Genomic DNA, 55,916 nt, shown 5'->3' with positions numbered 1-55,916 from the left:
ACGCCGCTAGGGGCTGCGCTGCCGTGGCGGCCAGAGGCGAGCTTCTGTTCAGTTTCGAGCAAGCGGGCGCTGAGCTCGGCCTGCTTGGTGTTGAGGCCTTCTTTGAACTCGGTGATCTGCGCACCGATCTTGGTGATGGCTTGGTTCAGCTGGCTGACGTCCTGCTGATACGGGTCTGGCATAGGATTCTCCGGGGTGTTGAGTTGATGCCCTCTACCCTATGCGCGCACGCACACCCCGGTCAGCGGTTAACTTCGACGTCCTCAGTCGGTATCCGTCGCAAAGCGCACTATGTCGGCTATTTTGTAGAACCGCCGATTGCCACGGCGCACGAACGGCAGCGGTGAACGACCCTCGGCAGCCAGACGGCGCAGGTAACTGGGGGCATATCCCAACAGGTCTGCCGTGGCTGGCTCAGGCACCAGGCCACCAATCAGCGGGGTGATGCCAGCCTGGGCCAGCCGCTCGGTAACGTCCTGTTCAACGTCCACCATGATTTACATGCTCCTCTGTGATGCATCCAGAATTTCGCTAGAGGCCGCGTGGTTCTTGGCCTGTGGCGAATCTTGTGAAATTGCGTATCTCGGGTATGTCTCGCCTGTGAGTGCGCTCAACCCGAGCCCGTCTAAATGGTCGTGCCAGCGCTCCAGGGCTTGGCGCTTGAGGGCTTCGGCGGTGGTGTGGATATAGGTGGCGTCCATATTGCGCAGGGCGTGGTTCACCAGCATCTCGCCCACCAGGTAATCCACGCCCAGGTCCATCCAGCAGGTGCGGGCGACCTTGCGCACGTCATGGCTAGTCCACTGGCGGTCGCTCAGTTCGGCAAACACCTGGCTCGCTGCCGTGGCGCCCAGTGGCCCGCGCCGGCTGGCTGGGAACAGGTAGGCCCCTTGGTAGCCCTGCGCGGCTTGCTGGGTCTGATAGCGGCTCAACAGTGCACAGGCCTGGCGGGTGAGCGGCAGGGTGTGGTTCTGTTTGGTCTTGGTGTCGTCAGCGGGGATGAACCACTGGCCGGCCTGTAGATCGACGTTGCGCCACAGCGCGCTGCGCGTCTCGCCCAGGCGGGTACCGTGGCACAGCATCATCAGCGCCAGCAGGGCGTCACCGGGCCGCGCCTCGCTCCAGGTGGCCAGCTTGGCCAGCAGATCGGGTAAGTCTCGCTCCCGCAGCCGTGACGACTTAGGCTTGATCCGCACCGCCACGAAATCCCCGAAGCGCAGCGAGCCCAAGGGGTTCTGCTCGATCATCCCAAGCCGGTGCGCCTTGCGCATGGCCACCGCCAGCACGTTGAACACCAGGCGCACGAACGACAGGGCATAGCGCTCTTGCAGTGGCCACATGAGCCGCTGATCGAGCGTGGCCTTGCTCACCTCGGCCAGTGGCAAGTCATGCAGCCGTGGCGCTAGGTGGCAGGTGATGGCCGACTTCGCGCCGGCCTTGCGCTTGGCCGACAGGTTGCGATCGCGCAGCATGCGATCCAGGTACCAGTCCAACAGCTCCCCGGTGCGGCTCCAGGTGCTGGTCAGCGAGGTGGCCTCGGCATCTGCGGCACGGCGCCCCAGGATGGCCGGCAGGGCGGTCAGCATGGCCTTGGTGGTCAGGCTGGGGAAGTCGCCGGCCTTGCCCCACTTGCCCCTGACAACGACGTGCCAGGCGCCCCGGGTGCGGTCGACGGTCGAATAGCGGAATCGCAGCTCGGGGTAACGCGGGTCACGCAATTGGCGCACTGGCTGGCCGGCCTGCTTGCGTATCTCGGCGTCACTGAGGGTGATGTGTTTGGTGGTCATGTTTGCTCCTCAAACTGAGGGTGTCGTTTAACCGAACCAGGCCAGATGATCCGAATCAGACCAAATGAGCCGATTCGGATCAGGGCGCCACTGTGCCGAAAGCAACACACTGTGGCGTTTTCTACACAGTGGCGAACGCGATCGGGCCATCCGATAAGGTGGGAAAATCCCGTGTTTTGCCGAAGCGGGAATTCGCGCCAACCTCGTCGAGCGCTCGCCGATTGCTCGCCTACGTATCCACTGAGTCTCGTCACGGCCCCACCTCCGCACCTGGCCAGCGCACGCGCACGTCGGCCAGCGCTTCGTCGCGGGTAATTGGCTCGCTGATCATGGTGAATGGCCGGCACCCCGGGACCAGCACCGTCCAGTTGCAGCGGCGCTCCAGGCCATCGTTCGCAGCCAGCTCGGCCAGCAGTGCGAGCCGGTTTGCCTTCACGTACTTGCGCACATCGTCGGTCAGCTTTGAGGCGGGGGAGATCCGCACCCGCATACCTTGCTTCTTTGCGGAAAATCCACGTTCCAGCAGGTAGTCGAGCGCAGCCATCACAGGTCCTCCGCGTCATCATCCAGTGATGCAAACGACGCGGCGCCCGGCTGCGGATCTCCTTGCTGATCCTCACACTCGTGCCCATTTTCGTTACTCGTGCCCACGCCAGAGGATGGGCACGAGTGGGATTCTGTGGGCACGAGTGGTTGAAAGGGCGCGAATGAGCCACCCGCTTGGGGCAATGACCAGAACGACTTCACATCCTTTTTGTTGCCGGTTCTGGCGGTGACTACAGACAGCTTTTCTCTGGCCCGGCGAATCTGCTTTTCGGTGTAGCCATTGCGCCTCATCAGGGCCTTCGCTTCATTACTTTCGAGGGGGTTGTCCTTCAAGATTCGGTAGAGGCAGTCGCTGGGATCATCCAGGTCTTGTGCCTCCTCATCACTGGATGCCTCCGCTTCTCCTAGGATTTCCCGGGCGCTACCTTCGATGGCTTCGCCCCACACCACGCGAGTAGCTTCAATCCCATCTCCGATGTCGCATGGCTCGATGGTGTATGAGACACCTCCCTCGTCAGCGCCGATGTTCGACTTCGCTCGCGCCAGCACGCGTTGGTCGGAGTCTTCCTGCTTGGCGGCTACCAGTACTGTGCGCGCCAGCGCCGAGAACGCTTGCGATCCGATAACTCGATCAGCAGGCGACGAGCCAGCGCCACCCTTGGCAAAGTGGGAAATTCCCACCACGGCGCAAAGGTTCTGCTCGGCGAAGTCCACTACGCCTTGCAACGCCCGACGCACGTCATTGGCCTTGTGCATGTCGCCTTTCACTGCGCTAACGATGGGGTCGAGCATCAGAAGCGACACACCGCCAATCTCGCTGGCCGTCTCACGCAAACGGACAATGTCGTTTGCTGGGTCGAATGGATCGGCGTCGCCCCTGGCGTTGGTGAGCCCCTGGATGATGTAGACGCGGCTCATGTCAGCGCCAGCAGCGGTTAAACGGGGAATCAACGTATCCGCTGGATCATCTTCACTGGACCAGATGAGTGCATTACCCGGCTCGCTACAACGGTTGCCATCGGGCCAGCGTCCACCAGTGGTGATGGTGGCGATCAGACCGATCAGCAGCGTGGTCTTCCCGGTACCGCCAGCGCCGGCGAGGATGTGCAGCTTTCCTTTAGCCAGCCATCCAGGCCACAGCCAGCGGATGGGAACGGCCTTGATTGTCGACGCCTTAACCGCATTGACGCGCCATAGGGGGGTTACGTTTTCACGATTGATGGGGCTAAGAGGCTCGGTCCATTCTTGTGCAAAGCGATCTGTAGTCATTTGACCCCCAGGCGCAGCTTGGCGAGGTTGAAGCGCGCCAGGTCGTCACCTTCCAACTTCCCTTGTCGCTGGAGAAGGTGGCCGATTCGATAAACCATGCGCTCATGTTCAATTGCCGTCTTGCTTGGGCCGCGCCGCGGTTGTTTATCGCCGGGAAACAAGTCTCGCAAATCCAGACCGATTGCCGAGACAATCTCTTTTGTTGTGCAGCCGGCCCAGCATTTGAGCAAGACGACACCATCCGAAGTTTCGCTAATTGCCAAACTGGGATGCTTGTCACTGTGCGCGGGGCAGCAGGCTTTCCATTTGTCGGCGCCAGCAGACTTAACTTTGTCTAATCGGATAAGCACTTTATCCAGGCAAGCCGACCCCATCGGCGCATGTGCACCGTTTTGGATGTTCATGGTTATGCTCCGGGTTTGACTTCGGACAAATGGAGAGTTGCTGCTGCGCTTGTGTCAGACAAGTTGGCAACCAGACTGCCGAGGCTTTCGAGAAGCCAGCCTATATCAGTTACTGCTCCAGAGTTCAGGCCGGTGTCGTCGTTCGAGGCTGTACAAGCCAGCAGGTGACCAATGCCGGATATCCCATGCGCGAGTACGGAAACACAGCTTTCAGTTGCCTGCTCTGTCGCTTTCAGCTGACCGGGAGTCATGTTCTTCAGCGCTTCGTGGCGTGGCAGAAGATCGTTCCAGTAGCTCATTGAACACCCCCAACTTCGGTCGCGCTGTAGCTATAGCCGATGTGCCGGTGCCGCCAGCAAAAGTTCTGCGAGCCGAGTTTGACGTTATCGAGCTGCGCGTAGAGGTCTTTCGAGATCGGATGCTGCTGACCAAGAGCCGGGATAATCATCGCCGTAAGGATACATTCGAGCTTTTTGAACGCCTCCCTGGCCTGGTTTTGGTGGTGGCATTCGAAATCGGCGAGAACGGCCGGCGCCAGCACTGTTTGCTTCGGACCACGGATCATTGCTCACCTCCTTGGGCTTCCAGGGCGCGGGCTTGATCCATGTGCTGGTTGTAGCGCTTCAAGCGGACGGACAGGGACGAGTTTGCGCGGAGGGCGCTGAGGGCCATCTTGCGGTGGGCAAGGGCGCGAATTTTGGACGGAATGAGGGCGGTCATGGTTGTAGCTCCTTGATTTGAGGAGCTGCCACGGATCGTCGCCAAACGATTTAGGGTGGCAGCTGTACGCAGGTTGGCGAACCGGGAATCAAGGAACCCGGCAGACCCGAAGGTCTCCCGCGCACAGCCACCATAGAGCCGAATGCTGGGCACAAAAAAAGCGCCAGATTCAGTTGGGGCGCTTATGCGCCTTGATTTGTACGGGTCGCCAAACCCGGTCGCTGAATTTGCAACGACAACCGGACGATACAGCGAGCGTTGGATGGGTGCAAGTCTTACTCGTGCCCATTTTTTCCACTTGTGCCCATCCCTGTGAGTGGGCACGAGTGAGAAATATGGGCACGAGTAAGGAGAAAGGGCATCAGCGGAGCCAGGGCAGGTCATCACGCCACCTCCCCGCGGCTGGCTGCAATCTGCTCATCGCACCAGGTGTGAATCTCGGCCTCGATCCACACGACGCACTTCGGGCCGAGCGTGACTTGCTTGGGGAAAGCGCCAGCAGCGATACGGCGGTAAATCTCGGTGCAGGACAGGCCGGTGATCGACTCAACGTCCTGGCGCTTGATGAAGCGGCGAGCGGGTGGGGTGGTGTTGGTAAGGTTAGCCATCGTCTGCGCCTCCTTGGGCGTTTTCGGTAATCGACGATGGCTATGCTTGCAGCTGCTCAAGGAACAGGGGCCTAAGTAGGGTTTGGTGATTCCTACTTAGGACTTATCGTTTACGCCAAGCGGCTGTCCACTGCTTCAGGGATATCGCTCAGAATTCTGCGGATTGTCTCGTCATCCACACGAGCTCCGATTTGTTCTGTCAGCCTTTCGATGCGCTGAGCAGCCCCCCGTGCTTGTGAATCCATTTTGGCTTCCTTGCACAAGGCTTCGATCAATATGAGCAAGGTCTTGCGGTGCCTAGGCGATGCCGGGCTCTCTGCCTTAGGCTGCACGGAGCTGTTCGCTGAGGCCAGTTTGACTTTTAGTCGTTCATTCTCAATCTGTAGCGCTTTATATGCTGACTTGTATTCGTCTAAGTCGCTGTCGTCCGTTGGTGCTTGCAAAGTGTTTTTATAGTTCGCATTCTGGCCGCTCTCTCGATATGATTTTGAGCGTAGCCAAATAACTTCATCTAATATCTTTGAACTAATGTCTAGCTCGGAATCCAAATGTTCTTGGAAGATCTCTCCAGGATGGAAGCTTCGCTCGGTGAGCCATGTCTCAAGGGCATTAAATTCTATGAAAGTCTGATCCTCGTCTATTGTCTCATCTAGATCCCTTCTGGTCCTGCTGGGTGAGAGTCTACCGAGGTCAATACTGTTTTTTAGAGCTTCAATGTAGTCATTAGTAAATGGGCTTAGGGCTTTGAGTAGATCTTCGTCATGAATGTCAATGAAGTCTTGAGCATCATAATCTATTTCTAGGTCGCCGCTAGAGAAGGCTGAAAGTGACATCAATTCAGCCGCACGCTTCAGTGATAGCTGGAATATACCGAAATTATCGACATCCATAAGCGTATTTTTGATCTCGAAGAGGTCGATGTAGTCATTGATCCTTTCGGTCAGATCGCTTTTGGGTTCAGAGGGTGTCATTTGCTGATCTCCGAATGGAAACAACATTCGCGCCGGCACAGAGCGCATCGATTTCATCTGCCCAGTTCTGCATCATTTCCCTTCGCTGCTCTAGATAATGCGCATGGTTGTAGGTATCGCGAATCGAGTCTTGATCTCCGTGGGCCAACTGCCGCTCGATCCAGTCTCGATTGTAGCCTCGGGTATTCAGGCTGGTACTCAGCAGATGGCGGAAACCGTGCCCAGTCTGGCGCCCCTCGTAACCCATTGTGGAAAGTGCCTTGTTCACCGTGTTCTCGCTCATTGGCCTGGCCCGGTTGTTGCGCCCAGGAAAGGCGAGGGGATAGGAGCCAGTTAGTTCATGCAGGGTACGCAGCAGAACCACGGCCTGACGTGGGAGCGGGACGATGTGAGGGCGCCTTGCCTTCATCCGTCCTGCAGGGATCGTCCAGGTAGCTGACTCCAGGTCGAACTCCTCCCAGGGCGCCAGCCGCAGCTCACCGGGTCGCACTGCTGTCAGCATTAGTAGGCGAATGGCGATCTTGCTGGTGATATCGCACTGGGCCGCGTCCAGCTTCTCCAGCAGATCGGGCAGTTCGCCTTCTGATACGTGCGGGTGATGGCGAGTGCGCGGGGCGTGCGCGGCTACCACGTCCAGATCGGTGGCTGGGTTGCCGGGTACCACGCCCTTGGCCAAGCCGAAACGGAATATCTGGCTCAGCCACTGGCGAACCTTGCGGGCCACGTTAAATGCCTCGCGCCGCTCGATCTTGCGCACCAGGTCGACCAGCTCAGGGCGTTGCACCTCAGCAGCGGGCCGTTTGCCAATTACCGGGAATATGTCCGACTCCAGATACTGCAGCGCTTTCGATGCGGTGGCTGGAGCCCATCGTGGCTGGTTGTAGTCGTACCATTCCCGCGCCAGCACTTCGAGCGTCAGCACCTGGGCGGCGGCAGCAGCCTTTTCCTGCTGTTTATGTGCGCTTGGGTCTATGTTCTGTGCCAGCAACTTTCGCGCGGCATCACGGCGCTCGCGTGCCTGGGCAAGTGTGACGGCGGGGTAGGAGCCCAGGCCCAGCATCTTGGCCTTGCCCTCGAATCGGTAGCGAAGGCGCCAGAGCTTCCCGCCAGCGGTCGTCACCTCAAGGCAAAGGCCCTGGGCGTCAGCGAGGCGGTAGAGCTTGTCGCGGGGTTTTGCGGTGCGGATGGCGGTATCTGTGAGCGCCACGGCTATTCCCTTGCAGTGCCGAACCGCGCTGGATTGCGGTCGGTGTGTGAGTAGGATTCTGGACCGAACTCGTCCTACTCACAAATCTACTCACATACTTGCGGGCTTACAAGGGAACCACTGGGAACGATGGGCACAAAAAAACCGGCCAAGTGGCCGGTTTCTCTGGTGTTCCGGGTCTGGTAGGGACCGCTTGGAACTATGTGATGGTGCCCCGAGGGAGACTCGAACTCCCACTCCTTTCGAAAACGGATTTTGAATCCGCCGCGTCTACCAATTCCGCCATCAGGGCATGTGGCGCGCAGTATAGAGAGCCGCCGCTGGTCGGTCAATCGGCTTTCATGGTCAATTTTCACACATTGGGCTAAACTTCCCGGCCCTGCCGAACCGAACATTATCATGCGCGTCGCCGATTTTTCCTTCGAACTCCCTGATTCCCTGATCGCCCGCCACCCGTTGGCCGAGCGCCATGGCAGCCGTCTGCTGGTGCTCGATGGGCCAACCGGCGCGCTGGCGCACCGGCAATTCCCCGACCTGCTCGAGTACCTGCGCCCGGGCGACCTGATGGTGTTCAACAACACCCGGGTGATCCCGGCGCGCCTGTTCGGCCAGAAAGCTTCCGGCGGCAAGCTGGAAGTGCTGGTCGAGCGCGTGCTCGACAGCCACCGGGTGCTGGCGCATGTCCGTGCCAGCAAGGCGCCGAAGGAAGGCGCGGTGATCCTCATCGATGGCGGCGGCGAGGCCGAAATGGTCGCGCGCCATGACACGCTGTTCGAACTGCGCTTCACCGAAGAGGTGCTGCCATTGCTCGACCGCGTCGGCCATATGCCGCTGCCGCCCTACATCGACCGCCCGGACGAAGGCGCCGACCGTGAGCGCTACCAGACCGTGTACGCCGAACGTGCCGGTGCGGTCGCCGCGCCCACTGCAGGTCTGCACTTCGACGAGGCGCTGCTGGAAAAGATCGCCGCCAAGGGCGTCGAGCGGGCGTTCGTCACCTTGCACGTGGGCGCGGGCACCTTCCAGCCGGTGCGGGTCGACAGGATCGAAGACCACCACATGCATAAAGAGTGGCTCGAAGTGGGCCAGGATGTGGTCGATGCCATCGAGGCCTGCCGTGCCCGTGGCGGCCGGGTGATCGCGGTCGGCACCACCAGCGTGCGTTCGCTGGAGAGCGCGGCGCGCGATGGCGTGCTCAAGGCCTTCAGCGGCGACACCGACATCTTCATCTACCCGGGCCGGCCGTTCCATGTGGTCGACGCGCTGGTCACCAATTTCCACCTGCCGGAGTCCACGCTGCTGATGCTGGTCTCGGCCTTCGCCGGCTACCCCGAGACCATGGCCGCCTACGCGGCGGCGGTCGAGCAGGGGTACCGCTTCTTCAGTTACGGTGATGCCATGTTCATCACCCGCAATCCGGCGCCACGCGGGCCCGAGGATCAAGCATGAGTCGCACCTGTCGAATGTCCTTCGAACTGCTGGCCACCGACGGCAAGGCCCGTCGTGGCCGCATCACCTTCCCACGGGGCACCGTGGAAACCCCGGCGTTCATGCCGGTGGGCACCTATGGCACGGTCAAGGGCATGCTGCCACGCGACATCGAGGCCATCGGTGCCGAGATGATCCTCGGCAATACCTTCCACCTGTGGCTGCGCCCGGGTACCGAGGTGATCAAGAAGCACAACGGCCTGCACGACTTCATGCAGTGGAAAGGCCCGATCCTCACCGACTCCGGTGGCTTCCAGGTGTTCAGCCTGGGCGCCATGCGCAAGATCAAGGAGGAGGGCGTGACCTTCGCCTCGCCGGTTGATGGCGCCAAGGTGTTCATGGGCCCGGAAGAGTCGATGCAGGTGCAGCGTGACCTGGGCTCGGACGTGGTGATGATCTTCGACGAGTGCACCCCGTACCCGGCCGAGCACGATGTGGCGCGCGCCTCCATGGAGCTGTCGCTGCGTTGGGCCCAGCGCTCGAAGAACGCCCACGCCGACAATACAGCGGCGCTGTTCGGTATCGTCCAGGGTGGCATGTACCAGGACTTGCGCATGCGCTCGCTGGAAGGCCTGGAAAACATCGGCTTCGACGGCCTGGCCATCGGTGGCCTGTCGGTGGGCGAGCCCAAGCACGAAATGATCAAGGTGCTGGATTACCTGCCGGGCCAGATGCCTGCTGACAAACCTCGTTACCTTATGGGGGTAGGCAAACCGGAAGATCTCGTTGAGGGTGTGCGCCGCGGCGTCGACATGTTCGACTGCGTGATGCCGACGCGTAACGCGCGCAACGGTCATCTGTTCGTCGATACAGGGGTGATCAAGATCCGCAACGCGTTCCATCGCCACGATGAATCGCCGCTGGATCCGACCTGTGACTGCTACACCTGCACCAACTTCTCGCGCGCCTATCTGCATCACCTGGACAAGTGCGGCGAAATGCTGAGCAGCATGCTGAATACCATCCACAACTTGCGCCATTACCAGCGCTTGATGGCCGGTTTACGCGAGGCTATTCAACAAGGTAAATTGGCCGCCTTTGTCGACGCCTTCTACGCCAAGCGCGGGCTTCCCGTACCGCCTTTGGACTGACTGTCTGCATCCATTATTAGAAAATTACATTAGGAGTGCCCAATGAGCTTCTTGATCCCCGCCGCATACGCGGACGCTGCAGCACCTGCCGCCGGCCCAGCCGGTACCGGCTTCGAGTGGATTTTCCTGGTCGGTTTCCTGGTCATCTTCTACCTGATGATCTGGCGCCCGCAGGCCAAGCGTGCAAAAGAGCAGAAGAACCTGCTGAGCAACTTGCAGAAGGGTGACGAAGTTGTCACCAACGGCGGCATCGCCGGCAAGATCGTCAAGGTTTCCGATGATTTCGTGGTCCTGGAAGTTTCCGACAACGTCGAGCTGAAGTTCCAGAAGGGTGCCATCGCGGCCACCCTGCCAAAAGGTACGCTCAAGGCTATCTGAGTTACCGGTTTTTCTTTCCAGTCGGGGCGCGCAACGCGCCCCGCGTCTTGAACGGGCGGCGTGATGCTGAACAAATACCCTCTGTGGAAATATGCACTGATCGTGCTGGTACTGGTGGTCGGTTTCATTTATTCCGCTCCCAACCTCTACCCGGATGATCCGGCGGTACAGATCAGTGGTGCCAGCTCGGCGCTGCAGGTGAGCCAGGCCGACCTCGACCGCGTCAGCAAGGCGCTGGTCGATGCCAAGATCGCCGTCAAGGGCGCGAGCCTGGGTGAGAAGGGCAGCGGGCTGATCCGCCTGACCAATCAGGAAGACCAGCTGCCAGCCAAGGATGTCGTGCGCAAGGCACTGGGCGATGATTACGTCGTGGCCCTGAACCTGGCCCAGACTACCCCGCAATGGCTGCGCAACCTGGGCGCAAGCCCGATGAAGCTGGGCCTGGACCTGTCCGGTGGTGTGCACTTCCTGCTGGAAGTGGACATGGACAAGGCCATGAGCGCCCGCATGAAAGTCTACGAAGGCGAGGTCAAGACCTTGCTGCGCAAAGAGCGCATCCGCTACCGCAGCCTGCCTCAGCAGGATGGCGGCATCATGCTGGGCTTCGCTGACGATGCAACCCGCGAACAGGCACGTGCCCTGATCCGCAAGAATTTCAATGACTTCGACCTGACCACCACCGAGCGTAACGAGCTCGCCGTGCTGCGTCTGGCGCTGACCCAGGCGAAAGTCGCCGAGATCCGCGAATACTCGATCAAGCAGAACCTCACCACCGTCCGCAACCGGGTCAACGAGCTGGGCGTGGCCGAGCCGCTGGTACAGCGCCAGGGCGCCAACCGCATCGTGGTCGAGCTGCCAGGCGTGCAGGACACTGCCGAAGCCAAGCGCATCCTGGGTAAAACCGCCAACCTGGAGTTCCGCTTCGGTGCCGAACCGGGCGCGTCCAAGGCCACTACCGAAGTGTTCGAGTTCCGTGAAGGTGGCCGTTCCGCCGCGGTCGAGCGCGGCCTGATCATCACCGGTGACCAGGTGACCGACGCCCAGGCCAGCTTCGACGAGCAAGGTCGCCCGCAGGTGAACATCCGCCTGGATGGCCACGGTGGCGAGCTGATGACCCGTGCTACCCGCAGCAACGTCGGCCGCAGCATGGCGGTGATCTTCATCGAGCAGAAGCCGGTCACCCGCTATGTCAAGCAGACCGTCGACGGCGTCGAGAAGGACGTTGCCGTACAGAGCTTCCAGGAAGAGAAGAAGATCATCAGCCTGGCGACCATCCAGTCGCCGCTGGGCAGCCAGTTCCGCATCACCGGCCTGAACGGCCAGGGCGAATCGTCCGAACTGGCCCTGCTGCTGCGTGCCGGTGGCCTGGCCGCGCCGATGTACTTCGCTGAAGAACGCACCATCGGCCCAAGCCTGGGTGCCGACAACATCACCAAGGGTATCGATGCGTCGCTGTGGGGCATGCTGTTCGTCTCGCTGTTCATCATCGCCATCTACCGTGCCTTCGGTGTGATCGCCACCATCGCCCTGGCGGGCAACATGGTCCTGCTGCTGGCGCTGATGTCGCTGCTGGGCGCCACCCTGACCCTGCCGGGTATTGCCGGTATCGTGTTGACCATGGGTATGGCGGTGGACGCCAACGTGCTGATCTTCTCGCGTATCCGCGAAGAGCTGAACGCCGGCATGTCGGTGCAACGCGCCATTCACGAAGGCTTCAACCGCGCCTACACCGCGATCATCGACGCCAACCTGACCAGCCTGCTGGTCGGCGGCATCCTGTTCGCCATGGGTACCGGCCCGGTCAAGGGCTTTGCGGTCACCATGTCCCTCGGGATTTTCACCTCGATGTTCACCGCCGTCATGGTGACCCGCGCCATGGTCAACCTGACCTGCGGCGGGCGTGACATCAAGAAGCTGTGGGTTTGAGGGAGCTGCGATGAAAACCATCAACTTCATGGGCGTGCGCAATGTCGCGTTCGCCGTTACCGTGCTCCTCACCGTGCTGGCGCTGTTCAGCTGGTGGCAGAAGGGCCTGAACTTCGGCCTGGACTTCACCGGCGGTACGCTGATCGAGCTGACCTACGAGCGCCCGGCCGACCTCAAGGCGGTGCGTGCCGAGCTGGTCAACTCCGGCTTCCACGAGGCCGTGGTGCAGAGCTTCGGCGCCACCACCGACCTGTTGGTGCGCATGCCGGGCGATGACCCGCAGCTGGGCAACAAGGTGGCTGAAGCCCTGCAGAAGGCCGGCGGCGACAACCCGGCCAAGGTCAAGCGTGTCGAGTTCGTTGGCCCGCAGGTGGGTGAAGAGCTGCGCGACCAGGGTGGCATGGGCATGCTCCTGGCCCTGGGCGGCATCCTCATCTACCTGGCCTTCCGCTTCCAGTGGAAGTTCGCGGTGGGCGCGATCGTCTCGCTGATCCACGACGTGGTGGTGACCCTGGGTATCCTGTCGTTCTTCCAGATCACCTTCGACCTGACGGTGCTGGCGGCGGTGCTGGCGATCATCGGCTACTCGCTGAACGACACCATCGTCGTGTTCGACCGGGTGCGCGAGAACTTCCGCGTCATGCGCAAGGCCTCGCTGATCGAGAACATCAACGTTTCCACCACCCAGACCCTGCTGCGGACCATCGCCACCTCGGTTTCGACCTTGCTGGCCATTGCCGCGCTGCTGTTCTTCGGTGGCGACAACCTGTTCGGCTTCTCGCTGGCTCTGTTCATCGGCGTCATGGCCGGTACCTATTCGTCGATCTATATCGCCAACGTGGTACTGATCTGGCTGAACCTGAGCAGTGAAGACCTGATCCCGCCGGCCAAGACCGACGGTGTGGACGACCGCCCGTAAGGCGTGTTCCACGCCGTTTGGCGGCCAGAAAGGCGCGAGTGTTGAACTCGCGCCTTTTTTTTTACTCCAAGGCTGGGAGAAGGCGGGTTGGATCCGCGGGTTATGATCAGGAGGTTCATGTGAACAAATCAATGCTTGTGGGTGCGGTACTGGGTGCTGTCGGTGTGACTGCCGGAGGTGCTGTCGCGACCTACAGCTTGGTCAACAAGGGGCCTGAGTATGCGCAGGTCACCGACGTGCAACCGATCAAACAACAGGTGAAAACCCCCCGTGAGGTCTGCAAGGACGTCGCCGTGACGCGTCAGGCACCGGTCAAGGACCAGCACCAGATCGCCGGTACCGTGGTGGGCGCCATTGCCGGTGGCCTGCTGGGTAACCAGATCGGTGGTGGTAGCGGCAAGAAGATCGCCACGGTGGCTGGTGCGGTCGGTGGTGGTTATGCCGGTAACAAGGTGCAGGAAGGCATGCAGGAGCGTGACACCTACACCACCACGCAAACCCGCTGCAACACGGTCAACGACATCAGTGAGAAAGTGGTGGGCTACAACGTGAAGTACACCATTGGCGACAAGGTAGGGCAGGTGAAGATGGACCACGAGCCCGGGTCGACCATTCCGCTGGACAAGAATGGCAAGCTGATCCTCAGCGAAGCCGGCCAGTGATTGATGTTGCCTGAACCGGCCTCTTCGCGGGTAAGCCCGCTCCCACAGGTACGGCAATGTCCTTGAGGTTGTCGCTATCACTGTGGGAGCGGGTTTACCCGCGAAGAGGCCAGCACAGGCAGTACAAAACTGGCAGGCAAACAAAAAGCACCCCGAGGGGTGCTTTTTTTGTGCCGGCAATCCGCGCTTAGCGCTTCATGTTCTCTGGCAGGTGCGGCTGGATAGCAGTCAGCACGGCCTTGAAGCACTTGATGTTGCCCGCAACGATATGGCCCTTCTCGAGGAAGTCATGGCCACCGTTGAAGTCGCTTACCAGGCCGCCCGCTTCCTGGATCAGCAGCACGCCGGCGGCCATGTCCCATTCGGACAGGCCCGACTCCCAGAAGGCGTCGAAACGGCCAGCAGCCACGTAGGCCAGGTCCAGGCTGGCGGAGCCGGCGCGGCGGATGCCGGCGGTCTGGCCAGTCAGGGCACGGAACATGCCCAGGTAGTTGTCCAGGTCGGCCATCTGGCTGTCGCGGAACGGGAAGCCGGTGCCCAGCAGGGCGCCTTCAAGGCTGGTGCGCGAGCTGACACGCAGGCGGCGACCATTGAGCTGGGCGCCACGGCCACGGCTGGCGGTGAATTCTTCCTGGCGCACCGGGTCGACGATCACGGCGTGCTCAAGGCGGCCACGGTATTTGCAGGCGATGCTGACCGCGAAGTGCGGGATGCCACGCAGGAAGTTGGTGGTGCCGTCCAGCGGGTCGATGATCCACAGGTAATCCTTGCCTTCTTCGCCGCTACCCGCGTGCAGGCCGGTTTCCTCGCCCTGGATGGAGTGGTTCGGGTAGGCCTTGCGCAGGGCGTTGACGATGCTCTGCTCGGCGGCGCGATCGACTTCGGAAACGTAGTCCTTGGCCTCTTTCTCATCGACCTTGATGCTATCCAGGCGTTCGATGGAGCGGAAAATCAGTTCACTGGCGCTGCGAGCGGCGCGCAGGGCGATATTCAGCATAGGCTGCATGGGCGGGTCACCTGGAGATGTTAAAGAAGAAAGCCGATCATTCTAGCAGAAAACTTTGGCGGCAGAAGTGTCACATTTGCTTTCGTGGCGTTACGTCTGTCGGTTCTGTAAGATCGAAGGCCCTGATTCCTGCATCTGTGAGCACAACACCTTGCTGCAAAATATTCGTGTTGTTCTGGTCAATACCAGCCACCCCGGCAACATCGGCGGCGCTGCGCGAGCCATGAAAAACATGGGCTTGTCGCGTCTGGTGCTGGTGCAGCCGAAAGCGTTCCCCGCCGAGGATGCCAGTGCCCGAGCCTCGGGTGCCGACGATGTGCTGGCCAATGCCCAGGTGGTCGACAGCCTCGAGCAGGCGCTGGTCGGCTGCAACCTGGTGATGGGCACCAGCGCCCGCGAGCGGAGCATCCCCTGGCCGCTGATTGGCCCGCGCGAGTGCGGGGCCAAGGCGGTGGAGCATGCCAACGGTGGCGAGGAAATCGCCCTGGTGTTCGGGCGTGAGCACGCCGGCCTGACCAACGAAGAACTGCAGCGATGTCACTTCCACGTGCACATTCCCTCCAACCCCGACTTCAGCTCGCTGAACCTGGCCGCCGCTGTCCAGGTGCTCTCGTACGAGGTGCGCATGGCCTGGCTGGCCGCCGGTGCAGCGCCGGGCAAGGTCGAGAAGGTTGACGCCAGCGAGCTGGCGACCATGGACGAAATGGAGCTGTTCTACGACCACCTGGAAAAGACCCTGGTCGGCATCGGCTTCCTTGACCCCGAAAAGCCCAAGCACCTGATGCCGCGCCTGCGCCGGCTGTATGGGCGGGTTGCGGTCGAACGTTCGGAAATGAGCATTTTGCGCGGCATCCTCACCGAGACTCAGAAAGTGGTCCGGGGCGAGCCGCATAAACGGAAGGACTGACAGATGTTCGAACGCCTGCGTGAAGATATTCAAAGCGTATTCCATCGTGACCCGGCTGCGCGCAACGCCTTCGAGGTGCTGACCTGCTACCCGGGCATGCATGCCATCTGGCTGCACCGCCTGGGAAATGCCCTGTGGAAGCGTGATTTCAAGTGGCTGGCTCGCCTGGTGTCCAACTTCGGCCGCTGGCTGACCGGGATCGAGATCCACCCCGGCGCCACCATCGGCCGACGCTTCTTCATCGACCATGGCATGGGTATCGTCATCGGCGAAACCGCCGAGATTGGCGACGATGTCACCCTTTACCAGGGCGTGACCCTGGGCGGCACCAGCTGGAACAAAGGCAAGCGCCATCCCACCCTGGAAAACGGCGTGGTGGTAGGGGCCGGGGCCAAGGTGCTGGGCCCGTTCACTGTCGGTGCCGGAGCCAAGATCGGTTCCAATGCGGTGGTGACCAAGGCAGTGCCGGCTGGCGCCACGGCGGTCGGTATCCCCGGGCGAATCATCGTCAAGAACGAAGACGATGAGGTCGAGGCCAAGCGCAAGGCCATGGCCGAGAAGATCGGCTTCGATGCCTATGGTGTCAGTGGCGACATGCCGGACCCGGTGGCCCGTGCCATCGGCCAGATGCTCGACCACCTGCAGGCAGTCGACGAGCGGCTGGAGGGTATGTGTGGTGCCCTGACCAGGATGGGTAGCGACTACTGCGCCAAGGAGCTGCCAGCCCTGCCGGAAGATGACTTCAAGGAAGTTGCCCAGGTGGCCCGGCGCGACACTCAGTCGCATTGATTGCGTCGTGGTGAAATCATGGTGACATACGGGGCGTGTGCTCACGCCCCCTGTCTGCTACAATCGCGCCCGCCTCCCCGATGCAAACCCGACTAAAGCACTAGGTCTAATAGTTGACTTAAATGCTCGGGAATCGCATACTCGCTCACATCCTGTAACTCCCGTGGTACCCAATAGCCATGCGACTGACTACCAAAGGCCGATACGCCGTGACCGCCATGCTCGACCTGGCGTTGCACGCGCAGCATGGGCCGGTGTCTTTGGCCGACATTTCCGAGCGCCAGGGCATTTCCCTCTCTTATCTGGAACAGCTGTTCGCCAAGCTGCGCCGCAGCAGCCTGGTCTCCAGCGTGCGTGGTCCAGGCGGTGGCTACCAGCTGTCGCGGGGCATGGAAACCATCCAGGTGGCCCAGGTCATCGATGCGGTCAACGAATCGGTCGATGCCACTCGCTGCCAGGGCCTCGGGGATTGCCATGCCGGTGACACCTGCCTGACCCACCACCTGTGGTGCGACCTCAGCCAGCAAATCCATGAATTCCTCAGCGGCATCAGCCTGGCCGACCTCGTCATGCGCCGTGAAGTGCAGGAAGTCGCCCAGCGCCAGGACCTGCGTCGTGTCGCAGGCCGAACCGCCCAGCTGGACAAGATTGAGACGTCCGCCGTCGATTGATCCCACCGGGACGACGAGCGACGCCACCGCCTGATAGGAGAGACAAATGAAGTTGCCGATCTACCTCGATTACTCCGCGACCACCCCGGTCGACCCCCGCGTGGCCCAGAAGATGGCCGATTGCCTGCTGGTCGACGGGAACTTCGGTAACCCGGCTTCGCGCTCCCACGTCTTTGGCTGGAAAGCCGAGGAAGCGGTCGAGAACGGTCGTCGCCAGGTTGCCGAGCTGATCAACGCCGATCCGCGCGAAATCGTCTGGACCAGCGGTGCCACCGAGTCCGACAACCTCGCACTCAAGGGCGTCGCGCACTTCTATCAGACCAAGGGCAAGCACATCATCACCTCCAAGATCGAGCACAAGGCGGTCCTGGATACCGCTCGCCAGCTGGAGCGTGAAGGTTTCGAAGTCACCTACCTCGAGCCAGGCGAAGACGGCATCGTCACCCCGGCCATGGTCGAGGCGGCGCTGCGCGACGACACCATCCTGGTTTCGCTGATGCACGTGAACAACGAAGTCGGCTCGATCAACGATATCGCCGCCATCGGTGAACTGACCCGCTCGCGCGGTGTGCTGTTCCACGTTGACGCCGCGCAGTCGGCCGGCAAGGTCGAAATCGACCTGCAGAAGCTGAAGGTCGACCTGATGTCGTTCTCTGCGCACAAGGTCTACGGCCCGAAAGGCATCGGCGCGCTGTACGTCAGCCGCAAGCCGCGTGTACGCCTGGAAGCCATCATCCACGGCGGTGGCCATGAGCGTGGCATGCGTTCGGGCACCCTGCCGACCCACCAGATCGTCGGCATGGGCGAAGCCTTCGCCATCGCCAAGCAGGAAATGGCCGCGGAAAACGTGCGCATCAAGGCCCTGAGCGACCGCTTCTTCAAGCAGGTCTCGGACCTCGAAGAGCTGTACGTCAACGGCAGCAAGACTGCCCGCGTACCACACAACCTGAACCTGAGCTTCAACTACGTCGAAGGCGAATCGCTGCTGATGTCGCTGAAGGACATCGCCGTATCGTCCGGTTCGGCCTGCACCTCCGCGTCGCTCGAGCCGTCCTACGTACTGCGCGCCCTGGGCCGCAACGACGAGCTGGCGCACAGCTCGATCCGCTTCTCCTTCGGCCGCTTCACCACCGAAGAAGAAGTCGATTACGCCGCGCAGAAAGTCTGCGAGGCCGTGAACAAACTGCGTGAGCTGTCGCCGCTGTGGGACATGTACAAAGACGGCGTTGACATCTCCAAGATCGAGTGGGCCGCCCACTAAGCAGTCGCCGGCAAGAGCGGCTCCCTGATGAGGAAGGAATTGCACCATGGCATACAGTGAAAAGGTCATCGACCACTACGAAAACCCGCGCAACGTCGGCAAGATGAATGCCGAAGACCCGGACGTCGGTACCGGCATGGTCGGCGCCCCGGCCTGTGGTGACGTCATGCGCCTGCAGATCAAGGTCAACGAGCAGGGCGTGATCGAAGACGCCAAGTTCAAGACCTACGGCTGCGGTTCGGCCATCGCTTCCAGCTCCCTCGCCACCGAGTGGATGAAGGGCAAGACCCTGGACGAAGCCGAAACCATCAAGAACACCCAGCTGGCCGAAGAACTGGCGTTGCCGCCGGTCAAGATCCACTGCTCGGTACTCGCCGAAGATGCCATCAAGGCAGCTGTACGCGATTACAAGCAGAAGAAAGGCTTGATCTAAGTCGCCTGTTGCGAGGTAAGGAGTCCAGATGGCTATCAGCATGACAGAAGCCGCCGCCAACCATGTGCGGCGTTCCCTGGAAGGGCGCGGCAAGGGCGAAGGCATTCGCCTGGGCGTGCGCACCACCGGTTGCTCGGGCCTGGCCTACGTGCTGGAGTTCGTCGACGAGCTGGCGGACGAAGACCAGGTGTTCGAGAACCATGGCGTCAAGGTGATCATCGATCCCAAGAGCCTGGTGTACCTCGACGGCACCGAACTGGACTTCGTCAAGGAAGGGTTGAACGAAGGCTTCAAGTTCAACAACCCTAACGTGCGCGGTGAGTGTGGCTGCGGCGAAAGCTTCAACGTTTGAGGCTGGCTGTGGGTACTCCTTGTCATTTCGCATTGTTTGACCTCCAGCCAAGCTTCCGCCTGGATCTCGACAAGCTGGCCACTCGCTATCGCGAGCTGGCCCGCGAAGTCCATCCCGACCGCTTTGCCGACGCCTCCGAGCGCGAGCAGCGCGTGGCGCTGGAAAAGTCCGCGGCCCTCAACGACGCCTACCAGACCCTGCGCAGTGCGCCGCGTCGTGCCCGCTACCTGCTGGCCATCGGCGGCCACGAAGTGCCCCAGGAGGTCACGGTCCACGACCCGGACTTCCTGTTGCAGCAGATGCAGTGGCGTGAAGAGCTCGAAGAGCTGCAGGACGAAGCCGACCTCGATGGCGTGGCCGTGTTCAAGAAGCGCCTGAAGGTCGCCCAGGACACGCTGAACGAGGACTTTGCCGCCTGCTGGGACGCCCCAGGCGAGCGCGACAAGGCCGAACGCCTGATGCGCCGCATGCAGTTCCTCGACAAGCTCGCCCAAGAAGTGCGCCAACTGGAAGAGCGCCTCGACGATTAACCCGGTGCTGCCCGTGATGGCACCTAAGGTATTCAGATAAGCATGGCCCTACTGCAGATTGCCGAACCCGGTCAAAGCCCTCAGCCGCACCAGCGCCGCCTGGCGGTGGGGATCGACCTGGGTACCACCAACTCTCTGGTCGCCGCACTGCGCAGCGGCCGTAGCGAGCCCCTGCCCGACGCGCAGGGCAACGTCATTCTGCCGTCAGCGGTGCGCTACCTCGAAGGGCGCAACGAAGTGGGGCAGGCTGCACGCGATGCCGCTTCCAGCGACCCGCTGAACACCGTGCTGTCGGTCAAGCGCCTGATGGGGCGCGGCCTGGCCGACGTCAAGCAACTGGGCGAGCAGCTGCCTTACCGCTTCGTTGGCGGTGAGTCGCACATGCCGTTCATCGACACCGTGCAGGGGCCGAAAAGCCCGGTGGAAGTGTCCGCCGATATCCTCAAGGTATTGCGCGAGCGTGCCGAAGCCACCCTCGGCGGTGAGCTGGTGGGGGCGGTGATCACCGTGCCGGCCTATTTCGACGATGCCCAGCGCCAGGCCACCAAGGACGCTGCGCGCCTGGCCGGCCTGAACGTGCTGCGCCTGCTCAACGAGCCGACTGCGGCTGCCGTGGCTTACGGCCTGGACCAGAACGCCGAAGGCGTGGTGGCCATCTATGACCTGGGCGGCGGTACCTTCGACATTTCCATCCTGCGCCTGACTGCCGGCGTATTCGAAGTGCTGGCCACCGGTGGCGATACTGCCCTGGGCGGTGACGACTTCGACCACGCCATTGCCGGCTGGATCATCGAACAGGCCGGGCTGTCGTCCGACCTGGACCCGGCCACCCAGCGCGCGCTGCTGCAAACCGCCTGCGCCGCCAAGGAAGCCCTGACCGACACCGACGTGGTCAGCGTCAGCCATGGCGCCTGGCAGGGCCAACTGAGCCGCGCCGGCTTCGAAGCCATGATCGAGCCCATGGTCGCCCGTAGCCTCAAGGCCTGCCGCCGCGCCGTGCGCGACAGCGGTATCGAGCTTGAAGAAGTCAGCGCCGTGGTCATGGTCGGCGGTTCGACCCGCGTCCCGCGTGTGCGTGAAGCCGTCGGTGCACTGTTCGGGCGCACCCCGCTGACCTCGATCGACCCCGACCAGGTGGTGGCCATCGGTGCTGCCATCCAGGCCGATACCTTGGCCGGCAACCGCCGCGAAGGTGGCGAACTGCTGCTGCTGGATGTCATCCCGCTGTCGCTCGGTCTTGAGACCATGGGCGGGCTGATGGAGAAGGTAATCCCGCGCAACACCACTATCCCGGTAGCGCGTGCCCAGGAGTTCACCACTTATAAAGATGGCCAGACGGCCATGATGATCCACGTGCTGCAGGGCGAGCGCGAGCTGATCAGCGACTGCCGCTCGCTGGCGCGCTTCGAGCTGCGTGGCATCCCGGCCATGGTCGCCGGTGCGGCGAAAATCCGCGTCACCTTCCAGGTCGACGCCGACGGCCTGCTCAGCGTCGCCGCCCGCGAGCTGGGCTCGGGCGTGGAAGCCAGCATCCAGGTCAAGCCGTCCTACGGCCTGACCGACGGCGAAATCGCCCGCATGCTCAAGGACTCCTTCGAACACGCAGGTTCCGACAAGCAGGCCCGCCAGCTGCGCGAGCACCAGGTGGACGGCGAGCGCCTGCTGGAAGCGGTACAGGGCGCCCTGGACGCCGACGGTGAGCGCCTGCTCAGCAGTGACGAGCGCGACGCCATCGAATTCCAGATGCAAGAACTACGTGATTTGCTGGCCGGCACCGATGGCGCTGCCATCGAGCAACAGACCAAGCGTCTGTCGCAGGTGACCGACGCATTTGCCGCCCGTCGCCTTGATTCGACGGTCAAAGCCGCACTGGCCGGGCGCAACCTGAATGAGATCGAGGAGTAACCGATGCCGCTGGTGACATTCCTGCCGCACGAGAAGTTCTGCCCCGAAGGGCTGACCGTGGAAGTCGAGCCCGGGACCAACATCCTGGAGCTGGCCCACGACCATCACATCGAGATGGAAAGCGCCTGCGGCGGCGTCAAGGCCTGCACCACCTGCCATTGCATCATCCGCAAGGGTTTCGACTCGCTGGAAGAAGCCGACGAGCTGGAAGAAGACATGCTGGACAAGGCCTGGGGCCTGGAGGCTCAGTCGCGCCTCGGCTGCCAGGTGGTTGTCGCTGACCAGGACCTGGTCATCGAGATCCCCAAGTATTCGCTCAACCACGCCGCCGAAGCGCCGCACTGAGGTTTGCCCCATGAGCCTGAAATGGATTGATGTACTTGAGATCGCCATCCAGCTTGCAGAAAGCAAGCCGGACGTCGATCCTCGTTATGTGAATTTCGTCGATCTGCACCGCTGGGTGCTGGCCTTGCCAGAATTCAGCGACGATCCGTCACGCGGCGGTGAGAAAGTGCTCGAGGCCATCCAGGCGGCCTGGATCGAAGAAGCCGACTGAACGCATCCTGCAGGTTAGGCAATCCCCTGGAACCCGCGTATAATTCGCGGGTTTAATTTTTCGCAACACTCATTTTTCTGGAGTTTTCCATGGCTGTTCAACGTACTTTCTCCATCATCAAGCCTGACGCCGTTGCCAAGAACGTCATCGGCGAGATCACCACTCGTTTCGAGAAAGCCGGCCTGCGCGTCGTCGCTTCGAAAATGAAGCAACTGTCCAAAGCCGAAGCCGAAGGCTTCTACGCCGAGCACAAAGAGCGCGGCTTCTTCGCTGACCTGGTTGCCTTCATGACTTCCGGTCCGGTCATCGTTCAGGTTCTGGAAGGCGAAAACGCCGTTCTGGCCAACCGCGAGCTGATGGGCGCCACCAACCCGAAAGAAGCTGCTGCCGGCACCATCCGTGCTGACTTCGCTGTTTCCATCGACGAAAACGCTGTTCACGGTTCCGACTCGGAAGCTTCGGCTGCCCGCGAAATCGCTTACTTCTTCTCCGCTACCGAGCTGTGCGACCGCATTCGCTAAGCGAAGCAGGTCTTGGGTGATTCCATGAGTGACATGACTGGCAAGATCAACCTGTTGGGCCTGACCCTGCAGGAAATGGAAAAATTCTTCGAGTCGATCGGAGAGAAGCGTTTTCGTGCCGGTCAGGTCATGAAATGGATTCACCACTTTGGCGTCGACGATTTCGCCGCCATGACCAATGTCGGCAAGGCCTTGCGCGAAAAGCTCGAGGCCGTTGCCGAGATTCGGGGCCCGGAAGTGGTCAGTGAAGACATTTCCGCCGACGGTACCCGCAAGTGGGTGGTCCGCGTTGCCTCCGGCAGCTGCGTCGAAACCGTCTACATCCCCACCGACGATCGCGGCACCCTGTGCGTGTCGTCGCAAGCCGGCTGTGCCCTGGACTGCAGCTTCTGCTCCACCGGCAAGCAAGGCTTCAACAGCAACCTCACCGCCGCCGAAGTGATCGGCCAGGTGTGGCTTGCCAACAAATCCTTCGGGACCGTTCCGGCCAAGATCGACCGCGCCATTACCAACGTGGTCATGATGGGCATGGGCGAACCCCTGCTGAATTTCGACAATGTCATCGCCGCCATGAAGATCATGATGGAAGATCTGGGCTATGGCATTTCCAAGCGTCGCGTCACCCTGTCCACCTCGGGCGTGGTGCCGATGATCGACGAGCTGGCCAAGCACATCGACGTGTCGCTGGCCCTGTCGCTGCACGCACCGAACGACGAACTGCGCAACAAGCTGGTACCGATCAACAAGAAGTACCCGCTGAAGATGCTGCTGGAATCGTGCATGGGCTACATGTCCACCCTGGGTGGCAAGCGCGTGCTGACCATCGAGTACACCCTGCTCAAGGACGTCAACGACCAGCCTGAGCATGCTGCGCAAATGATCGAGCTGCTGCGCGACGTGCCGTGCAAGATCAACCTGATCCCGTTCAACCCGTTCCCGCACTCGGGCTACGAGCGGCCGAGCAACAACGCCATTCGCCGCTTCCAGGACCTGTTGCACCACGGTGGCTTCAACGTCACCACCCGCACCACCCGTGGTGATGACATCGACGCCGCCTGTGGCCAGCTGGTTGGCCAGGTCAACGACCGCACCCGCCGCAGCGAGCGCTACATCGCCGTGCGCCAGCTGTCGGCGGACGCCGAGCTGCAAGACAGCCCCGCCAGCCACTGACCGGGACCTTGCCCATGAGCCTGCGCGCCGCGCTGTCGATCCTTGCGCTTTTGCTGCTGGCCGGCTGCGTGTCGGGCGGCGCGGGCGACCCCCTGGCCAGCCGCCAGGGCAGGGCAGAGGCGGGGCGGGCCTATGTGCAGCTTGGGCTGGGTTATTTGCAACAGGGTTTGACCGAGCAGGCCAAGGCGCCGCTGGGCAAGGCCCTGGCCCTGAATGGCGGTGATGCCGACGCGCACGCCGCCCTGGCGCTGGTGTTCCAGGCCGAAGGCGAGCCGGCGCTGGCCGAAGCGCACTTTCGCAAGGCACTGCAGGCACGCCCGGGCGACACGCGAATTCGCAACAATTACGGCAGTTTCCTTTATGCTCAGGGGCGATTTGCCGAGGCCGAGCAGATGTTTCGCCTGGCCAGCGCCGATACCCTGTATCCTGAACGCTCACGCGTGTACGAGAACCTGGGCCTGACCGCCCTGAAGCTCGAGCGCCGCGACCAGGCGCAGGCGTATCTGCTGAAAGCTTTGCAACTCAACCAGCGGCAACCGAAAGCGTTGCTGGAAATGGCTGAGTTGTCCTACGAAAACAGGCATTATGTGCCGGCCCGGGACTACTACGATCGTTTCAGCCAGTTGAGCGACCATGATGCCCGTAGCCTGCTGCTGGGCAGCCGCCTTGCCCGGGTATTCGACGAGCAGGGCACCCTGGCCGAGCTGGGCCAGCAATTACAACGACTTTATCCCGGTACGCCGGAATATCAGCAATACCTGTCGGAGCAACGATGAAAGCCGCGCATCCCGAAGTAGCAGTAGCGCCTGGCCAGAACCCCGGTGAGCTTTTGCGTCAGGCCCGTGAGAACCGGGACTGGTCACAAGCCGAGGTGGCCCGCAAGCTCAACCTCACTGTCAGTTCGTTGAACCACGTGGAAACCGGCGCCTTCGACAAGCTGCCGGGGCATACCTTCGCCCGTGGTTATATCCGCGCCTATGCCAAGCTGATGGACCTGGACCAGGCTGCCCTGGTGGACGCCTTCGACCGTTACACCGGCACCCACGCCAAAGGCAGCGACGTGCACTCGCTGGGCCGTATCGAAGAGCCGGTGCGCCTGTCGCACAATATCCTGCGCGGCGTCAGCCTGCTGCTGCTGGTGGCGGTGATCGGCGGCGGCTTTGTCTGGTGGCAGGACCAGGGCAGCCTGCGTGGCAAGGACCTGGCCAAGATTGCCCTGGAGCACGTCGAAGTCGAAAGCGCCGACGGTACCACCCAGATTCACCCGCTCGATGAGCCTGAAGACCAGGCCGTTTCCGCTGGCCAGCAGCCCGAGAGCGCGCCGCTGCCGCTGGAGCAGGGCGCTGCCGAGCAGCCTGCCGCCGCCGAACAGGCACCGGCAAGCCCGGCACCTGCCGCTACCACTAACGCAGTGCCAGCACCGGCCCAGCAGGCGCCTGTGGCACCCGCTGCCAGCGCCCCTGCTGTCGCGCCAGCGCCGGTTGCCCCGGTTGCCCCGGCCCCGGCGGCCGTTGTACCTGCCACGCCTGTAGCGACAGTGGCCGCCGCCGAGCCTGTCGTGCCAGCCGCAGTGCCGGCTGGCAGCGCCAAGGTCGCCATCCAGTTCGTCGCCGATTGCTGGACCCAGGTCACCGACGGCAACGGCAAGGTGCTGTTCAGCGCCATCAAGCGCAAGGGGGACAACCTCGAGCTGACCGGCAAGCCGCCGTTCTCGGTACGCCTGGGCTTTGCCCGTGGCGCCCAGGTCAGCTACAACGGCCAGGCCGTCGATGTTGCCCCGTTCACCAGTGGCGAGACCGCTCGCCTGAAGTTGGGACAGTAAGTCATGCACGGCGAATCTCCGATCAAACGTCGCGAATCCCGCAAAATCTGGGTCGGCAATGTGCCGGTGGGTGGTGATGCCCCCATCGCGGTGCAGAGCATGACCAACACCGACACCAACGATGTGGCCGCCACCGTGGCGCAAATCCAGCGCCTGGTCGATGCCGGCGTGGACATCGTGCGTGTCTCGGTGCCGGACATGGACGCCGCCGAGGCGTTCGGCCGCATCAAGCAGCAGGTCAGCGTGCCGCTGGTGGCCGACATCCACTTCGACTACAAGATCGCCTTGCGCGTGGCCGAACTGGGCGTCGACTGCCTGCGTATCAACCCGGGCAACATCGGCCGTGAAGACCGTGTGCGCGCGGTTGTAGATGCCGCCCGCGACCGGGGTATCCCGATCCGTATCGGCGTCAACGCCGGTTCCCTGGAAAAGGACCTGCAGAAGAAGTACGGCGAGCCGACCCCGGCGGCGCTGGTCGAGTCGGCCCTGCGCCACGTCGAGCACCTCGACCGCCTGGACTTCCAGGACTTCAAGGTCAGCGTCAAGGCCTCCGATGTGTTCATGGCCGTCGAAGCCTACCGCCTGCTGGCCAAGCAGATCGTACAGCCGCTGCACCTGGGCATCACCGAAGCCGGTGGCCTGCGTTCGGGGACGGTGAAATCCGCTGTCGGCCTCGGTATGCTGCTGGCCGAAGGCATTGGCGATACCATCCGTATCTCGCTGGCGGCCGACCCGGTCGAAGAAGTGAAAGTCGGCTACGACATCCTCAAGTCGCTGCACCTGCGCTCGCGCGGCATCAACTTCATCGCCTGCCCGAGCTGCTCGCGGCAGAACTTCGATGTGGTCAAGACCATGAACGAGCTGGAAGGGCGCCTGGAAGACCTGCTGGTGCCGCTGGACGTGGCGGTGATCGGTTGCGTGGTCAACGGCCCGGGTGAAGCCAAGGAGGCCCATGTGGGGCTGACCGGCGGCACGCCGAACCTGATCTACATCGACGGCAAGCCGGCGCAGAAACTGACCAACGACAACCTGGTCGATGAGCTGGAAAAACTCATCCGCCAGAAAGCGGCCGAAAAGGCCGAGGCCGACGCGGCGCTGATCGTCCGTGGCTGACACACAGAATTCGTAAGGACTTTTCGTGAGCAAATCGCTGCAAGCCATCCGTGGCATGAACGACATCCTGCCAGAACAGTCGCCGCTGTGGCGCTACTTCGAAGGCACCGTGGCCGGCCTGCTGGACACCTACGGGTACAGCCAGATCCGCACGCCGATCGTCGAGTTCACCGAGCTGTTCAAGCGCTCCATCGGTGAAGTGACCGACATCGTCGAAAAAGAGATGTACACCTTCGAGGACCGCAACGGCGATTCGCTGACCCTGCGCCCCGAAGGCACCGCTGCGTGCGTGCGTGCCGTGCTCGAGCATGGCATCACCGGCAACGGCCAGGTGCAGAAACTGTGGTACATCGGCCAGATGTTCCGCCACGAGCGCCCGCAAAAGGGTCGCTACCGCCAGTTCCACCAGATTGGCGTGGAAGTATTCAACCTGGACGGTCCGGACATCGACGCCGAGCTGATCATGCTGACCTGGCGCCTGTGGGGCCAGCTGGGCATCCGGGACGCAGTCAAGCTGGAACTCAACAGCCTGGGCACCAGCGAAGCCCGTGCACGCTACCGTGACGCGCTGGTCGAGTTCCTCTCGGCGCGCCTGGAGCAACTGGACGAAGACAGCCAGCGCCGCCTGAAGAGCAACCCGCTGCGCATCCTCGACAGCAAGGACCAGAACACCCAGGCGGTGCTGGTCGGCGCGCCGAAGCTGGAAGACTACCTGGACGAAGAGTCGCGCGTGCACTTCGAGGGCCTCAAGGCCCGCCTGGACGCTGCCGGCATCCCGTTCGTGATCAACACCAAGCTGGTGCGTGGCCTGGACTACTACAGCAAGACCGTGTTCGAGTGGGTTACCGACAAGCTCGGCGCCCAGGGCACTGTCTGCGCCGGTGGCCGCTACGACGGCCTGGTCGAGCAGATGGGCGGCAAGCCGACCCCGGGCGTCGGTTTCGCCATGGGCATCGAGCGCCTGATCCTGCTGCTGGAAACCCTGGGCAAGGTGCCCGAGTCCATCAGCCGCCAGATCGACATTTACCTGTGCGCCTTTGGCGAACAGGCGGAGCTGGCCGGCCTGCGCCTTTCCGAAGGCCTGCGCGACCGCCTGCCGGGCCTGCGCCTGGCGGTCAACGCCGGCGGTGGCAGCTTCAAGAGCCAGTTCAAGAAAGCCGACAAGAGCGGCGCGCTGTTCGCCCTGATCCTCGGCGACGACGAGCTGGCCAAGCAAGAGATCGGCTTCAAGCCCCTGCGTGGTCAGGGCGAACAACAGAACATTGCCTGGGATGCTCTGGCTGAGCACCTGGAAACCGCGATCGCGCAGGCGTAACGCGGTTCAACAAGCGAATAGGCGAAAAGGAGTATTGGGGTGTCGAGTACCGATGATGAACTGGCAGGGGTCAAGGACTGGTGGAACCGCAACGGCAAGCCGCTGCTGACCGGTGCCCTGCTGGCTGGCGTGGTGGTGTTGGGCTGGAATACCTGGCACAAGTACCAGAACAATCAGTCGCAAGGTGCCTCGCAGCTGTACCAGGCCTTGCTGGAGACCAGCCTGACGCCGACTGGCCAGCCTGACGCGACCAAGGTCGCGGAACTGGCCGGCAAGCTCAAGAGCGAGTTCGGCGGTACCGCCTACGCCCAGTACGGCAGCCTGTTCGTGGCCAAGGTTGCGGTCGAGAGCGGCAAGCTCGACGACGCTGCTGCCGAGCTGAAGGGCGTGCTGGACAAACCGGCCGATGCCACCCTGGGCGAAATTTCGCGTCAGCGCCTGGCACGTGTTCTGGCCGCCCAGAACAAGGCCGAGGAAGCCCTCAAGCTGCTCGACGGCGACGCTGACAAAGCCTTCCTGGCCAGCCGTGAAGAGTTGAAAGGTGACCTGCTGGTGCAACTGGGGCGCGCCGACGACGCGCACAGCGCTTACGAGAAAGCCAAGGCTGCGCTGTCCGATGAGGCGGCGGTCGGTGGCCTGCAATTGAAGCTGGATGACTTGGCCAAAGGGGACGCGTAAGTGATCGGTTGGAAACATGCAGCAGTGCTGACCCTGGCCGTACTGGCCGCAGGTTGCAGCAGCAACAGCAAGAAGGAACTGCCCCCGGCCGAGCTGACCAAGTTCACCGAGGAAGTGGTGCTGAAGAAGCAGTGGAGCCGTTCGATCGGTGACGGCCAGGGCGAAACCTACAACACCCTGGTACCCGCCATCGAGAACGACCGTATCTACGCTTCCGACGTCAACGGCGAAGTCTTCGCCCTCGACCGCATCACCGGCGACGTGGTGTGGAAGAAGGACCTCGAGCTGCCGGTATCCGGCGCTGTCGGCGTAGGCTACGGCCTGGTCATGATCGGCACCCTCAAGGGTGAAGTCATCGCCCTGGATTCCAGCACCGGCGAGGAGCGCTGGCGCTCCCGCGTGACCAGCGAAGTGCTGGCCCCGCCTGCCAACAACGGTGACGTGGTGGTGGTGCAGACCCAGGACGACCGCCTGATCGGCCTGGATGCCACGACTGGCGACCGCCGCTGGATCTATGAAAACACCCCGGCCGTGCTGACCCTGCGTGGTACCGGCGCACCGATCGCCACCAACCGCCTGGCCGTCGCCGGCCTGTCCACCGGCAAGGTGGTGGCGGTGGATATCAACAACGGTGTTCCTGTGTGGGAAAGCCGTGTGGCGATTCCGCAGGGCCGTTCCGAGCTGGATCGTGTGGTCGATATCGACGGCGGCCTGCTGCTGTCTGGTGGTACCCTGTACGTCAGCACCTACCAGGGCCGCGTCGCGGGCCTGGACCTGGAAAGCGGCCGCGTGCTGTGGCAGCGCGATGCCTCCAGCTATGTGGGTGTCGCCCAGGGCTTCGGCAACGTCTACGTCAGCGAAGCTTCGGGTACTGTCGAAAGCGTCGACGAGCGCTCGTCCAGCGCCCTGTGGACCAACGACACCATGGCTCGCCGCCAGCTGACGGCGCCTGAGGTGTTCTCCAGCTACGTGGCTGTGGGTGACTTCGAGGGTTACCTGCACCTGCTGAGCCAGGTCGATGGCCGTTTCGTTGGCCGTGAACGTATCGACAGCGATGGCCTGCGTGCCCGCCCACTTGTGGTCGGCGACACCATCTACGTCTTCGGCAACAGCGGCAAGCTCGAGGCACTGACCATCCGCTGAAGCTATGCTTGAAGCCTTGGCGGGCTTCAAGCCGCGGCGTAGGACACGCCGCCCGAACTCCGGCCGCTGCCTTGCAGCGGCCTTTGCATTTTCAAGAATTCAAGAGTGGAGAGCCGAATGGTTCCCGTAATCGCCCTGGTGGGCCGCCCGAACGTCGGCAAATCCACCATGTTCAACCGCCTGACCAAGACCCGCGATGCCATCGTCGGTGACCTGTCGGGCCTGACCCGTGACCGCCAGTATGGTGATGCCACCTGGCAGGGTCGTTCCTTCATCCTGATCGACACCGGCGGTATCACCGGTGACGAAGTGGGCATGGACGAGAAAATGGCCGAGCAGTCGCTCATGGCCATCGAAGAAGCCGACTATGTACTGTTCCTGGTCGATGCCCGCGCCGGCATGACCGCCGCCGACCAGATGATCGCCGAGCACCTGCGCAAGCGGAACAAGGAAGCGATCCTGGTTGCCAACAAGATCGACAACATCGACGCCGACGTCGCCCGCGCCGAGTTCTCGCCGCTGGGCATGGGCAACGCCATCCCGGTGGCCGGCTCCCAGGGCCGTGGCATCAACGCGCTGATGGAGGCCGTGCTCGGCCACCTGCCGCGCGACCAGGTCGAGGAAGCGCTGGACGCCGAAGTCGCCGAAGGCGAAGAAGCGGTGCGCATCCCGGGCCCGAGCGAAAAGGATGGCATCAAGATCGCCATCATCGGTCGCCCCAACGTCGGCAAGTCGACCCTGGTCAACCGCATGCTCGGCGAAGAGCGTGTGGTGGTGTACGACCAGCCGGGCACCACCCGCGACAGTATCTACATCCCGTTCGAGCGCGATGACGAGAAGTACACCTTCATCGACACCGCTGGCGTGCGCAAGCGCGGCAAGATCCACGAGGAAGTCGAGAAGTTCTCGGTGGTGAAGACGCTGCAGGCGATCAAGGACGCCAACGTGGTGATCTTCGTCATGGACGCCCGCGAAGGTGTGGTGGACCACGACCTGAACCTGCTGGGCTTCGCCCTGGAAGCCGGCCGCGCCATCGTCATCGCCCTGAACAAGTGGGACGGCATGGAGCCGGGCGAGCGCGATTACGTGAAGACCGAGCTGGAGCGCCGGTTGTTCTTCGTCGATTTTGCCGACATCCACTTCATCTCCGCCCTGCACGGCACCGGCGTGGGCCACCTGTACAAGTCGGTACAGGCCGCGTTCAAGTCGGCGGTCACCCGCTGGCCGACCAGCCGCCTGACGCAGATCCTCGAAGATGCCGTGAGCGAGCACCAGCCACCGCTGGTCAACGGCCGCCGCATCAAGCTGCGCTATGCCCACCTCGGCGGTGCCAACCCGCCGCTGATCGTGATCCACGGCAACCAGACCGACAAGATTCCGAAGTCGTACTCGCGTTACCTGGAGAACACCTACCGCCGCGTCCTCAAGCTGGTCGGTACGCCGATCCGCATCGAGTACAAGGGCGGTGAGAACCCGTACGAGGGCAAGAAGAACACCCTCACCGACCGCCAGGTCAACAAGAAGCGCCGCCTGATGTCGCACCACAAGAAGGCCGAGAAGAAGCGCCGCGACAAGCGCTGATTCCGCGTCAGCTTCTTCGCGGGTAAACCCGCTCCCACAGGTCCCACACAGTTTTCGAATGCTGTGCAGTACCTGTGGGAGCGGGTTTACCCGCGAACAGGCCCTTTGATCCAGCGCAAATCCCCCTATTGTTTCAACCTTTTTCCTGACCGCTCGATCCGCTATGCTCGGACTCCACCCCGTGCCGGATACACCCCAGGAAAGAGGGCTCCATGATTCGCAGCAAACTGCCGAATGTCGGCACGACCATCTTTACCACCATGTCCCAGCTCGCCGTGCAGACGGGCGCGCTCAACCTGTCGCAAGGTTTCCCCGACTTCAACGGCCCGCAGGCGCTGCTCGATGCAGTCGGCCGGCATGTAGCCGCCGGGCATAACCAGTATTCGCCGATGACCGGCCTGCCGGCCCTGCGCCAGCAGGTGGCGGCCAAGGTCGCGCGGCTGTATGGCGCACAGGTGGATGCCGATCAGGAAGTGACCATTACACCAGGCGCCACCGAGGCGATCTTCTGTGCCATTCAGGCAGTGGTACAGGCTGGCGATGAAGTGATTGTCTTCGACCCTTGTTACGACAGCTACGAGCCGTCCGTGGAACTGGCCGGTGGCCGCTGCGTGCATGTACAGCTGAGCGACGGCGATTTCCGCATCGACTGGCAGAAGTTCAGCGATGCCCTCAGCCCGCGTACGCGCATGGTCATCCTCAATTCGCCACACAACCCCAGCGGCGCGCTGATTACCCGAGAAGACCTCGACCAGTTGGCCCGGTTTATCGCTGATCGCGATATCTACCTGGTCAGCGACGAGGTCTACGAGCACCTGGTGTATGACGGTGTGCGCCATGCCAGCGTGCTGGCCCACGAGCAGCTGTACCCGCGTGCCTTCGTGGTCAGCTCGTTCGGCAAGACTTACCACGTTACCGGCTGGAAGACCGGCTACGTGATTGCCCCGCCGGCGCTGAGCGCCGAGCTGCGCAAGGTGCACCAGTACGTGAACTTCTGCGGCGTGACCCCGCTGCAGTGCGCCTTGGCCGATTTCATGGCCGAGCACCCCGAGCATATCGATGAACTGCCGGCCTTCTACCAGGCCAAGCGTGACCTGTTCTGCGGCTTGCTGGAGAGCTCGCGGTTCCGTTTCACCCGCACGGCGGGTACCTATTTCCAGCTGGTGGACTATTCGCAGATCCGCCCGGACCTGAACGATGTCGACATGTCGCTGTGGCTGACCCGTGAGCACGGCGTGGCGACCATCCCGGTGTCGGTGTTCTACCAGCAACCCATCCCCGAGCAACGCCTGGTCCGCCTGTGCTTTGCCAAACGAGAGGAGACGCTGCGTCAGGCAGCGGAAAGACTATGCGCGATCTGAGCACACTGCCGAACCTGAAAGTCGCCCTGGTGCAGACCACCCTGGCCTGGCACGACCGCGAGGCCAACCATGCGCACTTCGAAGTGCTGCTGGAGCAGGTGGGCGAAGTGGACCTGGTGATTTTGCCGGAAATGTTCACCACCGGCTTCTCGATGCAGTCCGAGAGCCTGGCCGAGCCGGAGAATGGCCCGACCTACAAATGGCTGAAGGCCCAGGCGAAGAAGTACGACACGGTAATTACCGGCAGCGTGATCATCCAGGCCGCCGATGGCAGCCACCGCAACCGCCTGCTGTGGGCGCGGCCGGATGGCGAAGTCCTGCACTACGACAAGCGCCACCTGTTCCGCATGGCCGGCGAGCACAAGCATTACACACCGGGCGAGCGCCAGGTGCAGTTCGAGCTCAAGGGCTGGCGGATTCGTCCGTTGATCTGCTACGACCTGCGCTTCCCGGTGTGGAGCCGCGATGCCCAGGACACCGACCTGTTGCTGTACACCGCCAACTGGCCGGCTGCGCGCCGCCAGCACTGGAACCGGCTGTTGCCGGCGCGGGGTATCGAGAACCTGTGCTATGTGGCGGCGGTGAACCGGGTGGGCACCGATGGCAAGGGCTTTGCCTATTCCGGCGACAGCCAGGTGCTGGACTTCCAGGGCGAGAGCCTGCTCAGCGCCGGGGAGGCCGACGGGGTGTTTACCGCGGTGTTGAGCGCGGCGGAGCTGGCGGCCTACCGGGCCAAGTTCCCGGCCAACCTGGATGCCGATACCTTCGAGCTGCACTGACAGCCTGTACCGGCCACTTCGCGGGTAAACCCGCTCCCACAGGTACCGCACAGTATTCAAAATCTGTGAGGACCCTGTGGGAGCGGGCAGGCCCGCGAAGAGGCCAGCACTGGCTACATCAATGCAAGATCAGTATACATCCCGCCGATACCGCCCATCCTCGATAAGCTGCTGCACAGTGGCCTCCCCGAGGATACCGTTGAGCGCCGCATCCACTCCCGCCGCCATCCCTTGCAGGCTGCCACAGACATACACACAGGCGCCATCCGCGACCCAGCGCTTGAACTCTTCAGCCTGCTGCAGCAACACATCCTGCACATACACCTTCTCCGCCTGGTCCCGCGAAAATGCCAGGTCCAGACGTGCCAGGTCGCCGCTGTCCAGCCAGCCTTGCAGCTCGCTGCCACACAGCAGGTCATGGGCGCGGTTACGCTCGCCGAACAGCAGCCAGTTGCGCTGCTCGCCCGCATTCACCCGCGCACGGAGGAGGCTGCGCAGGCCGGCCAGGCCGGTGCCGTTGCCGATCAACACCAGTGGTGCAGCCGTTTCCGGCAGGTGGAAGCTGCTGTTGCGCCGCAAGCGCAGGCTCAGCGTACCGTTCAGCGGCAGGTATTCGGTCAGCCAGCCGGAACCCAGGCCCAGGTTGCCATCGGCGTGGCGTTCCTGGCGCACGATCAGCTCCAGTACGCCATCGCTGGCGATCGAGGCGATCGAGTACTCGCGGCTGCCGATCGGCACCAATGCATCGACCAGCGCTTGCGGCTGCAAGCCGATCAGGTGATCGCGACGGGTCGGCAACTGGCGGCCAGCCAGGGCCTGGGCGAGGGTTTCGCCCAGGCCATTCACCTGCACCTTGGCCCCGGCGTCCAGCGCCATGCCATCGAGGAAGGCCTCGATCCTTGGCTGGCCGTTGAGCGGCAGGATCTCCACCAGGTCACCGGCTTCCCAGCTGGCGGGCGCTTGCGGTCGCAGGCCGAGCAGGTACACCGGCTGGCCCTGGCTGCCCGGGTTGAGCAGTTCACGGCGCACCAGTGACCAGTTGCCGAAACTCGGCGGCTGCCAGGCGGCCACCGGCTGGGCGCCGGTCAGTTGCGCCAGTTCCTGCTGCCACTGCTGCAGCGCGGCCTGGTCGGCGTTGTCCACTTCCACCGGGCTGAACGCGCTGCTGGCACCGCGCTCACCCAGCCATGCCTGCAAGCGGCGGGCGAAGCCGCAGAAGTGCGGGTACTGGCGGTCACCGAGGGCGAGCAGGGCATAGTTGAGGTTGTTCAGCGCCCAGGGCTGGCCGAGCACCTTGCGCTCGAAGGCGCGGGCGCTGTCGGGGGCTTCGCCGTCGCCGAAGGTGCTGACCACGAACAGCGCACGGCGGGCCTGGCGCAGGTCGTCTTCACCCAGTTCGGCCAGGGCGCGCACCTGCACCGGCAGGCCGGCCGCCTGCAACTGGCCGGCGCTCTGCCAGGCCAGTTGTTCGGCAAGGCCACTCTGGCTGGCAAAGCCGATCAGCCAGCTGTCGCCACTGGCCGTGTTGCTGGTGACGTTGCCACGGGCGGCGCGTACCTGACGCTTCTTGCGGCGGCGGTCGAGGTACAGCAGCCAGCCGGTGACGAAGAACAGCGGCATGGTCAGGCTGGCGATGGTGACGATGATGCGCCCCGGCAGGCCGAAGTATTCGCCCACGTGCAGGGCGTAGACGCTCTGCAGCAGCTGGGCCTTGAAGGATTTGTCGGTGTAGCGGTCATGTTTTTTCACCTGACCGCTGGCCGGGTCCAGCACCAGGGTGTTGAAGGCACGCGGGTGGTCGGCGTCGTCCAGCAGGTAGAACAGGTTGGCCGGTTGGCCACCTACCGGTGGCAGGCGCAGGTTGTACATGGCCAGGCCCGGGCCGGCGGCGTCCTTGAGGTTGGCCCAGATCGCGTCGTAGTCGACCACCAGCGGCGGGGCGTTCTTGTCGATTTTCTGCGGCCCGTGGCGGCCACGGCCTTCGCCGCGCTTTTGTTGCTGGCCGGCGGCCGGTGCGTCGGCCAGCAGCTTGTTCAGGCCTTCGCGGTACCACTCGTAGGACCAGAACAGCCCGGTCAGGGCGAACAACAGGTAGAACAGCAGGCACCAGGTGCCGGCCACCGCGTGCAGGTTCCAGTTGAAGGCGCGGCCTTTCCTGGCCCAGTCGAAGGTCAGCCAGGTGCGCCAGTCCAGCGCCTTGCGCGGCCAGCGCAGGTACAGGCCGGAGAGGCAGAAGAACACCAGCATCAAGGTGCAGGCACCGGTGATCTGCCGGCCGCTGTCGCCCATGGCCAGGAAGCGGTGCAGGTTGAGCATGAGGTTGAAGAAGCCTTGCCCGGCCACTTCTCCCTTGAGTTCGCCAGTGTACGGGTCGGCGTAGCGCAGCGGGCCACGGCGCTCGCCTGGTGGCGGGGTGAAGGAGACGCGTGCGGCGTTGCCTTCGCGTACATCGACCCACAGCATCGCCACCTTGTCGTGCTGCTGGGCCTCGACTCGCTGGACCAGTTCGGCCGGGGGCAGCACGCCCTCCGGGCGCACCTGGACCTTCAGGACATCGGCATTCAGCGCGCGCAGCAGTTCTTCCTGAAACGAGTACAAGGCCCCGGTGATACCCATCAAGGCCAGCACCAGGCCAGCGGTGATGCCAAAGAACCAGTGCAATTGGAACAGCGTCTTCTTCACCACATGATCACCTTGTGTTTCTGCCGCACACTGCGCGGCGTGCATTATGCCTTGATACGCAAAAGCCCCGCTCACGGGAATGAACGGGGCGGGGGGAGCGGGTTGTTTGTTACCTGTGCCGGCCTCTTCGCGGGTGAACCCGCTCCCACAGAGATATCACTGGATCTGAGGCCAGTGGAGTACCTGTGGGAGCGGGTTCACCCGCGAAAGGGCCGGCACAGGCGCAGCCCATTCAACAGATCAACCCCATCCTGGCATCAGAAGTGGACGCTGGTGGTCAACAGAGCCGTCCGCCCGGCTGCCTGGTTGGCGAAGTGGGTGGAGAAGGCCTTGTCGTAGTACACCTCGTTGGTCAGGTTCTGCACGTTCAGCTGCAGGTCGATGTTCTTGGTCAGCTTGTAGGCAGCCATGGCGTCATAGCGCACGTAGCTGTCGACCATTGTGGTATTGGCTACGTTGCCATACACGTCATCGACGTAGAACGCACCGCCACCGATGGTCAGCTTCGGCGTAACGGAGTACGTGGTCCACAGGCTGGCGCTGTTGTTCGGCGTGTTTGGCAGCTGATTGCCGTCGTTAGCCTTGTTCAGCGGGCCGCCGTCGATCTGACGTGCCTGAAGGTAGGTATAGCCGGCGAATACCTGCCACTTGTCGGTGAGCTTGCCGCTGGCCGACAGCTCGATGCCCTGTACACGAGTTTCGCCGACGTTCTCGTAGGTGGTGGTGTCCACCTGAACGCGGGCATTTTCCTTCTCTGTGCGGAAGATCGCTGCTGCCAGTGACAGGCGTTCGTCCAGCAAGTCCCACTTGGTACCTACTTCGTAGTTGGTGGTCTCTTCCGGCTCCAGGTCGCTGCCCAAGATATTGCCGCTGCGGTCAGTGGTGCCTGGCAGAGTGTTGGTTTCGGTACCCTCACCGAGCATGGCGCCTGGCGGGGTCGCGGACGTGGCGTAGGAAACATAGATGCTGCCGTTTTCGGCAGGCTTCCAGACCAGACCCAGCTGGCCTGTGAAGAATTCACTCTTGTCGCGACCTTTGGTAGGTACGCCGTTCTTGTTCACGACGGTTGCGCCGCTGGCGTCGTAGGTACGGAACTTGGTATCGAAATGGTCGTAACGCAGGCCCATGTTCAGCAGCCACTGGGGCGTGAGCTCCAGTGTATCGAAAGCATAGATCGCACGTGTCTTGCCGCTGGTTTTGGTACCGGCGTAGTTGCGCGAGACCGTGCCGTCCCAAGCGTCATCCGGGTTCGGGTCGCTCAGCGAGGTGCAGCTACCGCCGTTGCCAGGCCCAGTGCAGCTGAGTTTGCTGTTTGGCGTGACGGTGTAACTCTGGCGGTCGGACTCTTCCTTGGTGAACTCGATACCGGTGGAGAAATTGTTCTTGAAGCCGCCGACGAAGAACTCGCCGAACAGGTCGGTCTGGTTGGTTGTGGTGGCGGTGTTGCCAACACGGGTGTTGGCGCGACGCCAGACCCCATTGTTGTTGACGTTGCCAACACTGTCGTCAGGCTGGGTCAGGATGTAGTCCTGCATGCTGTTGCCGTGACGCAGGGTGTTTTTGATGGTCAGCGAGTCCGTCAGGTCGTGCTCGATGCCAATGGTTGCGATGTCAACGCGGGTCTTGCGGAAATCGCGACCGGTCAGGCCATAGAAGTTGTCGCTGTCGCCGCCGTCAGTCGGCTTGCTCGGGTGCGCCGAAGTGCGTGCAGTGTTGCCACCGGTCGGGATGGTGTACGGGATGCCAGAATCCGGAAGGTCGTCGCTTTCCAGATGGTAGTAGTCGAGGTTCACGCGGGTCGGGGTACCCAGGCCGAAGGCCAGCGATGGGGCGATACCCCAACGGTCGTAGTTGACCTTGTCGCGGCCGGCGACGTTGCTTTCGTGGGTCATCAGGTTCAGGCGGCCGGCAACGGTATCGCTGAACTGGTAGTTACCATCGAAGGTGTAGCGCTGGGTCTGGTCGCTGCCCCAAGTCCAGGCGCCATCGAGCGAGTTGCCCAGGTGTGCACGTTTGCTCACCAGGTTGATGGTGCCGCCGGCGGCACCACGGCCACCGATGGCCGAGTTCGGGCCCTTGGCTACTTCTACCGATTCGATGGCGAAGATTTCGCGGGTTTGTGCACCAGTGTCGCGTACGCCGTCCAGGTAGGTGTCGCCCTGGGCGTCGAAGCCGCGGATGAACGGGCGGTCGCCTTGCGGGTTGCCGCCTTCGCCGGCACCAAAGGTGATCCCTGGCACGGTGCGCAGGGCGTCCTGCAGGGTCAGGGCGCTGGTGTCCTTGATCACTTGCTGCGGGATCACGGTGATCGAGCGTGGGGTGTCTACCAGCGGCGCGGTGTACTTCTGCGAGGAGGCCTTGTCGACCTTGTAATCGGTGCTGGCTTGTTCAGCCTTGCCGTTGACGCTGGTGGCGTCGAGGGTGATCGCGCTGCTGGCGGCCGGGTCGGCGGCGTAGGCCGACGAGGCGCTGAGGGCGACGCCGATGGCGGACACGATCAGGCGTGGTGAACTCACTGCAGATGGTACGTACTGGCGCATTGCTTAGGACCTTCCCCAAGGTGTTAAGGCCGCGGATCTTAATGTAAGCGATTGTGACTCACAATTGAGAGTCGTTACCATTCGTGAAGAATTTACAATCTTTACAATTTCCCTTTACGGTTTCATCAAGCTGAAACGTCTTAAGCGGCGAATGGGGGTTGTGAAGCGCAAAAGGGAATCAATATCATTGGCGCCTTTAAATTTTCCAACGGTGCTGCCGCCATGCTGCTTCACATCCCCGGCCTGTTCGATACCGATGAGCTGGCCCGTATCCGCGAGGCGCTGGAGCAGGCCGACTGGGCCGACGGCAAGATCACGGCCGGCTACCAGTCGGCCAAGGCCAAGCACAACCTGCAGCTGCCGGAAGGACACCCGCTGGCCAAGGAGATCGGCAGTGCGCTGATCGACCGCTTGTGGCAGAACCCGCGCTTCATGTCCGCAGCCTTGCCGCACAAGGTGTTCCCGCCGTTGATCAACTGCTACCGCGAAGGTGGCAATTTCGGCTTCCACATCGACAACGCCCTGCGCCAGCCCAAGGGCAGCCCGGAGCGGGTGCGTACCGACCTGTCCTCCACGCTGTTCCTCAGCGATCCGGACAGCTACGACGGCGGCGAGCTGGTGATCCAGGACACCTATGGCGTGCAGCAGGTCAAACTGGCCGCCGGTGACCTGGTGCTGTACCCCGGCACCAGCCTGCACAAGGTCAACCCGGTGACCCGTGGCCAGCGTTACGCCGCGTTCTTCTGGACCCAGAGCCTGGTGCGCGAGGACAGCCAGCGGGCGTTGCTGTTCGAGATGGACAATGCCATCCAGCAACTGACTGCCGATGTGCCGGACCATCCATCACTGCTACAGCTGACCGGCACCTACCACAACCTGCTGCGCCGCTGGGCCGAGGTCTGAACCGTGTCCTATCAGTTGCGGCGTGAGGAAGTGATGGATGTGGCCCGTTTGCAGGCCATGCTGGAAGAAAGCCCCGGCAAGGCTGCCCAGGCGATTCTGGCGGCGGCCGGGCAGGGTGCGGTCGAGGCACAGTTGCTGCTGGGGCAGATCCTGCTCGACGGGCGCGGCATTCAGGCGGATGCCGCCGTGGCCAGGCGCTGGTTCGGCATTGCCGCACAGGGCGGCAGTGCCATGGCGCACAACATGCTGGGGCGTTGCCTGGAGCATGGCTGGGGCGGTGAGCCAAGCCCGGCGCAGGCGGCCGTTCACTATGCGCGTGCGGCCGATGCCGGGCTGGACTGGGGGCTGTACAACCTGGGCAACCTGCTGGCCACCGGGCGCGGCGTACCGGCCAACCAGGCGCAGGCGCTGATGTGCTACGAGAAAGCGGCGCACATGGGGCATGCCAAGTCGATGAACCTGTACGGGCGTTACCTGGAGCAAGGCATCGCCACGGCGCCCAACCCGACACGGGCGGTGCGCTGGTATCGGCGTTCGGCCGAGGCGGGGGACTTTCGCGGCATGTTCAGCCTGGGGCTGGTGCTGGTCGAGCGTGGGCAGGTGGCGGAAGCCGGGCCTTGGCTGGAGCGGGCGCGGGTCGAGGGGAACATGAATTTCCTGCGCAGTGCGCTGGTGAGCTTGCAGGGGGCGGGGCCGGTATTGATGGCCTTTGCGGCGCGGTATGCCGAGGAGATCGAGCGGCGCGAAGCCTGATGTCGCCTGTGCTGGCCCTATCGCCGGCAAGCCAGCTCCCACAGGGTCTGGACAAGGCTTGAGGCTGCGCTGTACCTGTGGGAGCGGGCGTGCCCGCGAAGAGGCCGGTACAGCAAAGCACAAATGAAAACGGGGCCTTGCGGCCCCGTTGTGCATTACAGGTAGTAAGCCTTCAGCGGCGGGAAGCCGTTGAATTCCACTGCGCTGTAGCTGGTGGTGTAGGCACCGGTCGACAGCCAGTACAGGCGGTCGCCGATGGCCAGGTTCAGCGGCAGGCCGTACTTGTAGTTTTCGTACATGATGTCGGCGCTGTCGCAGGTCGGGCCGGCGATGACCACTTCTTCGGCCTCGCCTTTCTTCTCGGTCCAGATCGGGAACTTGATGGCTTCGTCCATGGTTTCGATCAGGCCGGAGAACTTGCCCACGTCGGTGTAGATCCAGCGCTCGACAGCGGTGCGCGACTTGCGTGCAACCAGTACCACTTCGCTGACCAGGATACCGGCGTTGGCAATCAGCGAACGGCCCGGCTCGAGGATGATTTCCGGCAGGTCGTCACCGAAGTCTTCCTTCAGGAAGCGGATGATCTCTTCGGCGTAGGTTTCCAGGCTGTTGGTCCGGGTGATGTAGTTGGCCGGGAAGCCGCCACCCATGTTGATCAGCTTCAGCTCGATGCCGTCTTCTTCCTTCAGGCGCTCGAAGATCACCTTGACCTTGGCGATGGCGGCGTCCCATACGCTGATGTCGCGCTGCTGCGAGCCAACATGGAAGGAAATGCCGTAAGGCACCAGGCCCAGGTCGCGGGCGAGGATCAGCAGGTCCATGGCCATGTCGGTCTGGCAGCCGAATTTGCGCGACAGCGGCCAGTCGGCAGTGGTCGAGCCTTCGGTGAGGATACGCACGTACACTTTCGAGCCCGGCGCGGCCTTGGCGATGTTGCGCAGGTCGGCTTCCGAGTCGGTGGCATACAGGCGCACGCCCTTCTCGTAGAAGTAGCGGATGTCCTTGGACTTCTTGATGGTGTTGCCGTAGCTGATGCGGTCGGCGGTTACACCGCGGCCCAGCACCTTGTCCAGCTCGTAGATCGAGGCGATGTCGAAGCTCGAACCTTTTTCCTTGAGCAGGTCGATGATCTCGACGGCCGGGTTGGCCTTGACCGCGTAGTACACCTTGGCGAATTCGAAACCAGCACGCAGGTCGTCATAGGCCTGGCTGATCATCTGGGTATCGATGAGTACGAACGGGGTTTCCTGCTTGTCGGCGAACGCCTTCATTTTCTGGAAGGTGTCACGCGCGAAATAGTCTTCGACCTGGATCGACATGCTCAGGGACTCCATGGGCAAACTGAAAGATTAAGTGGCTGCAAACTGAACGTCCTCCGTATCCCCACTTTGGTTCGCCTACTCAGTACTTGAGCCGGATGGATCGTTTCCAGCATGGACGTTCGGCGCGCACTTTAGGGCGTGAAGAATGCAGAATCAACAGGCAATCCGGGCGTGATCGACGTGGATCGACGACCAGCCATTTGAATAACCGACTCCTGTGACCGGTTGATGTTCCCCAGCGTGTTTCAAGCGTAAAAAATAGTGGAATGGACCGCGTTGGCCCCTTCGCGGGCACGCCCGCTCCCACAGGCATCTCGCCACTCCTGTGGGAGCGGGCGTGCCCGCGAAGGGGCCTCAGGTGTTCATATTTATGGCCACATTTCCCTGGCACTGCCGTCCATGAAAAAGACAATAAATTTTTTGTTACCGACTGGCGGAATTGCCGGTTTTGATGAGAAACATTACTATTCGCACCCTTGTCCGCCTCCCTGATGACCCCGACCGTGTCCGGACCCAAAGGCTTCCTCGACCACTACCACGAGCTGATCGGCACCTGGACGCGCAAGTTGCGCAGTCGACCGCAGGCCGAGGACCTCACCCACGATGCCTTTGTCCGGGTACTGGAAAACCCGCGCGAGCAGGTTGAGCAGCCTCGCGCCTACCTGCACCAGACCGCGCGCAACATTGCCGTGGACGGTTTCCGTCGCGAGGACCGCCGCCAGGCCCTGGAGCTGGAAGCCTTCGATGAAGGCGTGGCCGGTAATGGCGACCCCGAGGCCTACGTGCATGCGCTGGAGCTGGCCGACAGGGTCGAGCGGGCGCTGGCCGAACTGCCGCTCAATTGCCGGCAGGTGTTCATCTGGCAGAAGCTCGAAGGCCTGACCCAGGCCGAGATCGCCGAGCGCATGGGGTTGAGCAAGAACATGGTCGAAAAGTATATGATCCGCACGCTCCGGCATCTGCGTGAGCACCTGGATGTGTCGGCATGATGAGTCAGGAGACCTTTTCGATGAAACAGCACGGTACCGGTACCGTCCGCGAGCAGGCGGCCGCATGGTTTGCCCGCGTGCAGGATGCGCCTCGCGATGCCGTGCTGCAGGCGCAACTGCACGCCTGGCTGGAAGGCGATGCACGGCACCGTGAAGAGTACCAGCAGCTCGCCCGCCTGTGGCAGGCCGCCGACTTCATCCCCCGCCAGCGCCTGGAAGCGCTGTGCCAGCCAGCCCCGGTACGTCAGTTGCCACGTCGACGCTTTGTGCGCCAGGCCTTGGCCGCCAGTGTGGCCGCACTGGCGTTGGGGCTGGGCTGGGGTGGCTGGCACTACCAGCAACTGAATCACCAGGGCAGTTTGCAGACAGCCTTCAACGAACGCCGCCAGGTTGACCTGCCGGATGGTTCGCACCTTGAACTCAACGGCAGTACGCAAGTGCAGGTCGCCTTCAGCGCCGGCCAGCGGCATGTCCGGCTGATGGCGGGTGAAGTGATGTTCACTGTCGCCCATGACAGTGGCAGGCCGTTCGTGGTCGACACCGCCCAGGGGAGCGTGACTGTCACCGGTACCCGTTTCGATGTCCGGCTGGACCCGGCCAGCACGCGCGTGGCGGTGGAGCAGGGCTCGGTGCGTGTGCAAGGCAAGGGCGCCTCGCTGGCGCAGCTCACGGCTGGCCAGGGCTCGCATATCGATGCACAAGGCCAGGTGGCCGCACCCTATGCGGTGAATACCGATGCCCTGACGGCCTGGCGCCAAGGCCGGCTGGTGTTCGACAACGCCACCCTGGCCGAGGTGGTGGCAGAAGCTTCGCGTTACCGCAGCCAGCCGCTGCGGGTCGCCCCCGGCAAAGTCGCCCAACTGCGGCTGTCCAGCACCTTCAGCACCGACGACACCGACGCGCTGCTGCGCGCCTTGCCGAGCATCCTGCCGGTGGCCATCAAGGCCCATGAAGATGGCTCGCGCGAAATAATCGCGAAATAGATTCAGGTTTTTTTCCGCTCGTTCGTCTTCCCCGCCAGCTGCAACTGCCAAGCATTTCCATTTGCATGCGGTTGGCGTTTATTCCGTATTCCAGGAAGTTTCGACGACGTGAACAACAACAAGCCCTTTCCACGCTTCCGCGCTCTGGCGCTGGCCCTGGCGGTCAGTGCCGTGGCCGTCAACGGCCAGGCCGCAGAGGCCGGCAGCACCATCCAGATCCAGGCCCAACCCCTGGCTTCGGCGCTGAACCAGCTGGGCCAGCAGACCAACCTGCAGCTGTTCTTCAGCCCCGAACTGGTGGCCGGCAAGCAAGCCCCGGCGGTGTCCGGTCAGCTGGCGCCCGAGCAGGCGCTGCAGCAGCTGCTGCAAGGCAGCGGCCTGACCTACGAGATGTCCCAGGGCACCGTGGTGGTCAAGCCGGCGCAGGCCGATGGCACCCTCACCACTGGCAGCCTGGAACTGGCGCCCACCGACATCAAGGTGGTGGGTGACTGGCTGGGCGATGCCCAGCAGAGCGTGGTGCAGAACCACCCCGGCGCGCGCACGGTGGTGCGCCGCGAGGCGATGGTGGAGAAGGGCGCAATGAACGTGCGCGATGTGCTGCGCGGCATCCCGGGCGTGCAGGTGCAGGACTCCAACGGCACTGGCGGCAGCGACCTGTCGCTGAACGTGGGCGTTCGCGGCCTGACTTCACGCCTGTCGCCACGCTCCACGGTACTGATCGACGGTATCCCGGCCGCTTTCGCGCCCTATGGGCAGCCGCAGTTGTCGATGGCGCCGATTTCCTCGGGCAACCTCGACAGCATCGACGTGGTACGTGGCGCCGGTTCCGTGCGTTATGGCCCGCAGAACGTCGGCGGGGTGATCAACTTCGTTACCCGGGCGATCCCGGAGAAGGCATCGGCGGAGCTGTCCACCACCCTGGAAACCTCCCGGCATGGTGGCTGGAAGCATACCGAATCGGCCTTCGTCGGCGGCACGGCGGACAACGGCATGGGTGTGGCGCTGCTGTACACCGGGGTGAATGGCAACGGCTACCGTGAAAGCAACAACGGCAACGATATCGATGACGTCATCCTCAAGACCCACTGGGCGCCGACTGACGTCGACGAGTTCTGGCTCAACTTCCACTATTACGATGGCCGTGCCGACATGCCCGGCGGCCTGACCCAGGCCCAGTACGACAGCAACCCGTACCAGTCGCTGCGCGACTACGACTACTTCGCCGGCCGGCGCAAGGATGTGTCGTTCAAGTGGCAGCGGCAGCTCGACGACGCCACCCAGTTCGAAGTGCTGACCTACTACACCGACAGCTTCCGCGGCAGCGCCATTGCCTCGCGCGACATGAAGACCCTGTCGTCGTACCCGCGCAACTACCACACCTTCGCCATCGAACCACGGCTGTCGCGGATCTTCTTCGCCGGCCCGACCACCCAGGAAGTCAGCGTGGGTTACCGCTACCTGAAGGAAGCGATGCGTGAGCAGTCGACCCGCCTGGCGCTGATCGACAATGTGCCGACGCCAACCCCGACCTCCGACGGCCATGTGTTCCAGGACCGCAGTGGCGGTACCGAGGCCAGCGCCTACTACATCGACGACAAGATCGACGTGGGTAACTGGACCATCACCCCGGGCATCCGCTTCGAGCACATCAACACCGACTGGCGCGACCGCCCGGTGCTCGGTGCCAACGGCCAGCCGGTGCCAGAGAAGAAACGCAGCATCACCAGCAACGAGCCGCTGCCGGCGCTGAGCGTGATGTACCACCTCTCCGATGCGTGGAAGTTGTTCGCCAACTACGAGACCTCGTTTGGCAGCCTGCAGTACTTCCAGCTGGGCCAGGGCGGTACTGGCAACAGCACGGCCAATGGCCTGGAACCGGAAAAGGCCAAGACCTACGAAATCGGTACCCGCTATGACAATGGCGCCTTTGCCGGTGAGCTGACGGCGTTCTACATCGACTTCGACGACGAACTGCAGTACATCAGCAACGACGTGGGTTGGACCAACCTCGGCGCGACCAAGCACCAGGGTATCGAGGCTTCGGTGCGCTATGACCTGGCGGGGCTTGACCCGCGCCTGGAAGGGCTGTCGGTGAGCGGTGGCTACACCTATACCCGCGCTACTTATGAAGGGGACATTCCTGGCTTCAAGGGCCGTGACCTGCCGTTCTATTCACGCCAGGTGGCCACTGCCGGGGTGCGCTACGCGGTCAACCACTGGACCTGGAACCTGGATGCCTACGCCCAATCCAAACAGCGTGCACCGGGTACGGGGATCAATGCCGATGGCAGCTTCAACGGCGACTACATCACCGAGCCGAGTGCGGACGGGCAGTTCGGCGACATTCCGGGTTACGTGACCTGGCATGCGCGTGGCGGCTATGAGTTCGGACCGGAAATGTCCAACCTGAAGTTGGCGGCGGGGGTGAAGAACCTGTTCGACAAGCAGTACTTCACCCGCTCCAGCGACAACAATGCCGGCATCTATGTGGGTGAGCCACGGACCTTCTATGTGCAGGCCAGTGTAGGGTTCTGACACCGCGTCGCCTGCTTCACGGGTGAACCCGCTCCCACAGGTATCGCGCAGGTCTTTAGCCTTGCGCCGACCCTGTGGGAGCGGGTTTACCCGCGAAGAGGCCGATTCAGGAAATCACCGCCTCGGCCGGCGAAACGATGCTGGTCTTGGCCCCCCGCGAACGCCCCGAACTCAGGTAAGCCGCAATCGACTCCTGGGTCACTTCACCCAGGAACACCTGCTCGGCATCCAGCACCGGCAGCCACGCCCGGTTGAATTCGTACATCCGCGACAACAGGATGCGCAAATGCTCATCATGCGCCGCGGTTGCATTGAACGGCCGCAGGAAGTCGCCACAGGTCCCTTGCTGGCGATGCATATCACGCCGGCGCACGTAGCCCAGTGCCTTGTTCTGCGCATCGGTCACCACCACGTAACGGCGGTCGTGCTCGTCCAGCAGCTCCAGCGCATCGCTCACCGGCGTCTGCGGGCTCACCGATGGCGCGTTGTCTGCCGCATCCTCGGCACGCACCAGCAGCAGGCGCTTGAGGGTGCTGTCCTGGCCGACGAAGTTGCTGACGAACTCATCCGCCGGATGCGCCAGCAGGGTGTCCGGGTGGTCCAGCTGCAACAGCTTGCCGGCACGGAAAATGGCGATCTTGTCGCCCAGCTTGATCGCTTCGTCGATGTCGTGGCTGACCATGATCACCGTCTTGTTCAGCGCCCGCTGCATCTCGAAGAACTCGTTCTGGATCATCTCGCGGTTGATCGGGTCGACCGCGCCGAACGGCTCGTCCATCAGCAGCACCGGCGCTTCCGCCGCCAAGGCGCGGATCACGCCGATACGCTGCTGCTGGCCACCGGACAGCTCGCGCGGGTAGCGTTGCAGGTACTGCTTGGGCTCCAGCTTTATCATGTGCATCAGCTCGCGGGCGCGTTCATGGCACTTCTGTTTGTCCCAGCCGAGCAGGCGCGGCACCACGGTGATGTTCTCCTCGATGGTCATGTTGGGGAACAGGCCGATCTGCTGGATCACGTAGCCGATGTGCCGGCGCAGGGTGACTTCGTCCAGCCCGGTGGTGTCTTCGCCATTGATGAACACCTGGCCGGAAGTGGGGGTGATCAGGCGGTTGATCATTTTCAGGGTAGTGCTCTTGCCGCAGCCCGAGGGGCCGAGGAACACGCAGATTTCCCCTTCGTTGACGGTGAGGCTTACCGCGTCGACGGCTTTGACGTCCTTGCCGTTGACGTTGAAGGTTTTGCTGAGGTTCTTCAGTTCGATCATGAGCGCAGTCCTTCTGGAGTCAGGGCACGTTGCAGGGTTTGCAGCAGCAGGTCGGCGATGATCGCCAGCAGGCTGACCAGCACGGCGCCGACCAGCAGCATCGACATGTCGCTGCGGCTGATGGAGGTAAGGATGAGTACGCCGAGGCCGCCGGCGCCGATGGTGGCGGCGATGGTCATGACGCCGATGTTCATCACCACGGCGGTGCGCACGCCGGCGAGAATCACCGGCACGGCGATGGGCAGTTCGACCATGCGCAGGCGCTGGCCGAAGGTCATGCCGATGCCGCGCGCGGCTTCACGGATGCCGGGCTCGACGTTGGTCAGGGCCAGGTAGGTGTTGCGCAGGATCGGCAGCAGTGAATAGAGGAACACCGCAGTGATCGCCGGCAGCGGCCCGAGGCCCTGGCCGAACCTGGAGTAGAACGGCAGCAGCAGGCCGAACAGGGCGATGGACGGGATGGTCAGCAGCACCGTGGCACTGGCCTGCAATGGGCCGGCGACGGCCGGGAAGCGGGTCATCAGGATGCCCAGCGGTACGCCGACGATGATCGCCAGGCCCACGGCGACGCCGACCAGCATGATGTGTTGCCAGGTCAGATGCAGCACCTGGGCCCAGTCCAGATGGTTGAAGGTATCGATCAGGTTCATGGCTGGCCCTCGCTGTTCAGTGGATGCTCACGCAGGAAAGCGGCAGCCACGGCGGTCGGGTTCTGGTGCTCGACATCGACCTTGGCGTTGAGCTGGCGCATGGTTGCGTCATCCAGTTGCTCGGCCAGTGGCTTGAGCAGGCCGGCCAGCTGCGGGTTGGCGTCGAGCACGGCTTTTCGCACCACCGGCGCGGCGGTGTAGTCGGGGAAGTAGTGCTTGTCGTCTTCCAGCAGCTTGAGGTTGAACGCGTTCAGGCGGCCATCGGTGGTGTACACCAGGCCGGCGAACACCTGGTTGTTGTGCATGGCGGTGTAGACCAGGCCGGCATCCATCTGGCGGATGTTGGCGCGGCCCACTTGCAAGTCGTACATCGCCTTCAGGCCGACCAGGCCGTCCGGACGGTTGGCGAACTCGGTGTCCAGCGCCACCAGGTGGTTGCGTCGGCTTTCGTCACGCAGCACCTGGTTGAGGTCGCTGATCGAGTTGATCTGTGGATAAGCCTCGGCGACCTGCTTGGGCAGGCCCAGCGCGTAGGTGTTGCTGAACTTCGACGGGGTCAGCCAGATCAAGCCTTTCTTCGCGTCCAGTGCCTTGACCTTGGCGTAGGTGGCCTCGGCACTGGGCATGCGCTCATCGATATGGTTGTACGACACCAGTGACACGCCGGTGTATTCCCACATCAGGTCGAGCTGGCCGGTTTCCTGGGCCTGGCGCGCGATGCTGCTGCCAAGGCCGCTGGTGACGCGCACGTCAAAACCGTTGGCGCGCAGGTATTGCGCGGTGATTTCGGCGAGCACGGTCTGTTCGGTGAACACCCGCGCGCCGATGCGGATCAGCGGTTTTTCCGCTGCCTGGGCAAATCCTGCGAACAGCAGGGCCGCGCCCAGCAGCAAGGCGATTTTCTTGTTCATACGTTCCCTCTTGTTATCCAGCCAGGCCACGTTCCAGCCAGCGCTTGCTGGAGAAACTCACCGCCGCGTCCAGCACTAGCGCCAGCAGCGCGGTGCAGGCGGCACCCAGCAGCAGCTGTGGCTGGTTGTTCAGGGCGATGCCGGGGAAGATCAGGCTGCCCAGGCTGTTGGCGCCGATCAGGAAGGCCAGCGGTGCGGTGCCCACGTTCAGCGCCAGGGCCACGCGCACGCCGCCGACGATGATCGGCACGGCGTTGGGCAACTCAACCTGCCAGAGTTGCTGGCGCGGGGTCATGCCGATGCCGGTGGCGGCTTCCTTGAGCGAGGCGGGGACGTTTTTCAGGCCCTCGTAGGTGTTGCGCACGATGGGCAGGAGGGAGGCGAGGAACAGGGCGAAGATTGCAGGCCCGGCGCCGATGCCCAGGATACTCAGGGCGATGGCCAGAACGGCCAGGGGAGGGATGGTGTTGCCAACGTTGAACAACTGCATGAAGCGCTCGGCTTTGTCGACCCGCTGCGGTCGACTTAACGCAATGCCGGCGGGGATGCCCACGGCCAGCGCCGCCGCCATCGAAGCCAGCACCAGGACCAGGTGCGCTTGCAGGTAGAACCCAAGATCGTCGCGATAACGCGTGATCGTGTCGATGCCGATCCAGTGGACCAGCAGGGCCAGGATGACGAGCACGGCGGCCCATCCCAACAGCCCTTTTCCGTAGCGTTTTGCCACAGGCGGACTCCTTGTGTAGTCGGCGAGCACACTTCTTGGTTGCCGGCCAGTCCTGGCGGCGGGTGGTGTGTTCGCGAGTAGCAGCATGACGCACGCCGAAGGCTGCGATCAGGCCATGAGCCGAACCCCGTCGGGCCCGAAAATGCTGATGAAAACAGCTCCCCAACCGAAGCGGGTTGCAGGGGAGTGGACGTCTCCGTGGGCGTAAAGGTTCCCATCTGGGGCGGCATTTGGCCAGTGCTAATCACTGGGTGTATCGAAATATGGCGAGAAAAAACAGCGTATTGATTCGCTACAAGCGTTGAAATAACTGACCTGTGGCCATTTATCGTGATAAAGCGATTGCCTGTGGAATCGGCTTTGCCTGAGCCGGCCCTTTCGCGGGTAAACCCGCTCCCACAGGGACTGCACCGCACCTGGACGCTGTGCAGTCCCTGTGGGAGCGGGTTTACCCGCGAAGAGGCCGGCACAGCACCACTCATTCCTCAGGTTTTGGTCCCGGCCCAACTTCAGGTATGATATCGCCCCTTTTAAATCCCCCAGTCAGGCGATTTCCCATGACCAACCAGGCCGCCGAAGTCGCGAAGCGCCGCACTTTCGCAATCATTTCCCACCCCGACGCCGGTAAGACCACCATCACCGAGAAGCTGCTGCTGATGGGCAAGGCCATTGCCGTCGCCGGTACCGTGAAGTCGCGCAAGTCCGACCGCCACGCCACCTCCGACTGGATGGAAATGGAGAAGCAGCGCGGCATCTCCATCACCACCTCGGTGATGCAGTTCCCGTACCGCGAGCACATGATCAACCTGCTCGACACCCCCGGTCACGAAGACTTCTCGGAAGACACCTACCGCACCCTGACCGCGGTGGACTCGGCGCTGATGGTGCTCGATGGCGGTAAAGGTGTAGAGCCACGCACCATCGCCCTGATGGACGTGTGCCGCCTGCGCGACACGCCGATCGTCAGCTTCATCAACAAACTCGACCGTGACATCCGCGACCCGATCGAACTGCTCGACGAGATCGAAGCGGTACTGAAGATCAAGGCGGCACCGATCACCTGGCCGATCGGTTGCTACCGCGACTTCAAGGGCGTGTACCACCTGACCGGTGACTACATCGTGGTGTACACCCCGGGCCACGGCCACGAGCGCACCGAAGCCAAGATCATTCAGAAGCTGGACTCGGACGAGGCCCGCGCTCATCTGGGCGACCAGTACGACTCGTTCGTCGAGCAGCTGGAGCTGGTGCAGGGGGCCTGCCACGAGTTCAACCAGGAAGAGTTCATCAACGGCCAGCTGACTCCGGTGTTCTTCGGTACTGCATTGGGCAACTTCGGTGTCGACCACGTGCTCGACGCAGTCGTCGACTGGGCGCCGCGCCCGCTGGGCCGTGTTGCCCACGAGCGTACCGTCGAGCCTGTGGAAGAGAAGTTCACCGGCTTCGTGTTCAAGATCCAGGCGAACATGGACCCGAAACACCGCGACCGCATCGCCTTCATGCGCATTTGCTCGGGCAAGTACGAGAAGGGCATGAAGATGCGCCACGTGCGGATCAACAAGGACCTGCGTATCGGCGATGCGCTGACCTTCTTCTCCTCCGAGCGTGAGCAACTGGAAGAGGCCTATGCCGGCGACATCATTGGCCTGCACAACCACGGCACCATCCAGATCGGCGACACCTTCACCGAAGGCGAGGCGCTGGGCTTCACGGGTATCCCGCACTTCGCCCCGGAACTGTTCCGCCGCGTACGCCTGAAGGACCCGCTGAAATCCAAGCAGCTGCGTCAGGGCCTGCAGCAGCTGGCCGAAGAGGGCGCGACCCAGGTGTTCTTCCCGGAGCGCAGCAACGACATCATCCTCGGTGCGGTCGGTGTGCTGCAGTTCGACGTGGTCGCCAGCCGCCTGAAGGAAGAGTACAAGGTCGAGTGCGCCTACGAGCCGATCACCGTCTGGTCGGCGCGCTGGATCGGCTGCGACGACAAGAAGAAGCTCGAGGAATTCCAGAACAAGGCCATGGAAAACCTGGCCATCGACGGTGGCGGGCACCTGACCTACCTGGCGCCGACCCGGGTCAACCTGTCGCTGATGGAAGAGCGCTGGCCGGACATCAAGTTCCGCGCTACCCGCGAGCACCACTGATTTTCGAGAGCCTGCCAACTGACCCTGTGGGAGCGGGTTCACCCGCGAATGCGTCGGTGAATTCAATATCGCATTCGCGGCGGTTCGGCGCTCCGATGAACCCGCTCCCACAGGGACCGTGCTAAGACCGAAATTAATTCCCGGCCTTGATACTGGTCCAGATCCGGGTTCTGATACGGTCGATCTTCGCCGGCATTGCCTCCAGCGCATACAGCTTGCCCATCACTTCCTCGCTCGGGTAAACCATCGTGTTGCCCTTCATCGCCGGTTCCACGAGCCCGTCCGCTTCGAGGTTGCCGTTGGCGTACTGCACATGGTTGCTGATGTTGGCCATCACCTGCGGCTGCAGCAGGTAGTTCATGTAGGCATACCCGGCCTTTTCATCCGGCGCATCGGCCGGCATGGCGACCATGTCGAACCACATCGGCGCGCCTTCCTTCGGGATCGAGTACCCCACGTTCACTCCGTTCTTCGCTTCTTCGGCGCGATTCTTCGCCTGCAGCACATCCCCCGAGAAACCCACCACCACGCAGATATCGCCATTGGCCAGGTCGCCGGTGTACTTCGATGAGTGGAAGTAGCTGATGTACGGCCGCACCTGCATCAACAGCGCCTTGGCCTTGTCGTAGTCCGCCGGGTTCTGGCTGTGGTGCGGCAGGCCCAGGTAGTGCAGGGCGATCGGCAACAGTTCGGGGCCGTTGTCCAGCACGGCGACGCCGCAGGTTTTCAGCTTGCTCATGTATTCGGGCTTGAAGATCAGGTCCCATGAGTCCAGTGGCGCGTTGTCCCCGAGCACCGCCTTGACCTTGTCGATGTTGTAGCCGATACCGGTGCTGCCCCACAGGTAGGGGAAGCCGTACTGGTTGCCCGGGTCGTTCACCTCCAGCGCCTTGAGCAGCACCGGGTTGAGGTTGTGCCAGTTGGGCAGTTGCGACTTGTCCAGGCGCTTGAGGGCCTTGCCCTGGATCTGCCGGGCCATGAAATGGTTGGACGGAAACACCACGTCGTAGCCGGAGTTGCCGGTCATCAGCTTGCCGTCGAGGGTTTCGTTGCTGTCGTAAACATCGTAGGTGGGCACGATACCGCTGGCTTGCTGGAAGTTCTTCAGTGTGTCGGGGGCGACGTAGCTGGACCAGTTGTAGATCTTCACCGTTTCGGCGGCGCCGGCCACGCTGGCGGCCAGCATCAGGGGGGCGAGAAGGAGCGTGCGCATGTCGGGGTTACCTTGCTTTGTCTGTTGTTGTCGAAGGCAGGCGATCAGCGGATCAGAAAATAAGGACGTAGGTCTTGCGCACGGTCTCCTGGATGTCCCAGGTGCCGGTGCTGTTGGCCGGTAGCATCAGTGCGTCTCCGGCTTCTATGAGCAGCGGCTTGCCACCGTCGGGGGTGAAGGTGCAGCGGCCCTTGATGAAATGGCAGAACTCCTGCTGCACGATCTGCCGCCGCCAGCGCCCGGGGGTGCACTCCCAGATGCCGGTTTCGACGCCGTCGCTGCGTTCCACGCAGGTGACCGAGGTCACCGCCACGGGCTCGCCGAGTGGTACCGCAACGGGGTTGGAGCTATCGAGCACGGCGCTGTCGCTGTTCTTGAACTGGGTGATGTTCATGACCGGTGAATCCTGTGTCGGGGAAAGGGAAGTCAGTGCATGAAACCTTCCATGAAGTCCGCAAGACTGCTGGCCAGGCGCCGCCTCCACGACGCGCAGGCGGGATTGGCGAGGGTCCGGTCCTCGTGGACGAAACTCTGGATGATTGCGTTGTAGCCCAGCCAGCGGCAGGGCTCGGGTGGCCAGCTGGCCAGGCTTGAAAGCGGGCGGTTGTCGAGCACCCAGGGTTGCGCGGTCAGTTCGTTGTGCTGGTTGAGGATCAGCGCCGCCAGGGTGCGCCCGCCCAGGTTGGTGGCGCCGACACCCTCGCCGCCGTAGCCGCCGGCCAGGGCGATGCCGCGCTGGCGGTCGCAGAGCATGTGCGGGTGGAAGCGCCGTGCCATGCCCAGGTTGCCGCCCCACGAATGGGTGATGCGCACGTGCTTCAGCTGCGGGAACAGTTCGCTGAACAGATAGCGGCGCAGCTCGATTTCCTGTTCAGTGAGGTTGAAGTTTTCGCGCAGGCGGCCACCGAAGCGGTAGCCGCCACGGGCGCCGAATACCAGGCGGTTGTCGGCGGTACGCTGGCCATAGGTGACCTGGCGGCTGCTTTCGCTGAACGCCTGGCCCTGGTTCAGGCCGATCTGTTCCCAGGTGGCCTCCGGCAATGGCTCGGTGGCCACCAACAGGCTCTGTACCGGCAGCTGATGTTTGCCCAGTGGCGGCAGGCTGGCGGCGTAGCCCTCCACGGCGGGTACCATCCATTGGCAGCGAATGCGCGCCAACGGGGTACGCACCTCACCGGGCTGCCAGTCGATGGCCGGGGTGTTTTCGTAGATGGGTACGCCCAGCGCTTCTACCGCTCGGGCCAGGCCACGCGCCAGCTTGGCGGGTTGGATAGTTGCGGTGTGCGGGCTGTAGATGGCCCCATAGGCATTACTGACCCGCAACTGGGCGTCCAGCTGTTCGGGGCGCAGCCAGCGGTAGTCGTCCTCGGTCATGCCCTGACGATAAAGGTCGTCGAGGTAGGCGCGCAGGCTACGCTCCTGTTCCGGGTAGCGTGCGGCGCAGTACAGCACGCCGCCTTTGCGGTAATCGCAGTCAATGCCCTCGCGTTGCAGCACGCGGTGTACTTCATCAGGAATGCCATGCAGCAGGTCGATGCTGGTGCGCCGCTGTTGCGGCGACAGGGTCGCGAGCAGGCGGTTTTCGCCGAGCAGGTTGCCCATCAGCCAGCCGCCGTTGCGCCCCGAGGCGCCAAAGCCGGCGATGTTGGCGTCGATCACGGCGATGTTCAGCTGTGGCGCCTGACGCTTGAGGTAGTAGGCGGTCCACAGGCCGGTGTAGCCAGCGCCGATGATGCACACATCCGCTTCCAGGTCGTCGCGCAGGGCCGGGCGGGCGCACAGCGGCTCGTCAAGCTGGTCCATCCACAGGCTGAGCGTGCGCAGGGGTTGCATCGGGTTCGGCTCCACATCCGTCAAGGTCTGTGGCGATCGTAGTGGTGTCGGCGGGCGGCTGTCCTACGTGCGTGCACGCAGGGAAATTTGCTTCAGGTAGGCCTTGGGCGTAAGCCCGGTGTGTTCGCGGAAACACTTGTAGAACGCCGACAGCGAGTTGAAACCGGCATTGAACGCCAGCTCGTCGATCGTCGCCTCGACGCTGTCGTCATCGAGGCTGGCCATCAGGTGCTGCAGGCGGGCCTGGTTGACGTAGCGGTAGAAGCTTTGCCCGAGCACCTGGTTGAGCAGGTAGGAGATCTGGTTGCGGCTGTAGCCGCTGGCGTCGGCCACCTGCTGCAGGTCCAGCTCCGGGTCCAGGTAGGGGCGCTGGCGCTGGAAGTAGTGCTCCAGGTCCTGAGCCATGGTCGACAGTTGTCGGGGGGACAGGCCAAGGCGGCTGGTGGCTGGGCGCGGGCCGCTGCTGGTGTGGCCGCTGCCGTTCTGGCGGACCAGCGTGGCGTACTCGTTGACTTGCCAGATCAGGCCGTCCTTGACGGTGATCGCCTCGCTGGACTGGAACGCTACCAGGCCATCGCCGCCCTGGACCGTGACCTGG

General features: G+C 62.8%; 57 protein-coding genes and 1 tRNA gene (2 of these 58 running past the window's edge). 33 read left to right on the top strand and 25 right to left on the bottom strand.

Features of this window, described 5'->3' with window-relative positions:
• The 13 genes from J5M71_RS18725 to J5M71_RS18665 form a co-directional block, all read right to left on the bottom strand.
• Positions 1-182 carry the beginning of a phage major capsid protein gene (locus tag J5M71_RS18725; protein WP_207834840.1) on the bottom strand. Its footprint begins 979 nt before the window's first position, so only the first 182 of its 1,161 coding nucleotides appear in the window; it begins with the start codon at positions 180-182; its stop codon lies off the left edge, out of view.
• A gap of 81 nt (positions 183-263) precedes the next feature.
• Complete coding sequence (locus tag J5M71_RS18720; RefSeq protein ID WP_081874717.1) at positions 264-494, bottom strand: helix-turn-helix domain-containing protein; 231 nt, start codon at positions 492-494, stop codon at positions 264-266.
• A gap of 3 nt (positions 495-497) precedes the next feature.
• Positions 498-1,787 (bottom strand): site-specific integrase, encoded by a 1,290-nt coding sequence (locus tag J5M71_RS18715; RefSeq protein ID WP_207834838.1) that lies wholly within the window; start codon positions 1,785-1,787, stop codon positions 498-500.
• 250 nt (positions 1,788-2,037) lie between these two features.
• Positions 2,038-2,331 (bottom strand): hypothetical protein, encoded by a 294-nt coding sequence (locus J5M71_RS18710; protein WP_047594653.1) that lies wholly within the window; start codon positions 2,329-2,331, stop codon positions 2,038-2,040.
• Complete coding sequence (locus J5M71_RS18705) at positions 2,331-3,602, bottom strand: AAA family ATPase (protein ID WP_207834836.1); 1,272 nt, start codon at positions 3,600-3,602, stop codon at positions 2,331-2,333. The genes J5M71_RS18710 and J5M71_RS18705 overlap by 1 nt, the downstream gene beginning before the upstream one ends.
• Positions 3,599-4,006, bottom strand: a complete 408-nt coding sequence (locus J5M71_RS18700) for a virulence-associated protein E (RefSeq protein ID WP_207834829.1) — start codon at positions 4,004-4,006, stop codon at positions 3,599-3,601. The genes J5M71_RS18705 and J5M71_RS18700 overlap by 4 nt, the downstream gene beginning before the upstream one ends.
• A 2-nt stretch (positions 4,007-4,008) precedes the next feature.
• Positions 4,009-4,305: a hypothetical protein gene (locus J5M71_RS18695; protein ID WP_186673534.1), complete on the bottom strand. Its 297-nt coding sequence runs from the start codon at positions 4,303-4,305 to the stop codon at positions 4,009-4,011.
• On the bottom strand, positions 4,302-4,571 hold the full coding sequence (locus J5M71_RS18690; protein WP_186673532.1) for a hypothetical protein: 270 nt from the start codon (positions 4,569-4,571) through the stop codon (positions 4,302-4,304). The genes J5M71_RS18695 and J5M71_RS18690 overlap by 4 nt, the downstream gene beginning before the upstream one ends.
• Complete coding sequence (locus J5M71_RS18685) at positions 4,568-4,726, bottom strand: hypothetical protein (protein WP_207834827.1); 159 nt, start codon at positions 4,724-4,726, stop codon at positions 4,568-4,570. Before J5M71_RS18685 ends, J5M71_RS18690 begins: the two co-directional genes overlap by 4 nt.
• Positions 4,727-5,109: 383 nt before the next feature.
• Positions 5,110-5,334 (bottom strand): AlpA family phage regulatory protein, encoded by a 225-nt coding sequence (locus J5M71_RS18680; protein WP_207834825.1) that lies wholly within the window; start codon positions 5,332-5,334, stop codon positions 5,110-5,112.
• A gap of 110 nt (positions 5,335-5,444) precedes the next feature.
• Complete coding sequence (locus tag J5M71_RS18675) at positions 5,445-6,305, bottom strand: hypothetical protein (RefSeq protein ID WP_207834823.1); 861 nt, start codon at positions 6,303-6,305, stop codon at positions 5,445-5,447.
• Complete coding sequence (locus J5M71_RS18670; protein ID WP_207834814.1) at positions 6,292-7,512, bottom strand: integrase arm-type DNA-binding domain-containing protein; 1,221 nt, start codon at positions 7,510-7,512, stop codon at positions 6,292-6,294. Before J5M71_RS18670 ends, J5M71_RS18675 begins: the two co-directional genes overlap by 14 nt.
• 207 nt (positions 7,513-7,719) lie before the next feature.
• Positions 7,720-7,804: transfer RNA gene (locus J5M71_RS18665), tRNA-Leu, on the bottom strand.
• A 107-nt stretch (positions 7,805-7,911) separates the two neighbouring features.
• On the opposite strand from J5M71_RS18665, the gene queA reads away from it, so the two are divergent.
• From queA to J5M71_RS18635, 6 genes are all read left to right on the top strand, one after another.
• Positions 7,912-8,961 (top strand): tRNA preQ1(34) S-adenosylmethionine ribosyltransferase-isomerase QueA, encoded by a 1,050-nt coding sequence (gene queA / locus J5M71_RS18660; RefSeq protein ID WP_063911310.1) that lies wholly within the window; start codon positions 7,912-7,914, stop codon positions 8,959-8,961.
• A gap of 14 nt (positions 8,962-8,975) precedes the next feature.
• Positions 8,976-10,091 carry a tRNA guanosine(34) transglycosylase Tgt gene (gene tgt / locus J5M71_RS18655; protein WP_172827479.1) on the top strand — a complete coding sequence of 372 codons (1,116 nt, stop codon included), beginning with the start codon at positions 8,976-8,978 and terminating at the stop codon, positions 10,089-10,091.
• Positions 10,092-10,133: 42 nt separating this feature from the next.
• Positions 10,134-10,469: a preprotein translocase subunit YajC gene (gene yajC / locus J5M71_RS18650; protein ID WP_003259111.1), complete on the top strand. Its 336-nt coding sequence runs from the start codon at positions 10,134-10,136 to the stop codon at positions 10,467-10,469.
• Positions 10,470-10,532: 63 nt separating this feature from the next.
• Positions 10,533-12,395: a protein translocase subunit SecD gene (gene secD / locus J5M71_RS18645; RefSeq protein WP_207834804.1), complete on the top strand. Its 1,863-nt coding sequence runs from the start codon at positions 10,533-10,535 to the stop codon at positions 12,393-12,395.
• 10 nt (positions 12,396-12,405) lie between these two features.
• A complete protein-coding gene (secF, locus tag J5M71_RS18640) occupies positions 12,406-13,314 on the top strand; it encodes a protein translocase subunit SecF (protein WP_013971011.1) in 909 nt (302 codons plus the stop codon).
• A gap of 119 nt (positions 13,315-13,433) precedes the next feature.
• On the top strand, positions 13,434-13,976 hold the full coding sequence (locus tag J5M71_RS18635) for a glycine zipper 2TM domain-containing protein (protein ID WP_013971012.1): 543 nt from the start codon (positions 13,434-13,436) through the stop codon (positions 13,974-13,976).
• Positions 13,977-14,163: 187 nt separating this feature from the next.
• Here the strand turns inward: J5M71_RS18635 and suhB are convergent, their stop codons facing one another.
• Complete coding sequence (gene suhB / locus J5M71_RS18630; protein WP_003257850.1) at positions 14,164-14,982, bottom strand: inositol-phosphate phosphatase; 819 nt, start codon at positions 14,980-14,982, stop codon at positions 14,164-14,166.
• Positions 14,983-15,133: 151 nt separating this feature from the next.
• Between suhB and trmJ the strand changes: the two genes are divergently transcribed.
• The 21 genes from trmJ (at position 15,134) to J5M71_RS18525 (ending at position 33,869) form a co-directional block, all read left to right on the top strand.
• Positions 15,134-15,889 carry a tRNA (cytosine(32)/uridine(32)-2'-O)-methyltransferase TrmJ gene (gene trmJ, locus J5M71_RS18625; RefSeq protein ID WP_207834801.1) on the top strand — a complete coding sequence of 252 codons (756 nt, stop codon included), beginning with the start codon at positions 15,134-15,136 and terminating at the stop codon, positions 15,887-15,889.
• Between the two features lie 3 nt (positions 15,890-15,892).
• Positions 15,893-16,678: a serine O-acetyltransferase gene (gene cysE / locus J5M71_RS18620; RefSeq protein ID WP_207834799.1), complete on the top strand. Its 786-nt coding sequence runs from the start codon at positions 15,893-15,895 to the stop codon at positions 16,676-16,678.
• Between the two features lie 179 nt (positions 16,679-16,857).
• Positions 16,858-17,349: a Fe-S cluster assembly transcriptional regulator IscR gene (gene iscR, locus J5M71_RS18615; RefSeq protein ID WP_008092572.1), complete on the top strand. Its 492-nt coding sequence runs from the start codon at positions 16,858-16,860 to the stop codon at positions 17,347-17,349.
• Positions 17,350-17,395: 46 nt separating this feature from the next.
• Positions 17,396-18,610 (top strand): IscS subfamily cysteine desulfurase, encoded by a 1,215-nt coding sequence (locus J5M71_RS18610; RefSeq protein WP_013971017.1) that lies wholly within the window; start codon positions 17,396-17,398, stop codon positions 18,608-18,610.
• Between the two features lie 46 nt (positions 18,611-18,656).
• Positions 18,657-19,043 (top strand): Fe-S cluster assembly scaffold IscU, encoded by a 387-nt coding sequence (gene iscU / locus J5M71_RS18605; protein ID WP_003248539.1) that lies wholly within the window; start codon positions 18,657-18,659, stop codon positions 19,041-19,043.
• Positions 19,044-19,071: 28 nt separating this feature from the next.
• Positions 19,072-19,395 (top strand): iron-sulfur cluster assembly protein IscA, encoded by a 324-nt coding sequence (gene iscA / locus J5M71_RS18600; protein WP_003257854.1) that lies wholly within the window; start codon positions 19,072-19,074, stop codon positions 19,393-19,395.
• Between the two features lie 8 nt (positions 19,396-19,403).
• The gene (gene hscB / locus J5M71_RS18595; RefSeq protein ID WP_015269012.1) at positions 19,404-19,925 is read left to right on the top strand and encodes a co-chaperone HscB; all 522 of its coding nucleotides are present in this window, start codon (positions 19,404-19,406) and stop codon (positions 19,923-19,925) included.
• A 42-nt stretch (positions 19,926-19,967) separates the two neighbouring features.
• The gene (hscA, locus tag J5M71_RS18590) at positions 19,968-21,830 is read left to right on the top strand and encodes a Fe-S protein assembly chaperone HscA (RefSeq protein WP_087503087.1); all 1,863 of its coding nucleotides are present in this window, start codon (positions 19,968-19,970) and stop codon (positions 21,828-21,830) included.
• Between the two features lie 3 nt (positions 21,831-21,833).
• Positions 21,834-22,175 (top strand): ISC system 2Fe-2S type ferredoxin, encoded by a 342-nt coding sequence (gene fdx, locus J5M71_RS18585; protein WP_063911316.1) that lies wholly within the window; start codon positions 21,834-21,836, stop codon positions 22,173-22,175.
• Positions 22,176-22,185: 10 nt separating this feature from the next.
• On the top strand, positions 22,186-22,386 hold the full coding sequence (iscX, locus tag J5M71_RS18580; RefSeq protein WP_023382209.1) for a Fe-S cluster assembly protein IscX: 201 nt from the start codon (positions 22,186-22,188) through the stop codon (positions 22,384-22,386).
• Between the two features lie 89 nt (positions 22,387-22,475).
• Positions 22,476-22,907, top strand: a complete 432-nt coding sequence (ndk, locus tag J5M71_RS18575; RefSeq protein WP_023382208.1) for a nucleoside-diphosphate kinase — start codon at positions 22,476-22,478, stop codon at positions 22,905-22,907.
• Between the two features lie 24 nt (positions 22,908-22,931).
• Positions 22,932-24,077 (top strand): 23S rRNA (adenine(2503)-C(2))-methyltransferase RlmN, encoded by a 1,146-nt coding sequence (rlmN, locus tag J5M71_RS18570; protein ID WP_046615810.1) that lies wholly within the window; start codon positions 22,932-22,934, stop codon positions 24,075-24,077.
• Positions 24,078-24,091: 14 nt separating this feature from the next.
• The gene (pilW, locus tag J5M71_RS18565; RefSeq protein ID WP_207834797.1) at positions 24,092-24,853 is read left to right on the top strand and encodes a type IV pilus biogenesis/stability protein PilW; all 762 of its coding nucleotides are present in this window, start codon (positions 24,092-24,094) and stop codon (positions 24,851-24,853) included.
• Positions 24,850-25,899, top strand: a complete 1,050-nt coding sequence (locus J5M71_RS18560) for a RodZ family helix-turn-helix domain-containing protein (RefSeq protein ID WP_207834787.1) — start codon at positions 24,850-24,852, stop codon at positions 25,897-25,899. The genes pilW and J5M71_RS18560 overlap by 4 nt, the downstream gene beginning before the upstream one ends.
• 3 nt (positions 25,900-25,902) lie before the next feature.
• Positions 25,903-27,012 (top strand): flavodoxin-dependent (E)-4-hydroxy-3-methylbut-2-enyl-diphosphate synthase, encoded by a 1,110-nt coding sequence (ispG, locus tag J5M71_RS18555; protein WP_003257869.1) that lies wholly within the window; start codon positions 25,903-25,905, stop codon positions 27,010-27,012.
• A 25-nt stretch (positions 27,013-27,037) separates the two neighbouring features.
• On the top strand, positions 27,038-28,327 hold the full coding sequence (hisS, locus tag J5M71_RS18550; RefSeq protein ID WP_207834780.1) for a histidine--tRNA ligase: 1,290 nt from the start codon (positions 27,038-27,040) through the stop codon (positions 28,325-28,327).
• A 39-nt stretch (positions 28,328-28,366) separates the two neighbouring features.
• Positions 28,367-29,005: a tetratricopeptide repeat protein gene (locus J5M71_RS18545; protein WP_207834772.1), complete on the top strand. Its 639-nt coding sequence runs from the start codon at positions 28,367-28,369 to the stop codon at positions 29,003-29,005.
• Positions 29,006-30,148 carry an outer membrane protein assembly factor BamB gene (gene bamB / locus J5M71_RS18540; protein WP_063911321.1) on the top strand — a complete coding sequence of 381 codons (1,143 nt, stop codon included), beginning with the start codon at positions 29,006-29,008 and terminating at the stop codon, positions 30,146-30,148.
• A 117-nt stretch (positions 30,149-30,265) separates the two neighbouring features.
• Positions 30,266-31,729: a ribosome biogenesis GTPase Der gene (der, locus tag J5M71_RS18535; protein WP_013971029.1), complete on the top strand. Its 1,464-nt coding sequence runs from the start codon at positions 30,266-30,268 to the stop codon at positions 31,727-31,729.
• 212 nt (positions 31,730-31,941) lie between these two features.
• Entirely contained in the window at positions 31,942-33,090 is a 1,149-nt protein-coding gene (locus J5M71_RS18530) for a pyridoxal phosphate-dependent aminotransferase (protein ID WP_207834764.1), read from the top strand.
• Complete coding sequence (locus tag J5M71_RS18525) at positions 33,078-33,869, top strand: amidohydrolase (protein ID WP_207834762.1); 792 nt, start codon at positions 33,078-33,080, stop codon at positions 33,867-33,869. The genes J5M71_RS18530 and J5M71_RS18525 overlap by 13 nt, the downstream gene beginning before the upstream one ends.
• A 129-nt stretch (positions 33,870-33,998) precedes the next feature.
• On the opposite strand, the gene J5M71_RS18520 is transcribed toward J5M71_RS18525, so the two are convergent.
• Together J5M71_RS18520 and J5M71_RS18515 are read right to left on the bottom strand one after the other, a co-directional pair.
• Positions 33,999-36,554 (bottom strand): sulfite reductase flavoprotein subunit alpha, encoded by a 2,556-nt coding sequence (locus tag J5M71_RS18520; RefSeq protein ID WP_207834760.1) that lies wholly within the window; start codon positions 36,552-36,554, stop codon positions 33,999-34,001.
• A gap of 254 nt (positions 36,555-36,808) precedes the next feature.
• Positions 36,809-39,091, bottom strand: coding sequence for a TonB-dependent siderophore receptor (locus J5M71_RS18515; RefSeq protein WP_207834758.1), 2,283 nt, complete (start codon positions 39,089-39,091; stop codon positions 36,809-36,811).
• A gap of 222 nt (positions 39,092-39,313) precedes the next feature.
• On the opposite strand from J5M71_RS18515, the gene J5M71_RS18510 reads away from it, so the two are divergent.
• Positions 39,314-39,994, top strand: a complete 681-nt coding sequence (locus tag J5M71_RS18510) for a Fe2+-dependent dioxygenase (RefSeq protein ID WP_063911325.1) — start codon at positions 39,314-39,316, stop codon at positions 39,992-39,994.
• A gap of 3 nt (positions 39,995-39,997) precedes the next feature.
• Positions 39,998-40,747 (top strand): tetratricopeptide repeat protein, encoded by a 750-nt coding sequence (locus tag J5M71_RS18505; RefSeq protein WP_207834756.1) that lies wholly within the window; start codon positions 39,998-40,000, stop codon positions 40,745-40,747.
• 155 nt (positions 40,748-40,902) lie between these two features.
• On the opposite strand, the gene J5M71_RS18500 is transcribed toward J5M71_RS18505, so the two are convergent.
• Complete coding sequence (locus J5M71_RS18500) at positions 40,903-42,066, bottom strand: type III PLP-dependent enzyme (RefSeq protein ID WP_054901082.1); 1,164 nt, start codon at positions 42,064-42,066, stop codon at positions 40,903-40,905.
• 494 nt (positions 42,067-42,560) lie between these two features.
• Here J5M71_RS18500 and J5M71_RS18495 point away from each other — a divergent pair, with 494 nt between their 5' ends.
• From J5M71_RS18495 to J5M71_RS18485, 3 genes are all read left to right on the top strand, one after another.
• The gene (locus J5M71_RS18495; RefSeq protein ID WP_144170653.1) at positions 42,561-43,058 is read left to right on the top strand and encodes a sigma-70 family RNA polymerase sigma factor; all 498 of its coding nucleotides are present in this window, start codon (positions 42,561-42,563) and stop codon (positions 43,056-43,058) included.
• Between the two features lie 20 nt (positions 43,059-43,078).
• Positions 43,079-44,041 (top strand): FecR family protein, encoded by a 963-nt coding sequence (locus J5M71_RS18490; protein WP_144170654.1) that lies wholly within the window; start codon positions 43,079-43,081, stop codon positions 44,039-44,041.
• Positions 44,042-44,149: 108 nt separating this feature from the next.
• Complete coding sequence (locus J5M71_RS18485; protein WP_144170655.1) at positions 44,150-46,579, top strand: TonB-dependent siderophore receptor; 2,430 nt, start codon at positions 44,150-44,152, stop codon at positions 46,577-46,579.
• Positions 46,580-46,685: 106 nt separating this feature from the next.
• Here the strand turns inward: J5M71_RS18485 and J5M71_RS18480 are convergent, their stop codons facing one another.
• From J5M71_RS18480 to J5M71_RS18465, 4 genes are read right to left on the bottom strand one after another with little or no spacing between them, the layout of a single operon-like run.
• Positions 46,686-47,843 carry an ABC transporter ATP-binding protein gene (locus tag J5M71_RS18480; RefSeq protein ID WP_144170656.1) on the bottom strand — a complete coding sequence of 386 codons (1,158 nt, stop codon included), beginning with the start codon at positions 47,841-47,843 and terminating at the stop codon, positions 46,686-46,688.
• Positions 47,840-48,493, bottom strand: coding sequence for an ABC transporter permease (locus tag J5M71_RS18475; RefSeq protein ID WP_063911331.1), 654 nt, complete (start codon positions 48,491-48,493; stop codon positions 47,840-47,842). The genes J5M71_RS18480 and J5M71_RS18475 overlap by 4 nt, the downstream gene beginning before the upstream one ends.
• A complete protein-coding gene (locus J5M71_RS18470) occupies positions 48,490-49,404 on the bottom strand; it encodes a glycine betaine ABC transporter substrate-binding protein (RefSeq protein WP_144170657.1) in 915 nt (304 codons plus the stop codon). The genes J5M71_RS18475 and J5M71_RS18470 overlap by 4 nt, the downstream gene beginning before the upstream one ends.
• 13 nt (positions 49,405-49,417) lie before the next feature.
• Positions 49,418-50,131, bottom strand: a complete 714-nt coding sequence (locus tag J5M71_RS18465) for an ABC transporter permease (RefSeq protein WP_063911333.1) — start codon at positions 50,129-50,131, stop codon at positions 49,418-49,420.
• Positions 50,132-50,688: 557 nt separating this feature from the next.
• Here J5M71_RS18465 and J5M71_RS18460 point away from each other — a divergent pair.
• The gene (locus tag J5M71_RS18460) at positions 50,689-52,272 is read left to right on the top strand and encodes a peptide chain release factor 3 (protein ID WP_003257876.1); all 1,584 of its coding nucleotides are present in this window, start codon (positions 50,689-50,691) and stop codon (positions 52,270-52,272) included.
• A 133-nt stretch (positions 52,273-52,405) separates the two neighbouring features.
• Here the strand turns inward: J5M71_RS18460 and J5M71_RS18455 are convergent, their stop codons facing one another.
• The 4 genes from J5M71_RS18455 to J5M71_RS18440 form a co-directional block, all read right to left on the bottom strand.
• Positions 52,406-53,485 carry a polyamine ABC transporter substrate-binding protein gene (locus J5M71_RS18455; RefSeq protein WP_144170659.1) on the bottom strand — a complete coding sequence of 360 codons (1,080 nt, stop codon included), beginning with the start codon at positions 53,483-53,485 and terminating at the stop codon, positions 52,406-52,408.
• Positions 53,486-53,537: 52 nt separating this feature from the next.
• The gene (locus tag J5M71_RS18450) at positions 53,538-53,879 is read right to left on the bottom strand and encodes a cupin domain-containing protein (protein ID WP_063911335.1); all 342 of its coding nucleotides are present in this window, start codon (positions 53,877-53,879) and stop codon (positions 53,538-53,540) included.
• 32 nt (positions 53,880-53,911) lie between these two features.
• Positions 53,912-55,318: an FAD-binding oxidoreductase gene (locus J5M71_RS18445; RefSeq protein WP_207834748.1), complete on the bottom strand. Its 1,407-nt coding sequence runs from the start codon at positions 55,316-55,318 to the stop codon at positions 53,912-53,914.
• Positions 55,319-55,381: 63 nt separating this feature from the next.
• On the bottom strand, positions 55,382-55,916 hold the 3' portion of the coding sequence (locus J5M71_RS18440; protein WP_144170661.1) for a nuclear transport factor 2 family protein. 275 nt of this gene lie beyond the right edge of the window; 535 of the gene's 810 nt are visible here — the last part of the coding sequence; the start codon falls outside the window, past its right edge — the gene reads right to left on this strand; it ends in the stop codon at positions 55,382-55,384.

It is taken from the genome of Pseudomonas sp. 43(2021), assembly GCF_017490805.1.
Classification (GTDB): Bacteria; Pseudomonadota; Gammaproteobacteria; order Pseudomonadales; family Pseudomonadaceae; genus Aquipseudomonas.
This window is presented reverse-complemented; position numbering and strand designations above follow the sequence as displayed.

Bases quoted from the DNA above. Each gene is read 5' to 3' on its own strand.
- J5M71_RS18675 (WP_207834823.1), bottom strand. From the start codon at position 6,305: ATGACACCCTCTGAACCCAAAAGCGATCTGACCGAAAGGATCAATGAC.
- J5M71_RS18460 (WP_003257876.1), top strand. From the start codon at position 50,689: ATGACCAACCAGGCCGCCGAAGTCGCGAAGCGCCGCACTTTCGCAATC.
- suhB (WP_003257850.1), bottom strand. From the start codon at position 14,982: ATGCAGCCTATGCTGAATATCGCCCTGCGCGCCGCTCGCAGCGCCAGT.
- secF (WP_013971011.1), top strand. From the start codon at position 12,406: ATGAAAACCATCAACTTCATGGGCGTGCGCAATGTCGCGTTCGCCGTT.
- J5M71_RS18470 (WP_144170657.1), bottom strand. From the start codon at position 49,404: ATGAACAAGAAAATCGCCTTGCTGCTGGGCGCGGCCCTGCTGTTCGCA.
- J5M71_RS18490 (WP_144170654.1), top strand. From the start codon at position 43,079: ATGAAACAGCACGGTACCGGTACCGTCCGCGAGCAGGCGGCCGCATGG.
- queA (WP_063911310.1), top strand. From the start codon at position 7,912: ATGCGCGTCGCCGATTTTTCCTTCGAACTCCCTGATTCCCTGATCGCC.
- J5M71_RS18500 (WP_054901082.1), bottom strand. From the start codon at position 42,066: ATGTCGATCCAGGTCGAAGACTATTTCGCGCGTGACACCTTCCAGAAA.
- J5M71_RS18475 (WP_063911331.1), bottom strand. From the start codon at position 48,493: ATGAACCTGATCGATACCTTCAACCATCTGGACTGGGCCCAGGTGCTG.
- J5M71_RS18705 (WP_207834836.1), bottom strand. From the start codon at position 3,602: ATGACTACAGATCGCTTTGCACAAGAATGGACCGAGCCTCTTAGCCCC.
- secD (WP_207834804.1), top strand. From the start codon at position 10,533: ATGCTGAACAAATACCCTCTGTGGAAATATGCACTGATCGTGCTGGTA.
- J5M71_RS18720 (WP_081874717.1), bottom strand. From the start codon at position 494: ATGGTGGACGTTGAACAGGACGTTACCGAGCGGCTGGCCCAGGCTGGC.
- J5M71_RS18710 (WP_047594653.1), bottom strand. From the start codon at position 2,331: ATGGCTGCGCTCGACTACCTGCTGGAACGTGGATTTTCCGCAAAGAAG.
- fdx (WP_063911316.1), top strand. From the start codon at position 21,834: ATGCCGCTGGTGACATTCCTGCCGCACGAGAAGTTCTGCCCCGAAGGG.
- J5M71_RS18610 (WP_013971017.1), top strand. From the start codon at position 17,396: ATGAAGTTGCCGATCTACCTCGATTACTCCGCGACCACCCCGGTCGAC.
- ndk (WP_023382208.1), top strand. From the start codon at position 22,476: ATGGCTGTTCAACGTACTTTCTCCATCATCAAGCCTGACGCCGTTGCC.
- J5M71_RS18480 (WP_144170656.1), bottom strand. From the start codon at position 47,843: ATGATCGAACTGAAGAACCTCAGCAAAACCTTCAACGTCAACGGCAAG.
- J5M71_RS18515 (WP_207834758.1), bottom strand. From the start codon at position 39,091: ATGCGCCAGTACGTACCATCTGCAGTGAGTTCACCACGCCTGATCGTG.
- J5M71_RS18560 (WP_207834787.1), top strand. From the start codon at position 24,850: ATGAAAGCCGCGCATCCCGAAGTAGCAGTAGCGCCTGGCCAGAACCCC.
- J5M71_RS18695 (WP_186673534.1), bottom strand. From the start codon at position 4,305: ATGAGCTACTGGAACGATCTTCTGCCACGCCACGAAGCGCTGAAGAAC.
- yajC (WP_003259111.1), top strand. From the start codon at position 10,134: ATGAGCTTCTTGATCCCCGCCGCATACGCGGACGCTGCAGCACCTGCC.
- pilW (WP_207834797.1), top strand. From the start codon at position 24,092: ATGAGCCTGCGCGCCGCGCTGTCGATCCTTGCGCTTTTGCTGCTGGCC.
- J5M71_RS18690 (WP_186673532.1), bottom strand. From the start codon at position 4,571: ATGATCCGTGGTCCGAAGCAAACAGTGCTGGCGCCGGCCGTTCTCGCC.
- J5M71_RS18450 (WP_063911335.1), bottom strand. From the start codon at position 53,879: ATGAACATCACCCAGTTCAAGAACAGCGACAGCGCCGTGCTCGATAGC.
- rlmN (WP_046615810.1), top strand. From the start codon at position 22,932: ATGAGTGACATGACTGGCAAGATCAACCTGTTGGGCCTGACCCTGCAG.
- J5M71_RS18700 (WP_207834829.1), bottom strand. From the start codon at position 4,006: ATGAACATCCAAAACGGTGCACATGCGCCGATGGGGTCGGCTTGCCTG.
- J5M71_RS18510 (WP_063911325.1), top strand. From the start codon at position 39,314: ATGCTGCTTCACATCCCCGGCCTGTTCGATACCGATGAGCTGGCCCGT.
- iscU (WP_003248539.1), top strand. From the start codon at position 18,657: ATGGCATACAGTGAAAAGGTCATCGACCACTACGAAAACCCGCGCAAC.
- der (WP_013971029.1), top strand. From the start codon at position 30,266: ATGGTTCCCGTAATCGCCCTGGTGGGCCGCCCGAACGTCGGCAAATCC.
- tgt (WP_172827479.1), top strand. From the start codon at position 8,976: ATGTCCTTCGAACTGCTGGCCACCGACGGCAAGGCCCGTCGTGGCCGC.
- J5M71_RS18525 (WP_207834762.1), top strand. From the start codon at position 33,078: ATGCGCGATCTGAGCACACTGCCGAACCTGAAAGTCGCCCTGGTGCAG.
- J5M71_RS18530 (WP_207834764.1), top strand. From the start codon at position 31,942: ATGATTCGCAGCAAACTGCCGAATGTCGGCACGACCATCTTTACCACC.
- J5M71_RS18445 (WP_207834748.1), bottom strand. From the start codon at position 55,318: ATGCAACCCCTGCGCACGCTCAGCCTGTGGATGGACCAGCTTGACGAG.
- iscR (WP_008092572.1), top strand. From the start codon at position 16,858: ATGCGACTGACTACCAAAGGCCGATACGCCGTGACCGCCATGCTCGAC.
- cysE (WP_207834799.1), top strand. From the start codon at position 15,893: ATGTTCGAACGCCTGCGTGAAGATATTCAAAGCGTATTCCATCGTGAC.
- J5M71_RS18685 (WP_207834827.1), bottom strand. From the start codon at position 4,726: ATGACCGCCCTCATTCCGTCCAAAATTCGCGCCCTTGCCCACCGCAAG.
- hscA (WP_087503087.1), top strand. From the start codon at position 19,968: ATGGCCCTACTGCAGATTGCCGAACCCGGTCAAAGCCCTCAGCCGCAC.
- iscX (WP_023382209.1), top strand. From the start codon at position 22,186: ATGAGCCTGAAATGGATTGATGTACTTGAGATCGCCATCCAGCTTGCA.
- J5M71_RS18455 (WP_144170659.1), bottom strand. From the start codon at position 53,485: ATGCGCACGCTCCTTCTCGCCCCCCTGATGCTGGCCGCCAGCGTGGCC.
- iscA (WP_003257854.1), top strand. From the start codon at position 19,072: ATGGCTATCAGCATGACAGAAGCCGCCGCCAACCATGTGCGGCGTTCC.
- ispG (WP_003257869.1), top strand. From the start codon at position 25,903: ATGCACGGCGAATCTCCGATCAAACGTCGCGAATCCCGCAAAATCTGG.
- J5M71_RS18680 (WP_207834825.1), bottom strand. From the start codon at position 5,334: ATGGCTAACCTTACCAACACCACCCCACCCGCTCGCCGCTTCATCAAG.
- J5M71_RS18495 (WP_144170653.1), top strand. From the start codon at position 42,561: ATGACCCCGACCGTGTCCGGACCCAAAGGCTTCCTCGACCACTACCAC.
- J5M71_RS18715 (WP_207834838.1), bottom strand. From the start codon at position 1,787: ATGACCACCAAACACATCACCCTCAGTGACGCCGAGATACGCAAGCAG.